The organism is Nonomuraea sp. NPDC003214, assembly GCF_053590035.1.
The window spans coordinates 1-53,875 of sequence record NZ_JBSFSX010000023.1; the positions used below are offsets into that span (position 1 = coordinate 1).

Consider the following 53,875-nt stretch of genomic DNA (forward strand, 5'->3'; position numbering starts at 1 on the left):
GATCAGGTGGGGGATGCCCTCGTACACGCTGAGCTCGACCCGCTTGGGGTCGACGAGCACCATGCGCACCTCGTCCGGGGTGGCCCGCATCAGGACCGACGTGATGAGGCCGTTGACGCAGACGGACTTGCCCGCGCCGGTGGCGCCGGCGATGAGCAGGTGGGGCATCTTGGCGAGGTTGGCGACGATCGTGCGGCCTTCGACGTCCTTGCCGAGGCCGACGATCATTGGGTGGTGGTCGGCACGCGCGACCTTGGCGCGGAGCACGTCGCCGAGCGCCACCAGGTCCTTGTCGGTGTTGGGGATCTCCACGCCGATCACGGACTTGCCGGGGACCGGGGACAGGATGCGCACGTCGGCGGACTTGACCGCGTAGGCGATGTTCTTGGCCAGGCCGGTGACCTTCTCCACCTTCACGGCGGGGCCCAGCGCGATCTCGTAGCGGGTGACGGTGGGGCCGCGGGTGAAGCCGATCACCTGGGCGTCGATGTTGAACTGCTGCAGGACGCCGGTGAGGGCGTCGACGACGACGGTGTTGGCCTTGGTGTGGGGCCGGGGGGTGGGGGCGGCGGCCAGGAGGGCGGGGTCGGGCAGGTGGCGGGCGGGCGGGAGCGGGATCGCCTCCTGCCTGGCCTCCCGCCGGACGGCCGGGGCCGGGGCCGGGGCGGGGGCGGCGTGCTCCTGGGCGGGCGTGGCGGCGGCGGTGGCGGCCTCCTGCGCGGCAGGCTGGGCGCCCGCCGGGACCGGGGTGGGGGGCTGGTCTGGCGTCTGCTCGGGGGCGGGCTCCGCCTGCTCCGCTTCCTCCTCGGCCTGGTCCTCCTCGGTGCCGGGCTCCTCCTGCTCCTCCTCGGCGGCGGCTCGGCGAGGCCATGACGGCAGCGCGCTGCGCACCGTCGCCACACCGGCGTGCAGCCGCGGCCCGGCCTGCCGGAGCGGGGTGCCGGTGGCCAGCAGCAGCCCGCCGGCGACGAGCACCAGCAGCACGGCGACGCCCCAGCCGGTGGGCAGGAGCCCGGCCAGAGGCGCGGCGAGCAGCCAGCCGGTCAACCCGCCGGCGGCGGCGTCGAACGGGGCGGGCACGCCGGCCAGGAGGTGGACGGTGCCGAGCACGCCGGCCAGGATCACGGCGCAGCCGGTTAGCGTCCATGCGAGTTTGCGGCCGGTGGAGCGGGCGAGCCGCCACACCAGGGCGGCGGTGGCCAGCGGCAGCGCCCACACGGCGCCGCCGACCAGGACGGCGGCGGCGTGGTGGATGGCGGTGGCGGTGGGGCCGTCGGCCCACCCCCACGTGATCGGCGCCAGCACGACGGTGGCGGCCGCGAGGGTGAGGGCGAGCGCGTCCCGCTTGTGGGCGGGGTCGAGGTCGCGCACCCGGGCGGCGAGCGCGGACAGGCCGCGCCGGGTGGTGGCGGCGAGGCGGCGCAGCGCGCGGCCGGCCTGCCCACTTCGGGCGGGGGTGGTGCGGGCCTTGCTCGTGGTGCGGGGACGGGCGGGCGTGCGTCGGCGGGTGGTGCTCTTTCTCGTGGCCATCGGGTCCTCACAAGCGGGGCAGGGGGTGTCCGGGCCCTCCATGCGGGGAGGGCCCGGACAGGCTTTAGGGGGCGGCTGGGATCTCGATCACGCGGCGGGCGCCGCCGAGGTGCAGGCGGGGCAGGTCGGCGCGGTGGGCGGCCGTCATGGCGTCGAAGGCGGCGTAGCGGCCCGGCTCGATCTCTTCGGGGAGGCCGGGCGCGCTGATGCCGAGCGTGATGCGCGCGATCAGCGAGCTGCCGTAGTGGTCGAGGAACGACATCCGGTAGGCGCGCACCAGGTTCTCCCGGTCGGCTTCGGTGTGGTGCTCCTCGCCGAGGGTGCGCAGGTAGGCGCGGTGTGTCCGGGCGGCCGCGAGCGCGGCCTGGTCGACCTCGGCCAGGAACTCCGGCAGCAGTTCGCGGATGCGCGCGGCGCGGTCGGCGCGGGCCGTCCACGTCAGGGCGACGTCGCCGTGCTTGAAGGTGGCCTGCTCGGCGAGGGTGGACACCCAGCCGTCGAGGCGGCGGATGAGCAGGCACGCCAGGCGCAGTCGGATCCTGCCGAATCCGGCGCGGGCGGGGATGGTGATCGTCCCGGCCACGGTGGGCAGGTCGCGCTCGATCTCGCGGATGCGGCTGCTGGTGCGGTGGGCGATGGCCAGCGCGTTGTCCCGCTCCCCCGCGTAGGTGGCGCGGTCGACGAGTTCGCGGGCGGCCTTCAGGCGCAGCCGCCGCTTGTCGAGGTCGGTGAGGATCTGGTCGAGCATCAGGGTTCTCCAGGTGGGGCCCGCCCCCGGCGGTGGGCTGGGGGCGGGTGGAGGCGGGGTGGGTCAGGCGATCGCGGCGAGGTGGCGGCGGCCGCGCACGTGCTCGTCGATCCAGGCCAGCGAGCCACGGTCGAGCCGCTTCATGGCGCGGGTGACGGTGACGTAGGAGAGCATCAGCTCGTCGCGGTTGACCGGGGTGTCGCCGGTGTCGCCCGCGTCGGGGTTGGGCTGGCGGAAGTCGTTGGCGACCCGCACGTTGGCCCATTCCAGGCCCTTGCTCTTGTGGCTGGTGGAGACGATCGTGTCGCCGGGCCCGGCGTGCTCGGCATCCTTGACTCGGAACGCGGCGTCCTTGATCTTCTCAACGCCGTGGGAGTCGACCAGCTCGACGAACACCTTCAGGTCCTGGCCGAGCGGGTCCTGGTCGACGTAGTCCTGAAGTTCGGCCCAGTTGGAGAACGCGCACAGGTCGGGGTGGTCGGTGAGCGCGCCGCGCTTGAGCTGCTCGGCGGCCATGGCCAGCGAGGCGATCTCGTTGCCGCCGCCGACCAGCGCGGGGGTGCCGTTCTTGTCGAGGATGTCGAACACCTGCCCCATCGCGGCGGCGTTGGTGCGGCACAGCACCGCGTCCGGCTGCACGACCGGGCCGATGGTGGAGCCGACCGGCTCGTGGCCGTGCAGGCGCAGCGGCGCGCCTAGCAGGGTCAGCCACTTGTTCGCCTCTTCGGCGATGGCCGAGCCGAACCTGAAGCTCTTGGACAGGAAGAGGAGCTGGTCAGCGGGGAAGGTGTTCAGGATGTCGATCGCGCCGTTCCAGCCGTTGATCGCCTGCGCCGAGTCGCCGACGATGATCCGCTGGAGGGCGGTCTGCATGTCCAGGTAGAGGCTGGCGGCGACCGGGTTGACGTCCTGGCACTCGTCCATCATCACCAGGTCGTACGGCAGCGTCTGGTGCTCGCTTCGGGCGAGCATGAGCTGGCCCATCTTCAGGTAGAAGTTGTGCTGCCACTTCAGGCGGCCCTTGGGCGACCTGATGTCGGCGCGGGCCTTGTCCGTAATGGGCAGGATGACCTCGCGCAGCGTCTTGATGTCCTGTGCGTTGGTGATGCCGAGCGGGGTGGGGATGTGCTCCGGCTTCAGCTCGGTGTCGGCGCTCTTGCACCAGGCGAGCACCGCGCCCATCGCGAGGCGGGCACGCGCGGCCGGGGTCAGCACCACGTTGGCGTTGATGCGTACGGGGCCGACCTGGTCGAGGATGTCGGCCTGCGCCTTGGCATTCTGCCGATCGCCTTCCATCCGGCCGAGGTGGCTGCTCCACCGGTTGAGGATCATGGATCGGGCGTAGGAGTGGTTGGTGTGCACCGTGACGTTACGCGGCATCTTCCGCATGAGCTCCTTGCGGACGCTCTTGTTGTAGACGACGCACAGAATGCGCTTGCCGGGCAGGGCGAGAGCGATCTCCTTCAGCGTGGACGACTTCCCGCAGCCTGCCCCGGCCTGAATGGTGAGGGTCTTACCGGCGCGGGCCGCGTCGATCGCTGCCTGCTGCTCCTCGGTGGGTCGCATGTGATGGTTCTCCTGGAATCAAGCGACAGGGCCGCATACCCATCTGCTAACTGAATACTACAGGAGATTTATCTCTATGGATAGTGGGCCGCCCCGGCACGGGGGACAGCGCGCGCGAGGCTCGCCCGGGACGCAACCAAAAAAATGTGCTTACGTCCCTTCGGCACGCACACCAGCGACCGAAGGAAGGCGGTGCCCCGTGGCGCCCAGCGAGACCTCCCCAGCGGCGACCACCGACCCGTCGGACGGCACGGCCACCACGCCGACCGTCGACGGCCAGGCGCCCGCCGCCCCGGACAGCACGCCCGACAAGCCGGCCAGGAAGACCAGCCGCAAGACGGTCAAGAAGGCCGACGACGGCGACGACGACAAGCCGGAGCCGAAGAAGACCGACGACATCGACCAGGCCGACGGCAAGGCCGATGGTGACGAGCAGCCCGACGGCGAGGACGGCACGCCGCCCGCCGCGGACCCGCCGCCGGCAGCCAAGACCGCGCAGGCCGCGCCGCTCGACCCGCCGGCCGCTCCCCTGGCTCCGCCCGCGCCGCCCACCCAGCCGGTGCAGATCAACATGCTCGCCACCCCGGGCGCCGAGTTCCACGACCTGGTCCTGATGAACGGCCGCCCGGCCGACCCGGACCAGATGTTCGACGACCCGGGCGTCCAGTACACCTACGTGGTGGTGCGGGAGCCGATCGTGCGGACGGCGTTCCTGCCGAACGCGCGCCGCCCCTCCAGCCAGCTCCTGCTGCAGGCCGGACGGCGGGTGCCGCGCGATGAGGCCGAGAAGATCAAGGCCGACCTGAGGGCCGTGCGCGCGGCCGCGGTGCCGGCCGACTAGAGCTCCGTGGCCTGCGGGCACGTGTGTCGCGGGCGGGCGCCTCGTGGGGGGAGGGCGCTAGCCGCAGCACGTGCTCGCGGGTCACGGGAGAACCGGTTCCGGGCAGGGAGGGTTACCTCGCGCCGTGCGCTGTGCGGCTTTGGTGGGGACCCGGCAGTACATCTCCGGTGTGGGGCGAGCAGCCCTCCTGCCCGGAACCTGACCACGTTCGTGAAGGGGTTGGCAGTGGCTGATGTGACCGCCGAGCAGGTCGCCATCCGGGCCGGGCTGAGCCTGCCCGTCGACGAAGGCATGCTGCCGGTCCTGGCCGAGGCGATCGCCTCCGGGTACCGCACCGCCGCTGGCTACCTGATGCGGCCGGCCAAGCCGACCGAGTTCACGCAGCGCGGCGTCGCCGCCGGCCCGTACGGGTGGTTGCTCGACCAGGACCCGGTGCTGGAGATCGTGTCGGCGGTCCCGGAGGTGGTGGACGGCTACCCGACCGGCCGGTGGACGGTCGTCTACCGCGCCGGTCTGGACCCGGACGGTGACCCGTCGTACGGGGCGGCGCTGACCGAGTACGTGATCGCGCACGCGGCCGAGAGCGGGCCGGTGCAGCGGCTCGCCCAGGCGGCGGGCGCCCGGCTGCACAAGTCGGTGTCGGTCGAGGGGCAGGCCGTCACGTATGAGAGCTCGCGGGCATCCGCGGGTTCGGGGGCGGGTTCGGGGTCGGGGGTCGCGGGGGCGCCTCCGACCCTGGACAGCCTCTCCCCCTGGCGGGTGGTGGCGGTGGCGCAGCGGCCGGGGATCGGCCCTCACCCGGCGCAGACGGGCGCGGCATGGCGGTTGTAGGGGCGGACACCCGGATCGGTGTGCGGCGGCCTCAGTTCGGTCGTGACGGGCACGGAACCCGCATCCAGACCGGGCCCGGCGAGGCGGGCCCGGCACTGCCGGCACGGGTGGTGTCCAAGCCTGCCGTCGACGACGACCCCGGGTCGGGGCCGGGCCAGTGGGTGCTCGCCGTCGACCCGGCGCTGCTGCCGCTCCCGGCCGGTGCGGAGCTGGTCGAGGATGGCGGCGCGGCGCGGTCGTGGACAGTGGTGGAGGCGCAGGATCTTCCGTCAGCGTTCGACCCGGGTATCTCCTACGTCCGGGTCGAGGCGGCGCTGAACGCGGCCTCAGGGTAGCTTCCAGGGCCGTGTAACACACCGTGTTACACGGCCCATGGGGGTCAGTGGGAGCGGATCGCTTCCCGCAGCTTCGCCGCGGCCGTCTCGAGCGCAGCGGCGATCTCTTCGACGTCGCTCGGCCTGCGAGCCTTCGCGGCGGCCTGCTCCAGCGCTTCGAGGTCGAGGAACGGCTGGATCGCCTTGCGCACCTTGGGGAACGTCAGCCCGGCGGCGGTGTTCCCGGTGCTGGGCTGTTCCGTCTCGATCCCGAGCAGCTCGTCACGGACCTTGGCCAGCGCCTCCGGGCTGGTGCTCCCCGACGCGGTGGCCTTCTCCCACACCGCGCGGATCTGCTCCGCATCCCCCGCCTTCGCCAGCGCTGCTCTCTGCCGGAACGACAGCTCCGTCACCTTGGGCAGCGCCAGGTAGACGGGCACGCCCTCCATGAGCCGGTAGGCGTGCATCCGGGAGATCTCCAGATGCTTCTCCAGGTAGTCGGTGAAGGTGGCGTGACCGAGCTGCTCGTACAGCTCCTTGTCTTCCCGTAGCGCCATCAGGGCCTGCCCGGCGGCGAGGATGAGGTAGCGGTCGCCGCGCATCTGGGCGGAGGCGTGGGCGGCCTGGGCCGCCTGGACGATGTGCTCGTAGTGGGCGCGCTTCTCCTCCGGCCCGGCGTCATCGGCTGCGGGCTGGAACTGCGGGCCGTCGGGCACGTCGAACGCGGCCTTCGGCTTGTCGACGACACGCCCGTCGATCGGCTCGTCCTTGGCCGCCGCCGGCCCGACACCGCGATCGAGCTTGATGTCATCTTCTACTTCGGGGAGAGGTCGACGGATCATGCGACCGCCTTCACGTACTGGTCGACACGGTCGCGGTAGATCTGCGTGACCTCAATGCCGGCGTTCTGGGGCGGCTCGGCCCGCTCGCCGGCGTCCTCGACGGAGGCGCGCAGGGGAAGGTTCGGCTGCCAGACCAGCGGCCCGAACCGCTGGATCAGCGACTCCGTGCGCTGGTCGTGGGTGGCTACGCCGGCGCGCTTCATGTTGATGACCACGCCGATCATCGTGCAGCGAAGCCCGAGACCGGCCCGCTGGTCGGGGTTGTCGATGAACTTCTTGAGGCGGTAGATGCCGCGGACCGCGTCGTAGGTGGGTGTGGTGGAGCCGATGACGTAGTCGCAGGCGACCAGCGCGAGGTGGAGCAGGTGGCCGATGCTGGGCGGGGTGTCGATGAGCACGTCGTCGAACTCGTCGGCGACTCCGTCCAGGCACTTACGTAGCCGCTGCCACGACAGGGGGACGCCCGCTTCGCTGACGCGCTCCTCCAGCTCGATACGGGATGGCACGAGCGTGATGCGCTCCGCCCAGTCCGGCTCCCACTGGCACGGCAGGAACGCGGCGCGCAGCGCCTTCGGGCTGGCCTCGCGCAGCGCCTCGGCGATGGTCGGCCGCTCCTCCAGCTCGTGCTCCTGGTAGCCCATGCGGCGCGACAGGTTGCCCTGGGGGTCCAGGTCGATGCAGAGGACGCGCCGGTCGCGCATGGCGAGCTCGGCGGCCATTCCTTCGACTTCGTTGGACTTGCCTACGCCCCCCTTGTGGTTGGCGAAGGTAACGACAGGCATGGCGGTAGCCTCTCTTCGGGATAGGTTCGTCTGCCCGCCTCTTCGGTTCGACGGCCAAGGGGCGGGCAGTCCGAAACGCTATCCCGTTTCCGGCAGGGTGTCGCTGCCAAGCACGCCACATGCCGAAGGTGTTGCCCTACGAGAGGGCGCCGGGATGCCTGTTCAGTCGCTGCCGTGCCCGGAGGCGCGCTCGGGTTCCGGTGTGGAACGCCAGGCCAGGTAGTTGCGGCCGTAGAGCAGGCCGTAGGCGAGCGCCGAGGCGATGAACCCCCACTGCCGGGTCGCCACGGCGTAGACGATCCACAGCGCCTGCGCGGCCAGGCCGATGGCCCACCCGAACGCGTACCGCCTGCCGGCGAAGTACAGGCCGGTCAGGCCGACGACGGTGAGGAGCCACGATCACCAGGCGTCCATCAGCCCTGCCCGGGGTGCGCGGTGGCGGTCACGGTGGCGACGTAGCGGGGCTGGCCGTCGGCGAGCGGCACGTACCCGCCGGCCACGCTCGAGGAGATCGCGGTCACGACGGTGTCCGGGCTGGTGCCCTCCGGCGCGGCCGGGAGCCCGGCCAGGACGCGCAGCGCGGTGTAGAGGATGCGGCGCAGCGCGGCTTTGCCGATGCTCGGCCCGTCGACCGGGCCGAGCGCCTCGATGGTGATCCGCTGCGCGACCACGTAGCTGTCGAGGTTCTCGCGGCCGCCCGGCGCGTCGGCGACGCGCAGGCGCGGGTAGGGCGGCTCGTGTTCGCCGTCGACGCGGCCGGGCCCGCCCAGCGCGGCCGTCAGGTCGGGGTGACCGGACAGGTAGGCGATGACCGGCGGGACCGCGTCGACGTCTTCCAGAGCCGCCACCAGGTCACTCCCCCTTGCCGGGCTTGGGCTTGCCCGCCGGAGCGGATTCGGCGGGCTGCTCGGCGCCGACAGGGGCGGGCTTGCCCGGCGCGGCCACCTGCTTGAGCGCGGCCCGCACCGTCTTGTGGTCGGTGGGGTCGGCGCCCTGGACCATGCCGGCGCCGACGAGCCGCATGGCGTAGGCGCGCGGCAGCTGCAGCTCGCTGCCGACCGGGTACACGGTCTCTTCGAGGCCGAGCTCGGCGGCGTGCTTGCTGCCCAGCGGGTGGGCGAGGGTGAACGAAACGAGGTCAGCCGACATGCGGTGCTCCCAGAGGTCTCGGGTCGGTACGGGGTGGCATGGTGCCCGAGTGCGGCGCTTACGTCCTGGCGGCGCGGATGGCGGCCGCCAGCCAGCCGCCGCCCTGCTCGGCGAGGTCGGACTCGGCGATGCGCGGGTAGGTGATGACGACCTTGGCCGAGACGCGGCCGCCGTCGACATGGACGCTGGTGCGGGTGACGGCGTCGGCGATCGCCCCCGGCAGAGGCAGGGACTGGCACTGGCAGCCGATGCTCTGGTGGGCCGGCAGAGTGGGGTCGCGCGGCCGATCGGCCAGATCCCAGCCGGGCCCCTTGCCCTTGAGCCGGTAGGGGACGTTCTCGGGGACGTGCTGGCCGTGGGCGTCGGTGTGGGCGGGCCGTTTCATCTGGGTGGACACCCACTGCTTGGCGTCGGGGACGTGGTCGCGTACCGCCTGCTCGGCCCGGTCGGTGAGCTGGTCGACGGCGCGGCGGACGGGGCCGTTGGCGAGGCGGGTCTTCAGGGCGCGGCTGAGGCGCAGGCGGGCCATGCCCGGGGACGGTAGCGGCTGGTCGGGGTTGTGTCCCGAGACGCTAGCTCGTGAATCGGTCATGGTGCGGCCCGTGATGCAGAAGAAGGTGGATGACGAGCTGGCTGTCCGTCTCTACGTGCAGGAGCAGTTGACCGTGCGGGAGATCGGCCGGCGGCTGGGGGTGGCGCACTCGAGCGTGCACCGCGCCCTGGAACGCCAGGGGGTGCAGGTGCGCCCGCGCGGGTCGACCGAGCATCTGATGCCGGTGGAACGGCGCGAGCAGATCCTGGCCGCATACCGGGCGGGCATGTCGCTGGACGAGATGCGCCGCACGTTGCGGGTGTCGGACAAGACGGTGCGGTTGCTGGCGAAAGAGGCGGGGGAGCCTCCCCGGGAGCGTGGCGGGCCGCGGCGTCTGGACCACGATCAGATCGTCGGCTTGTACGAGCAGGGGTGGCCGGTCGACGCGATCGCGGTGCTCGTGGGGGCCGGTGAGCGGTACGTGTGGACCATCCTGGCGGATGCTGGGTACGGGCAGCAGCTCGCGCCGCTGCCGGAGGACGAGGAGCTGCTGGCGTTGTATGACCGGCTGGGGTCGGTGCGGGCAGTGGCCGGCGAGTTGCACGCCTCGGCGGGGCGCGTACGGCGGGCGCTGGAGGCGGCCGGGTACGTGCCGCGCCGGGTTCGGTCCAGGGCAGGGAAACCGTGAAAGGGGGGCAGCCCGTCTGGGCTGCCCCCCCCTTTGTTTCCCTCTCCCTTCGCTTGTTCCGTCTCCCTGCGCTCGCTACGGGGTATTACCGCCCCCCACGGAGGCGAGCTGGTGGCCGTTGGCGCGGGGAGGGGGGATCACCCCCTGAGACTGCGGGGTGGGCCCGTTCTCCTCCCGGTACTTGATGACGTGCCGGTGGAGCGTCGCCCTGGGGATGCCGAGCTCGAGGGCGAGGGGCCGGATCGGCACCTCACCGGTCGGCGTCATCGCGGCGGCGATGGCGTCGTAGATCTCCTCTCTGGTCGGCTTGTCGCCGCCGTCCCGGGCGGGCGTCCCACTGGGCCGCTTGGGCGTCCCACTGCCGCTGTCCCGGGCGTCTCGGCGGACCGTCCCAACGGTGTCCCGGCGCCCCGTTCCAGGGGTGTTCCGGGCGTCCCGTACGGGCCGTCCCGCAGGCTTGGTGAAGGTGATGTGGATGGGACGCGCCGGGCGTTCCACGGGACGGTCCACGACCGTCTCGTGGAACACGATGCGGGTGTCCCGCACCGGCCGTCCCACGGGCTTGGCGAAGGTGATGTGGATCGGCCGCGTCGGGCGCTCGTCGGGCTGTCCCACTTCGGGAAGTCCCAGGTCGGCCCGGGTGACGCCTGCGTGGGTCGTGAGGAGGACGGCGTCGCTACGGGACGCGATGATCTGCTCCAGCAGGGCGCGCCGGTCAGCGTTCCGGGTGAGGTCGAGATCGCGTTCCGCGGCCCGGTAGATGCGTTCCATCCGCCACCGGACGTAGGTGTCCCACCGGGTGTCCCACCAGCCGTCCCGCAGGCTGTCCCGCTGGCTGTCCCGGTCGGCGTTCCGCTTCACGCTGCGGGCGTACCGGATCACCCAGTCGGCGACCTTGGTGAGACGCATGTGGACTTCGGCGTCGGCCGTCTCGGTGTGGCGGGCGGTGACCAGGCCGAGCCGGGTCAGGATGTACTCGGGCGTCCACTTCCAGCGGGAGTCGCGCTTGCGGCCGCCGTTGGCGTCCTGCTCGATGCGCAGCGCGTGGTGCCACAGGATGACGCCCACGATCGGGGCGGCGGCGCGCAGCAGGGGGATGCTCGGGGTGCCGGCGTCGAGGGCGGCGGAGGCGGAGATGAGCGCGGAGCTGGAGGCGAGCAGCCACGTGTAGCGGGTGGCCTGGCCGATCTGCCTGGTCAGGCGTTCTACCTGGTCAGGAAGGGCGTGCTTCTGCTGGGCGATCAGCTCCTTGGCGCGCAGCGCGAACGCCAGCAGCGGGCCTTCGAGCAGGCCGATGCCGAGCCACGGCAGCCACCACACGTCCGGCGCGGCCTCGGTGATGACCTCGAAGATGCCCTCGCCGGCGAACACGAGCGCTGCGGCGGCGCACGCCCAGGTCACGGCGTTGGCGAACGAGCGGGCCGGCCGCTCCAGCGTGGCCCGCTTGGGGAAGATCAGGCGTCTGACCAGGCGAAACAAGCCGAGCAGCAGCGCCAGCGCGAAGGCGCCGGCGGCCGCCCAGTACGGCGGCGCCAGGTCACGCAGCGGGTCGAAGCCAACTATGTCGATCACTTTCCGTCACCTTCGGATGTCTGCGGGATGTCCAACGGGATGTCCAACCGGATGTCCAAATCGGGCGGCTTGGACATCCACCCCCCTACGCGCGTGCGCACGCGCGCGTGTAGGAGGCGGGGGTGGGGCGGGGGCGGGCCCGCCGGGATACGTCACGATCCGTGTCCGGGGTCGGAGGGGGCCGCGGACCCCTCCCCCGGGCTCATACGGGTGGCCCCTCCCCCATCGGCCGTATCCGGGGTGTTTCCGGGGGTGGCCGGGGTGGGGTGTGGGGCGTCTGCGCAGTTCACGAGGGTGTCCCCTTCCTCGTTTCGGCTGCCCTCCCCCGCTTCGGGTTCTTCGCTCTCCCCCGCCCCGGCGCGCTTGGCGCGCAGCCGGTCCTCCGCCTCAAGCGCTCCGGCGACCATCGCCTCCTCCCCCACGATCCGGCGCCACTTCCCCCGCGTCGGCGACTCGACGAGGCCGAGCTCCTCCCAGGCGGCGCGGCGGTCGCTCGCCCACGAGCGGCGGCGCGGCGTGGCGGCCGCGTTGGACTCGGCGGTGGTGATGAGGCCGGGGGAGAGGTGGGCGAGCACCATGGCGCGCAGGTGCGGGTCGGCGATCTCGGAGACGAGCAGCTCGGCCGGGACGTCGACCCGCTCGGTCACGGTGACGCGGCGCGGCTGCTCGTCGTCGGCGGCCGCGGTCGCCAGGCGCGCCTTGCCGCCGGCGGCCTGCCGGAGCTCGGCGCTTTTGCGCTCGGCGCGGTGCTGGTGCACGAGCGCCTGCTGCTCGGGGGTGCACTTGTCCAGGAGGTGGTCGGGCAGGTCCGCCCACCGGGTGGGGTAGTGCGGCAGCAGCTCGGCGGTGGACTCCTCCAGCGCGGGGGCGAGGTGGGCGGTCTTGGCGGCGGCCTCGGCGAGCATGCTGTCGGTCACCAGCGGGGTGTAGAGCAGGCTGGTGCCGGCCTTGCCGGACTCCTGGCAGTAGAAGGTGCCGGTCGGCAGGAGCGGGGTCTCCAGCTTGCTCCAGCCGTTGAGGATCTGCTGGGCGTCGGCCTTGGCGGCGGTGCGGCCGGCGTAGCGCCGGTTGAACATCGGCACCAGCTCGGGGTGCATGCTGCCCTGGGACATGTACTGGCCGGTGGCTTCCATGCCGATGCCGGAGGAGCGGCCCTTGTTGCCGACTCCCTTGGCGGCCTGGATCGGAGCTGCGTTGGCGCGGGCCTTGCCGAGCAGGGTGGATACCTCGTCTCCGATGATCAGGATGGCGGGCCTGCGGTGGTGGATGGGCAGGACCTGGTTGTCCTCGGGGCGCAGGAGCCGGCCGCGCAGCGGGATCGCGGCGTCGGCGTCCTGGAGCAGGCGGGTGGCGGCCTCCCACGTGGTGGCGATGGGCCGGTCTAGGCGTGGCAGCAGCTCGGCGTAGGTCATGCCGTCGTTTTTGAGGTCGATGATCCACAGCAGGACGTCGTCGCAGTGGGCGCGCATCCAGGCGAGCAGGCGCATCAGGTTGGACTTGGTGCTGCCGGACTCGCCGACGTAGACGCCGCGGGTCATGCCGTAGTCGGGGATGTAGTTGGCGACGTACACGTCGCGGCCGTCCTCGTCGACGCCGAGCCAGGCCACGTCCATGACGGTGGTGGGGATGGCGGGGGGCGCGAAGGAGACGGTGCGGGCCTGGACCTTGCTCTCGTGCTGGACGAGCAGCACGCGGGATGCGTCGTTGTGGGCGGGGTCCTGGATGATCTCCCGCAGGGAGTGCGCGGGCCAGCGCATGCCCGATTCGATGTCCTCGCTGGCCTTGACCAGCTTGGCGCGGGTGACCTTCACCGGCAGGCGCAGCGCGTACTCGACGCGGCCGCTGCCGGAGACGCGGGGGCGGCCGACGACCTGGACGCCGGGGAAGCCGAGCTCGGCCAGGACGCGGGGCATGGTGCGGGCGTTGACGCGGACCCGGACGCGGATCTTGCGCCACCGGCGCGCCTCACGGTGGAGCCCCCACGCGGCGGTGGTGGCGAGGGTGAGGACGCCCCAGGCGGCGATCGTGGGCGCGGTGAGGGGGCCGGCCTGGATGGTGGCGGCGGCCCAGGCGGCGAGCGCGCCGGCGGCGCCCGTCACGCTGGCGGGGGAGATGGGCAGTAGGTCGCGCTTGGACAGGTAGCGGTGGATGCCGGTGACGGCGGCGGCCAGGACGGGCATGCTCGCCCACCACGGCACCTCGGTCGCGTGGGCGATAGTGCTGGTGATGTAGAGGCTGGCGGCGCTCCACCACGGGGTGTGGAAGTCGCGGTGCCGCCAGATGCGGCGAGCTTCGGTCTTGATCGCCCACCGGATGGGCCGCCATACGGCGTTGTAGGCGGTCCAGCGGACAGCTCGCGCGAGGAGGTCGCGCTGCGGCTTGGCCGGGGCCGCGGGGGCGGCGTCGGCGGGGGCCGGGGGGAGCGCGGCGGGGCGCGTGCTGCCGAACACGAGGGGTCTCCTTCCTGGAGCGGGAGGGGGCGGGAGGCCGGAGGGTTACTGGTCGGTGTCGGAGCTGGTCGCCCGCGCGGCGCGCAGGCTGGCCAGCATGCGGCGGTTCCGTCCGTGGGCGCGGCACACCAGGTAGATGGTGGTGACGACCGCGAGGAGCAGGAAGATGACGACCGGGACGGGGATGAGGAGGAAGGGGCCGAGGCTGATCACGGGCGGGTCCTTTCAGACGGCGAGCTGGGGGGCGTTGCTGGGGGTGGGGTCGGCCGTGAGCTGGTCGATGTGCCAGACCAGCCACCCGGCCGCGCACCAGAGGCCGGCGCACACGTACGTCAGGCCCTTGAAGAGGCGGGGGGTGAGCTTGAGCACGGCGTGGGCCAGGCCGACCGTGACGTGCAGGGTCAGCCGGAGCGTCCACCAGGTGGCGCGGGCCAGGCCGACCAGGAGCGGCCAGGCGATCAGGGCGGCGCCCATGGCGGCGTGCCCGGTGATCAGGAGGCCGTAGAGGGCGAGCAGGCGGCGGGCGAGCTCGGCGCGGACGGGGGAGTGCTGGCGCCACACGTCGGCCGGGGTCGGGTGGCGGCGGTCCTTGTCGGGGCGGGCGTAGACGACGACTGAGACGGCCGCGAAGAGGGCGGCAGCGATCAGCAGAATCGTGGCGATCATTTGCAGCCCTTCCCGGCGCAGGTGCAGGGGGTGATGCGGTCGGCGAGGACGGTCGGGGTGGCGCCGTCGTCGAGCTGGACGACGACCCAACCGTCAGCGCGGGCGACCTCGGTGGCGGGCTGCTGCCCGTCGAGGCACACGCGGCCGCGCTCGCGAGGGGGCTTCTGCTCCTCGCGGGGGCGGGGCCGGAACCGGATCATCTCGTCTCCCTCTTGGCGAACCTCTACGTAGAAGTTAACCTCTACGTAGAGGATTATGCAAGAAGGAGTGTTTGACGGTGGACGTTCCGGCCGGTACATCATTAGCGACCTGGGATGACTGGTGTGGCGGCGCGGGGCGCTTCAAATGGAGAGTGGGCGGCATGGCGGAGAAGAGCGCGTACGAAGCCATCGCGAGCGCTCTCGTCCGCGACATTGAGGAAGGCCGGCTACGTCCCGGCGACCGGCTGCCGTCCGAGGCCGCACTTCGCGAGCAGTACGGAGTCACGCCGACTACGGTCCGGCGCGCGCTGCGGGAGCTGGAGATCGCAGGTGTGACCCGCGGGGAGGTCGGTCGTGGTGTGTTCGTGCGCTCCTACGAGCGCACCCCCGTCGAGGCGATGCTGACCAGCGGCCGCCAGGAAGGGCCGGGCTTGGTCGAGGTGGCGATCATGCAGCCGCCCGCGCAGGTGGCCGCCCTGATGCCGGGCGCCACGTCGGTCGTACGGCGCAGCTCGGCCGCCACCCCGATGGTCGCCTCCTACTACGCGCGCCACCTGGTGGCGCTCGTGCCTGAGCTGGGGGAGCCCGCCGCGCTGCCCGAGCCGGACGACGTGCTGCTCGGCCGCGCCGGCGTCGAGCTGGTCGGCCGCCAGGTCGAGGTGGTCTCGCGCATGCCGACCCGCCAGGAGACGGCCGCGCTGGGGGTGCCGGCGGGGACGCCGCTGCTGGAGTACGTGGTGGAGCTGGTCGACCGGGACGGCGCGGTGCAGGTGGTGCGGGAAGGCCTGTACCCGGGGGACAGGTACAAGCTGCGGCTCACGCTCGGCTGAGCCTGGCGGCCGGGTTTCGCTGGCTACGCCGGCGCCGCCGCGGGTACCCTGACGGCATGACCCCCGATCAGCGCGACACCCCTGAGTACGAGATCGCCGTCGACGAGCCCGCCGACGTCGAGGGCCAGGAGTACCCGGAGGAGGCGCGCGCTTCGGCGCTGGACATCCTGCGGGAGATCATGGGCGGGGAGCCGCCGGCCGACATGCTGGAGCTCGCGCGCCAGCGTGACGCCGAGTTCGCCGCGCGCCGCGCCCACGCCGCGTGATCGGTCGCGTCCTGGACTCCAGCGCGCTGATCGCCTGGAGCCGCCGCACTTCGCCGTTCGTCGACGCGACCATCTGGGCCCGCGCCGAGCACCGCGACTACATCGTGCCGCTGGTGACGACCGCGCCGGCGGTCACGGCCGCGCTCGCCCAGCTCCCCAAGCAGGCCGTCACGGTGCTGGACGCGCTGCTGGCGATGGACGTCACCGTCGTGGACTCGCTCACTCCCGGGAACGCGCCGGCGGTGGCTGAGCTGCTGGCGCCGGTGGCGGCGTACGCGGAGCAGGGGATCACCGCGGCGAGCGTGGTGCATGCGGCGCGCCGGCGGGGCCTGCCGGTCGTGACCGCGAACCCGATCCCGCTGGCTGCGTTGTGGGACGGTGTGGAGATCGACCTGATCCCGTAGGGGATGCTGGCCGCTGCGCGGCGTAGGTGGGACATCCCCGCGTGCGCGGGGCCGATGTGCCGTAGAGCCTCGGGGGCAAACAGGACTACGGGCTATCCCCGCGTGCGCGGGGCCGACGTGCTGTAGAGCCTCGGGTTCAGCAGAGCCGAGGATCGCCCCCACTGGGTGTGGGGAGGCGGCCAGGATGCCACGATCCGGCCGGTGGCGCTATCGGTTCGGCTGGGCCGGTTCGGCGAGGATCTCGGTCAGGCCGGTGTGCATGGCCCGGCCGAACGCCGATTGCAGGAGCGGGCGGGTGGAGTAGATGACGCGGCGCAGCAGCTCGCGCAGGGATGGCGCGTAGGTGCTGCCGTCCGCCCGGCCGACCTTGGCCAGGTCGGGCAGGAACGGGATGCCGGCGTCGCCGTACTGCTGGAGGTGGCGGTTCAGCGAGAGCGCCGCCTTGAGTACCCCGGCCGATCCGGGCGGGCTGGCGGTGGACCGGTTCGGCCACATTCGCTGGACCAGCTCGTGGATGGCGGGGTGCAGGAGCGGGTCGTCGGCGGCGAGCGCGAGCTGCGCGCGGGCGACGACGTGGCCGGCCAGCAGCGGCAGGCCGCAGTAGACGGCGACCTGGGCGCGGTGCTCCGCCTCGGTGGTGCCGGGCGCGTGCTCCCGGGGGCCGATGGCCCTGCGGCCGATGGCCAGGGCCCGCTTGGCGACGGGGACGTTCAGGCTGTCGTCGACGCGGGCGATGTCGGGGTCGTAGCGGCCCACGAACAGCACGCCTTGGGCGTAGGCGTGGGCGTCGTGCTGGCCGACGTTGGACGGGATCGCCCACCGGGGGACGGTGCTGGGGATGGTGCCCGCGTGGAGTTGGTGGGCGAGCACGTCGGCGGCCCATCCCTCCTGGCCGGTGCTCGGTGGCGGGCTCGTGTCCGGTGTGGTCATGAGTGTCCTAGTGTCTCGTCGTGGTGGTCAGGTCAGGTAGTCGTCCGTGTGGTCGTCGGCGGGGGCGGGAGGGGGCGGCTCGGGGAGCATCTTGTTGAGGGTGGACTGGTTGACGCCGAGGTGGCGGGCGGCGGCGGACTGGTTGCCGTTGAAGGAGTCCACCACGATCTGCGCGGCCTGGGCGCGGATACCGCGCAGGCTGGGCAGGACGACCTGCTTCATCAGGTGCTCGGTGATCGCGGGGATGGCGTGGAAGGTGTCGGCGGCCTCGTCGCGCACGTCGCCGGGCCGGCGGTCCACGTTGTTGAAGTAGCCGGTGGAGGCGGTCGGCACCTCGGGGGCGGCGAAGGCGGAGGCGAGCAGGCGGGCGGCCTGGGCGGCCTTGACGAGCGGGTCCTGCTCGTCGACGTCGCCGAGGAGATCGTTGGGGGCGGTGTTGTAGGCCCACTCGGCGGCGTCCTCCCGCTGGAGCTCGGTCCACTGGTCGCCGTGGAGGCGGAGCCAGCGGCCGCCGGCGGTGCGCCACAGGCTGTGCCCGCTGTCCGTCTCGGTGATCTGGGTGGCGTCGTCGACGTTGAACCAGAACGCGTCCCGCCAGTCGTGGACGACGTCGCCGTACTTGTCGGTGGCGCCGGTGACGACCTGCACGTTCCAGGACGGGTGCGGGGTGGCGTCGTGGTCGCCGTGCTCGTTGGGGATGCTGTAGTCGTCCCGGCCGGGCTCGCCGGGGGAGGCGAGCGCTTCGGCGCAGTCGTCGTCGATCTCCTCGCCGTCGAGCCAGTCGTAGATGCCCTGGGCGGTGATCGGCCACAGGGTGGGGTCGTCGTCATAGGCCGGGCCGGTGCCGTTGACGAGCACCTTGGTGTCCCAGCCCTGGGGGGTGAGGATGATGACGGTGTCGGCCGGGCGGCCGGTCTGCTGGCCGTACTCGTACAGCTCGGTGATGAGTGCGGGGGTGATGTTCAGATTCATGATCGGCTCCAAGGGTTGGGAGAAGACCGGTTCCACTGACACACCCGATTATGGGGGTACCCCCATAGATTGGCAAGGGGTTCGCGTGGTGGTGTCGAAGTTGTGGGAGTGGACCTCGTAGGCCTGGACGATCGGCGCCTTGGGGTCTCGCCGGCGGAGGAGCTGAACTGCTGGTGCCCCCTGCCCATTCCTCCTACCGTGAGTTCCGTGGCCAAGCCCGACGACAAGCTTCCCGCCTTACGCGAGACGTCCCTCACCGCGCCTCCCCACGGGGGCCTGCGCCTGGCCCGCATCGGGCCTGTGCTCACCCTCGCCCTGCTCGGTACGGTCCTGCTCAGCGCCGGACTGTTCACCGGCGCCCTGTGGCTGCTGGGCTTCCCGGCCCTGACGCCGAACGCCAGCGGTATCTCCCTGGCCCGGCTGTTGGACCTGCTGAAACTGTCGTTCGCCGTGGTGGCTGGCGTCGGCGGCGTCATCGCCCTGGTCGTGGCGTACCGCAAGCAGAAAGTCACCGAGGCCGCTGAGCACCGCCAGCAGGCCGCCGAACAGCGTGCCGATGAGGCCCATCAGCGCGAAGCCACCAAGCTGTTCAACGAGCGCTTCGCCACGGCCGCCGGCATGCTCGGCCACGACGCTCCCGCCGTACGCCTCGCCGGGGTGCAGGCCCTCGCGGGCCTGGCCGACGACGCCCCCACCCGCGAACTGCGCCAGATGCTGATCGATGTGCTGTGCGCCTACCTGCGCCTACCGTACAAACCCGACCCGGGCGAGTCCGGCGACGCCGACGAGCGCCTGCTGTTCGCCGGACTTCGCGAGGTGCGCCACACCATCATCCGCATTATCACCTCCCACCTCCGCGACGGCGCCGCGTCGTCCTGGCAGGGCTACGACTTCGACTTCACCGGCGTCATCTTCGACGGCGGGAACTTTGACGGCGCGAGGTTCTCTGGCGGTGCGGTCAGCTTTCACAGCGCGAAGTTCTCCGGCGGTGAGGTCTACTTTGGCGACGCGACGTTCTCCGGCAGTGACGTCAGCTTCAGCAGCGCGACGTTCTCCGGCAGTGACGTCAGCTTCAGCAGCGCGACGTTCTCCGGCGGTGAGGTCTACTTCGCCGGCGCGACGTTCTCGGGCGGTGAGGTCAGCTTCAGCGGCGCGACGTTCTCCGGCGGCAGGGTCTACTTTGGCGGCGCGAAGTTCTCCGGCGGCAACGTCATCTTCCACCTCGCGAAGTTCTCCGGCGGCAAGGTCTACTTCGATTATGCGAAGATCTCCGGCGGTGCGGTCAACTTCCACAGCGCGACGTTCTCCGGCGGTGCGGTCAACTTCCACAGCGCGAAGTTTTCCGGCGGCAACGTCATCTTCCACAGCGCGACGTTCTCTGGCGGTGAGGTCAGCTTCGGCGGCGCGACGTTCCCCGGCGGCGATGTCTACTTCGACCAAGCGGAGTTCTCTGGCGGTGACATCAGCTTCCACAGCGCGACGTTCTCTGGCGGTGAGGTCAGCTTCGGCGGCGCGAGGTTCTCCGACGGCAACGTCTACTTCCACCACGCGAGGTTCTCCGGCGGCTTGGTTAACTTCCTCGGGGCCGTGGACTGGTCGTGTCCTCCGGTGCTGCCGGATCCGGTGCCGGCCGAGGTGCTGCTGCCCAAGAAGAACCCCGGCCGGTAGGGGTCGAGCTGGAGAGCACAGCGGGACCCGAAGAACCTGTGGGCGAGGCAGCGGAGTGACAGCACGTCTCTGGTCACGTTCTGCATGACGTGAAGAGCCTCCTCGCCACCCCGTCAAGTTTCGGCGCGATCCACGATGACAAGCTCGGCCAGCCGCAGGTCAACGTGCTTCAGATGCCGGCCCGAGCTCCAGAACTCCTGATCGCGCCGGGCATCCTCCAGCGTGGGACGCCGGTTGGGGCTCATCCAGCGGGTGACCTTCGGCTGGCCGTCGTCGCCGGCGGCCGCGATGACGTCGCCGACGACCACGTACCCGGCCACCTCACCCGCCGGTGCCGCTTCGCCGGTGGCGGGGGTGGCGATCGGCCAGGAGCGGCCGCAGCCCTGGCACCACAGCGTGGTGGGGTCGCCGGTCCCCATCTGCACGACGGTCTCGAAGTCGTGGGTGTGCGACTCGATGGCGGTGCCGTCGGCCGGCGTGGTGGTGTCGTCGATCGTGGTCATCGCCCCTCCTGGGGTGGCTGGTAGTGGACGTCCAGGTAGTGGCGGCGCCATCCGGCGGCCGCGGCCTGGTCGGTGAGGGCGGTCTGGCGGCGGCCGGCGAGGGGGCAGCGGGGGATGCGGCACCACCAGCCGGGGTAGCGGCGGGTGAAGTCGGCGGCCTGGGCGACGGGCGGGACGGGCGGGCCGAGCTCGACGGTCTGGCAGCGGTCCTTGCGCGGGCCGGAGTGGCTGCACAGCCAGGCGGTGCCGGTCAGCTCCTCGAGCGGCTTGAAAAAGAAGCTCACGGGGAAGCCGGTCATCCGGGCGAGCGTGACGAGCTGGCGCGGGCTCGGTACGCGGATGCCCAGTTCCCATTCGTCGACCATGGGTTCTTCGCCGCCGAGGGCGCGGTCGACGTCGGGCCCGTAGAGGCCAGCGGCGTCGAGCGCCATGGTGATCCGGCCGGGGACGGGCGGAGCGGACGCCACAGGGCGCTGTGCGCGCCCTGTGGCCGTCTCGGGGCCTTTCCCGGCACCGGTGATCATCCGGCGTCCCGTCGCGTCTGTGCGGCGTTCATGCGGTCCTCGCGGGCCTGTCGGCAGGCGACGATCCGCTTGGAGTGGGTGCGCTGCCAGGGCAGGGCGTTGCCGTCGTGGTCGCGGCACGGCCGTTCGGCCTCGGCGGAGCACCAGGCGACGGGGCACGGGGCGCCCCACCGCTCGGCGCGCTGGCGGGTGGCCAGCTCGCCGCCGCCGAGCGCCTGCGCGCGCAGCGACCGGTACTCCTCGGTCGGGCCCTCCCGGTCGAGGGAGGGGCCGAGGGCCCGGTGGATGTCGCGCTGGTCGGCGATGTCGGCGATGGCGCGGACCAGGTGCAGCTTGTAGGCGCCGGGCCGGTCGGCGATCTCGGCCGGGGGAGCGGCGGGCACACCCCGGGAGGCGCGGTCCTCGCGAGCCTTGCGCACCGCGCGGCGGACGTGGGCGGGCATGAGGAACTCGGTCGACTCGCGGTAGTGCTTGCGGACGGCGTCCATGACGTCGGCGAAGGGCAGGTCGCCCACGCCGTCCTGCCACACGAGCAGGTCGGCCTTGCCGATGGTGCGCCGGTCGGCGGCCGCGACGTAGGCGAGGACCTGGCCGGTCTGGTCGGGGGTCACCAGGCACCTCCGGAGATCACGGCGTGCTCGGCGGCCGAGTCGCTCGGGTTGGTCAGGCATCCGGGGGTGGCGAACCACTCGTCCAGGCGGCCCTCTTCAACGGCCCGGCGGTAGTCGTCCATCATGGATTCGACCTGGGTGACGCGCAGGTCGGAGGTGGCCATGCGCTGCTGCCCGGCGCCGCCCGGCTGGGGCGGCGGGGTGACGCCGCGCACGGCCATCAGCGCGTTCTCGAACATCGACAGCGAGGGGAAGCGCTTGCGGTTGTGCCGCAGCGCGTCGGCGACCTCCCGCTGCGTGTAGTTGTCAGCGAGGGCGGACTCGAGCATCTTCACCAGGCCGGGGAAGCCGTTCGACCCGGCGGTCTTGCCGATCTTCGGCACGCCCGCGTCGTCGCAGACCTTCCACCACCACTCGGCCACAGCGGTCGCCTGCTCGAACCGGGCCTGCTCCTCGGCGGTGCGCTGCTTGCGCTGCCGGGACTTCTTCGCCGTCGCGGCCGGGGGCTTGTCGTCGCCGAAGACGCTGCCCTGCTTGCCGTCGCCCGCAGGAGATGACGACGTAGTCGGCATCTCCTGAACGGACGGTTCAATGGACGGCTTAAGGGACGGTTCGGGTGCGACGGTCGCACCCCCTTCCGGCGACGGTCGCACCTCTGGGGGTGCGACGGTCGCACCCCTGTCATCCGTGGGGTGCGACCGTCGCACCTCTTCGACGTCGTCGCTGGTGGGAGCCTTCTTCGCCTGCTGACGCTTGGCGGCCAGGCGGTCCCGGCGGGCCTTCCGCTCTGCCTTCACGGCGTCGACGGCAGCCTGGAACCGGGCGAGATGTTCGGGGTTCTCGCGGTTGAGCGTCATGTCGATGTCCCACCCCTGGGGGCGGCTGCCGGCGTTCTTGATGTAGGCCGCGACAATCGCGGGGTCGCACGGCCGGATGATGCCCGCCGCCTCGAGGATGTCGAGCTGCTCACGGATGGTGCGCTCGCCCAGGCGGGTGTAGATCATGAGCCGGGAGACGGCAGGGAACGCTCCCCGCCCGTCCGGGCCGGCGTGGTTGGCCAGGCCGACGAGGACGAACGCGGCTGACGACTCGTCGACGGGTGCGTGGTTCAGCGCCCAGGAGATCGCTTCGACGCTCATCGGCCCACCTCACAGGTGTGGCGGAGAACAGCCGTCGAAGCAGCGGGGTTCAGTTCATGCTTGCGCGCAGCGTCGGATACGCTCATGCACGCCTCCTCATATTTCCTTGAAGTGGATGAGTGAGGCCACCAGGGGGAGGGCGCGCCAACGCCCTGTGATCCCTGGTCGCGACGGCGGTCCCCTATGGGGCCGCCGTTGTCGTAATTTTGTTCGCGTCCGCAATCTACCGTGCTTTGACCAGGGACGCCACCAAGATCATTCCGAGAATCTATGACCCTAGGTTGGCCGTGCAGGCCCGGCCGGACAACGCCGGCGAAGGGGCGGGCCATGATCAGACTCACGGGCAACTCCGTACTGTCGGTGGGGCTCAAACGCCCCGGCCGGCCACCGTCGCGGGCGAGCAGAAACAGCGGCAGGCCGAGGCGCCGGGAGACAAGCACAGCCCGGCGTTAAGGTCCAATCACCAAGATCACAAAGCCGGGGGCGGGACCACCCGGCCCCGCCCCCGGCAACAACCTCCCTGGTCAGGCCGCGAACAACGTCCGGGACCGGATACGACGACGACGCTCCGCCTTCTTCTCGGCCTCGTTCAGCCCGCCGTGCATGCCGTGCTTGTCGTTGCGGCGCAACGCGTCGTCCAGACACTCCACCGCGACCGGGCACCCGGCGCAGATCCTCTTCGCCTTCGCCTCGTCGTAGCGGGGCCGCCGCCGGCCGTCCGGCAGCCGCTCCTTGTCGTCGTAGAACACGTACGTGGGCACGTCCGCGCAGGCGGCCTCCTGCCGCCAGTTGCGGTTGATGAACTCGCTGCGGGGGACAGGCGAGGTACTCATGACGGGGGGTTCTCCTCAAGCGCGGTGGGGGGCGGGGTGAGCAGGCCGGGGAACAGCCGCTCCAAGGTCAGCTCGCCGGACTCGATCGCGGCGGCGATCACCTCGGCGAAGTCGTCGACCAGCTCCTGCACGGGGGTCGGCTTCCCGTAGTCGATCCACATGCCGGGGATCGGGTCGCCGTTCTCGTCGACCGGCCCGCCGACCTTCTTCGCGTGAGCCTTCAGCTTCGTGACCAGCGCGGGCTCGACGATCTCCCGCAGCTCGCTGCTGTACTTCGGGTGGGCCTTGACCCACTCGACGGCGCGCGGGTCGCTGCCATCCCACTGGACGGTGACCTTGCCCGGGTCCATCCGGGTCGCGCCCAGACGGCGCCCGGCCAGCCACGCGGCCTCACGATCGGCGACGTCCATGAGCGGGCTGTTGTCCGGGCGCCTGCTCGTGCGCAGCGTGTCGGCGTGGGCGGCGGCCGCGGACTCCAGGAGCTTGATCCCGGCCTTGGCCAGCAGGTAGCCGAGCGACTCCATACGCCGGTCGACCGGCGGGCCCGCCGGGGCCGCCGCCCCCGGGGCGGGGGCGGCGCACGTCGTCTCGTCCGGGTTACTCACGCCTCTGCTCCGATGTCGTCCGGCTGCTCTGCGGTCGTGTGCGTCTCGGCCGCCAGCTCCGAGGCGGCCTCAAGGTCAGCAGCGGCCTGAAGGGCGGACATCCGCGCCTCGTACAGGCCGCGCACGCTGGTCTTCTCCGGGTCGCGTAGCGCGCCCAAGTCGATCGCGGCGACGATGTTCTCGCCCACGACCGTCAGCGTCGCCACGTCGCCCGCCTGGGCGATCGCTTCCTGCATCTCCTTGACGGCGCGCGGGCTGGACTTGCCGCGCTGCCGGGCGGCCACCTCCGGCCACTGCGCGCGGATCAGGTCGACGAGCTGCACCGTGTTGCCGAAGGAGTCGACGACCGGCAGCGTGTGCATGTCCCGCTGCTCCGACTCCTCCTTGACGGCCATCAGGTCAGCGATGGTCGCGCCGTCCGCCAGGACCCGGGTCCGGTAGTCGAGGATCGTCGGCAGCTTGGTTCCCTCGGCGAGCCACGAGCCGATCAGCTCGCCGATCTCCTCGCCCGGCTTGGTGATCGACGTGCCGACGGCCAGCTCGGGCACGTCGTACATGATCGACTTGGTGATCGTCAGCGTGTGCGACAGGTCGATCGACCCTGCCAGGTCGAACTCGTACTCGAACCCCTCGCGCTGCTCCGGCTTCATGCCGATCTTGACCGGCTTCGGGCGGCCGTTCTGGTCCTCGCCGATCGCGTAGTCCGACTTCACCCGCAGCGTCACGATCAGGTGCCCGGGGAAGCTGAGCAGCGCCTCCAGCATCGCCTGCTCGATCGGCCGCACCTCGTCCCAGCCGCCGAACGGCCCGGTCTTCTTCGACTTGCCGACCAGCTCCAGCATGCCGCCGCGCCCCGACCAGAAGTGCGTGCCGGAGTCGACGACCAGGCAGCCGATGCCCGCCGACGCCGCCGCAGCGGTGATCTGGGTCAGGCTCGCCGGGTCGTAGTTCGTCAGGTTCAGCCGCTTGAACGGGTACTGGCGGGCGTACTTCGACGCCTGCCCCCGCTGCGTGTCGACCACGCCGACGATCCCGTCCGGGCCGACCAGCCCGCGCGCCATGCGCAGCGCCGTCATGGTCTTGCCCGCGCCGGACAGCCCGTCCAGCACGATCCGGGCGTACTCGGACGTAGGGGTGGCGTCCTCGAAAACGAAATGCACGTGACTGCCTTCCTGGAACCTCGCCGATCGGAGGGCCGCAATCCCTCGCCTCGGCTTTTGTCGGGGCCCGCACGATCCGAGCCGGGGGTACGGCCCGCGCAGCATAGGCCACGTCAGCCGTAAGTGCTCGAATAATACAGGTGATTTACTCAGACTCTAGTGGCAGCCGCCTACCATGGTCAACCGCACCACCGAGCCACCCCGGCCCGCCCCCGCCGGCCCGCCCCATCAACTGCCCGGCAAACCCGCAGGTCGCCAACCTGTCAGGAAACCGGAACCATAAACGCCCTTACGGACGCCAGAGAAGATCCCTAACCTGGTCTTCAACGGGTTCGCCCCCCGCCACCACCACCACATGGCTAGCACCTTCCCCACCAGCGCAAGCCAAGGAGACACCCTCCGATGTCTGACCAGCACAAACGCGACGATGAGCATCCCCACCCCGACAGCCTCACCGGCGCACAAGTCGGTCACATCGCGTGCTCCAACGTCCTGAAGATCCTCACAGAACACACCAGCATGCTCATCCCCACCGCGGCCCACCGCCGCCGGGGAACAGCCGGCCTCACCCGCAGCGTGGTCGAGCTCCGGCGCATCCTCAACGAGCTCCAGGCCCGCGCCATCACCACGGATTTACTCGACGGCGCCACCTGGGCCGACATAGCCGCCGCCTTACGCATGGACGAGGACGTCGCCGTCTTCAACTACGCCCACCTCGACTGGGACCACCTCGCCGACGACCCCCGCGCCATGTGGGAGAAGTTCCGGCCAACCTGCGTCGCGCCGATCCACGACGGCTGCGCCGAGGACCCAGCCACAGCGGCCCGGCAACTCGACGAGTGGTACGCGCTGCACGGAGACCCACGCGAGGCCGCGCCGGTCCCCACCCGGGCGATCACCGCCGGCCTATAACCCGCGGACATGGTGAAGGCCCGCACCCTCGCGCAGGGTGCGGGCCTTCACACGTTTCTCAAGCTTGGGGCGTGTGCGGGCGCCTACAGATCACCGGGGATTGCGGCCCCTCACTGCCGGCGCCCCGCACACCACGTCCGGCCCGAAGGCCGAGATTCCAGGAAGAACCCGCGTCGTCCAGGGGACTGCGCGAACGTGGCCCTATGATGACACGGCTCAACGGCCGCCGTAACCATCGCCCCCCGAACCCGGCTCGCTCCAGCCGCCGTAACCGGCACCCGGCCCAGCCGCCGGGCCAGCCTCCGCGCCGCCCGTCGAGGCCTCGCCCGCGCCCTCGACCTCCTGCTCGGCCGACTCCGCCTTACGCGGCGAGATCCAGTTGTGCGCCAGCGCGATCACGCCGGCGAGCGCGGCCTGCCCGCCCGCCATGGCGAGCGTCTTCAGGTCGTCGCCGCCCGCCGTGGCGAACGCGTAGGCGCCCGGCACGATCGCGGCCGCGACCAGGTTCTGCAGCAGCGTCCGGCCCGCCCGGAACCGCACCTCGCTGAGCTGTGCCCCGTTGGCCGGCCGCACCCGGTTGTGCCCGTAGGCGAGTGCCGCGGCGAGTGCGGCCTGCCCGCCCGCCAGGCCGAGCGCGGTCAGGTCGGTGGTGCCGCCCTGCGCGGCCGTCACCAGCGCCGGGCCGACCGCCACCGCGGCGACCGACAGGACGTTCTGCAGCAGGGTCCGGCCGGCGCGGATCCACGCCTCCGGCACCAGCTTGTCGAGACGGTGAACCATGGGTTCCCCCCGTAGTCGGATCGGATATATCCGACGTGCAGGGTGCCGGGTTTCTCCGCTTACGTCCTGGCGCTGGTCAGCCGCCCATCAGCTTGATCACCACGCCTGTGGCCACGCCGGCAACCGCGATCACCGTGGAGATCCACATGTTCGTGCGCTTCGACTTCTCCGCGTTCTCCTTGCGGCCGGCCAGGTCGGTCTCCACCAGCCGCAGCCGGTCCTCCTGGTCCTTCTGCGAGGACTCCAACTGGGTCACGCGCTGCGCGATCAACGCAGCAGCGGCGATCTGCGCCCGCCACTCGGCGGCCACCTCACGGAACTCCGCCCGCAGCTCGCCGATGGTCCCCTCGACGCGCTTGATCAGCCGGGACAGTTCACCTGTCGTCGGCTCCTGCTCGCTCATCCTGCCGCCCCCGCACTCAGGTCTACTGCCGGGGCACGATAGGTGTTCGCGCTGGTAGCGTCTCGCGGGCAAGATCAGCGGTGGGTGGCGCCGACGATCGTGGCCGTCACCGTGCCGCTCCCGGACGGGCGCCGCGCCTGCACCTCCACCCGCTTGCGGTCGCCGAACGCCCACGTCTGCGGAAGGAATCCCATCAGCGTGATCGTCCCCGCCGCCGTGACCGACCCGGTGGCGAACGGCACCCCGTCGACGGTCGCCTGCGCCTCCAGCGCCCCGCCGACGGCCACGTCCACCGCCAGCGAGCTGCCCGAGCGCGGGAACACGGTGAACGCGATCGTCGTGTAGCTCGTCCCGGACACGCTGGGCGCCTCGGTCGAGAACGTGACCGTCCGCATCCCCAGCTCCATCTCCAGCCGCTTGACCCGCGCCCGCAGATCCATGACCCAACGCTCCAGGTCCTGCCGGCCCAGATCGCTGGTGTTGATCCGCGACATCAGCCCTCCCCCTCCTCGTCGACGTTCGCGGTCAGTTCCGCCGTCGTCACCGTCACCTGCTCGCCGCCGGTCGCGGCCGGCTCCACCCGCCGACTGATGATCTTCATGGGGCGGTCCAGGCCCGGCCTCCCGTCCGGCTTGGCCGGATAGCGCCGATCGGTGATCACCACCCGCGCCATCGACCCCAGCTCCCACTCCCACCAGCGCACATCCGGCGAGATGTTCAACGTGAACTCGAACACCTGCTTGCTTCCGCGAGAGGTGGCCGCGGCCCGGTCCGTCTCCGCCTGCAACGCCGCCTGCGACGTCAGCCCGTCGAAGGTGTAGGCGTCCTCGGTACGCGGCCACCCCTTCACGTGCAGGTCCTCCGACACCGCCCGCGCCAGCAGCACGCCGCCCGTCGGCAGCGACAACTTCCCGTTCACCACGGTGGCCAGGCCCCGCCGGGTGGAGCGGCGGTAGCGGCGCACGTTCCCCGGATACTCCAGCACCAGGTCCGACACCGGCGGGGTATCACGGTTGACCCGCCGCACATCCACCTGCGGCCGGTCGTTGACGTTGTCCCAGTCCGGCCGGCCCCACCAGTCGAACCCGCCCGGCGCCGACGCGATACTCGAGGCCGTGTCCAGCACCCGGGAGAAGTCCTCCTCCCGATACTCCCGATCCACCAGGCTGCTGCCGGTCACCCCCGACATGCGCATCCACCGCCGGTCGGCCGGCTCCGACGCCTGATCGAGCAGCCACTCGAACTCGGTGTCGGCCCGCGTGTCCTCACGAGGCCCGGTGAAGCGCACGAACCGGCGGGCGAAGATCCCGATGACCTCCTCGGCGGTCAGCTGCTCCACCCCGGTCTCGCTGTCGTAGTCCTGCGGGTCGACGACCCGGCCCATCCACACCGGCCGCTCGCCCCGGAAGGCGACCACGATGGTCCGCTCGGTGCGGGTGGCCGCCTCCACCCGCCCGACCGCGTAGTCCGGGTCGTACATGGGGATCTCGGCGGTGAGCTGGCCGGTCCCGCCGAGCGTCACCTCCATCGACGGCGACTGCAGCGGCAGCGAGTCGATCGGCAGGTGCGTCTCCCAGTCGTAGAACACGTACTCGTACGGCGGCGCCGCCCCGCTCGTGTCCTCCAGCGTGGTCGCGTGCACCACCTGCACCGGGGTGCGGTTGCCGAGCTCGTCGACGGCGTCCACCCCGAACGGGTAGGTGATCTTCGGGGTGAGCTGGGTGAAGGTGAACACGTGGGAGGTCACGGTGGCCAGCAGCCGCGACCCGAGATACACGCCGTACCCGGCCAGGCCGACGTTGTCGTCGCTGGAGGGGTCCCACGCGATGGTGGCCGACGTCTGCGACACGCTCACCACCCGCACCGCCCCCGGGACGGTCGGCGGAGCGGTGTCGGGCTCGGCCCGCACCGTCTTCGTCCCGATCTGGCTGCGGTTGCCGAGCAGGTCCTTGGCGTCCACGCCGATCGTGTACAGGCCGCCCGGCGTCAGGCCCGTCCACGACCGCGTCCGACCCGCCTGGTCGGCGCCCTGCTTCTGGCCGTTGAGGTAGATGCCGTAGCCGACCACCGTCGTCTCGTCGTACGGCTGGTCCCACGCGACGCTGATGGAGCCCTCGCCCAGCGCCGTCACCTTCACCACGGGGGTGAGGGGCGGCGTGGTGTCGTCGATCGGCGTGATCGTGAGCGGAGCGCTGCGGGCCGACCGGTTGCCCTCGCCGTCGACCGCGTCGACCTCGAACACGTACGGGATGCCCGACGTCAGCCCCGTGAACGTCTTCGTCCGGCCCGTCTGGTCGCCGCCTTGCTTCTCCCCGTTCTTGTAGACGCCGTACCCGGCGATCCCCGACACGTCGTCGCTGGCGGCGTCCCACGCCACCGTCACCGACGTCGGCGTCATCCCGGTCAGCCGCAGGTTGCCCGGCACGGTCGGCGGCTCGGTGTCGAGCGTCGGCCCCCACACGCCGCCCGCCCACGCGTAGTCCAGGCTGTTGCCGGTCGCCATGTCGTGCGACACCGACAGCGACCCCGACACGAACGGGTTGACGGACGTGCTGGACCACACCTGCTTGGTGTTGTTCTCCCAGTTCCGCCACGTCACGCCCTGGTCCTCGAACCCCGACGGCCAGGACCGGTCGGCGGTGTTGACGCCCGGCGGCACGTACTGCGCGATACCCAAGATCGCGACACAGCCGTCCGACAACCCCGACTCCGACCAGAACGCCGACCCGGACGTCACCCCCGTGTCCGCCCCGTAGAACACGTCCGCGTTCGACAGCTCGAACATCCACATGAAGATCCGGTCGGAGGAGTCGGTCAGCGACACCGTGACCGACGAGTCGCCGAACGACTTCTTGGAGTACAGCCGGATGCCGATCGTGTTGAGCGAGTTCCTGACCAGCTCGAAGTTGCCGCTGACGTTGCTGACACCCGCATACGAGTTGACGATCAGCACGATCCGGTTGCCGAACGCGACGTTGCCGAAATTGAACGTGTGAGACGAGCTCGGCGTCTGCGTCGTGTAGACGGCCTTACGGACAAACCCCATGACCCCGCCCCCGGTCAGCCACTGCCTGTGCAGCCGGGAGCATGACGAATCGCCCCGCTAACGTCCCCCAGCCCGGGTCAGGCCCAGGCGTCGTACGCCTCCAACGCCAGCCGCGGCGTCCCCGCCTCACCCGCCACCGGGTCCCCGGACACCGTGATCGTGTTCGTGCCGGGGATGAGCGTCCACCACGCCGGCAGATGAGCCAGCGCGGAGCGGCCCGGCCGCGGCACCGGCCAGATCTCGGCCGGGACGTGCGCCCACACCTGCCGCGCCCCCAGGTCGATCGTGTAGGAGTAGTCGGGGTTGGCCGGCACCACGGTGCCCGGCATCGACCGCATCACCGTCCCGGACTCCTCGTGCGTGATCACGAAGTCCTTGATCGGGCCGAACAGCCGCAGCCTGGCCGGGATCGTCTTGTAGGTGCCGTCCATCGTGACCGTCATCTGCGCCTGGCCGGGCAGCGCGCCGATGACCGCCTCGGCCCGCACCGGGACGGTCGCGTACCGGCGCGGGTCCTTCGCCGACACCACCAGCCGCCACGTGAACACCAGCGCGGTCTGGTCGCGCGCCTCGATCGGCTCGGCTAGCCGCACCTTCGCCTGCCGGGTCATGACCGCGTCGGCCACCCGCAGCAGCAGCTCCTGCTCGGGCAGGATCACCCCGGCCAGCCGCTGCTTGGCCGCGAGCATCTGCGCCCGCGACCGGGCGATCGCCACCCCCGACAGCTCGATCCGGCGCGACCCGTACCGGCCGGCGCTGTCCCACTCGCCGTCGACGCCGCCGCGCGGCGCCGACCTGGGGGAGACCGGCGCCGACGACGACCAGCCCTTCGCCTCCTGCACCACCCAGTCGACGCCGTGCTCGTCGCGCACGTTGGCCGCCCACGACCCGATCCGGTACACCGGCGAGGCGATCGGCAGGAACGGCAGCTCGGTCGTCGTGACCAGCATCGTGTTATCGGCGCTGCGCTGCCCGATCGTGTCCACCGCCGCCACCCGCACCGGGTACGTGGCCCCGGCCACCAGCCCGGCCACGGTGTGGCGGCGCAGCACCGGCCCGTCCACCGTGTAGTCCAGGCCGGGCGTCGAATGCACCAGCACTCCGCCGACCGTCACCTCATACCCGACCACCCCGAAGTCGTCCGTCGACGCGTCCCACGCCACGGTGATCGAATCCTCCCCAGCCGTGGCGGTGAACGCCGGCACCGACGGGTCCTCGTCGTTCAGCGTGGTGATGACCAGCTCCGCCGGCACCGCCGACCGCTGCCCGATGTGGTCGACCGCCCACACCCGCACCGTGTACGCGGTGTCGTCCGGCAGCCCGGACACCGCGTGCTCCAGCACGTTCCCGGCCGTCACGACGAGCTGCCCGTCGATGGCGACGTCGTACCCGGCCACCTGCACGTCGTCGGCCGCCGCATCCCACGCCGCGGTGAACGACGTGTACGACACCGCCGCCGCCCGCAGATTCGGCGGCGTCGCCGGCGGCAGGTCGGCGGGCAGCACCTGCGTGAGCTGCGCCTGCCCCGACCGGTTCCCCGTCGCGTCGACCGCGTCCACCCCGACCTGGTAGGTGCCGGTCGGCGACAGGCCGGTGAACGCGCGGACGAGCTCGACCTGGTCCGCGCCCTGCTTGTCCCCGTCGAGGTAGATGCCGTATCCGGCCACGCCGCCCGCGTCCGTCGACGGGTCCCACTCCACGCTCAGCGTGTACGGCGACATGGCGGTCACCCGCAGATTGCCCGGCACGGTGGGCGGCTCGGTGTCGATGGCCGCCTGCACCTGGAGCGAGGCGCGGGCCGAGCGGTGGCCGGCGCCGTCGACCGCGTCCACCTCGATCAGGTACGTCTGGCCCGACGTCAGATTGTCGAACGTCCAGCCGAGCCCGGCATGCTGGGCTTCGGCCTGGACGCCGTCCAGCCACACCCCGTACCCGGCCACGCCGGTGATGTCGTCGCTGGAGGCGTCCCACGCCACCGAGATCTGCGTGCCCGACACAGCGACCACCCGAAGGTTCGGCGGCACGGTGGGCGGCTGGCTGTCCGTCGACACCTGCAACGAGGCGCGGGCCGACCGGTTGCCGTGCAGGTCGACGGCATCCACCTCGACCAGATACGTCTGGCCTGCGCTCAGCCCGTAGAACGCGCGCTGCAGCTCCTCGCCGCCGGCGGGCGCCCCGGAGACCTCGCCGAGCGTCGCGTGGACGAGCGTCGCGCGGGGGCTGCGCAGCCCGCTGCCGTCGACCGCGTCGACCTCCACCGTGTAGCTGGTCGCCGGCGTCAGCCCTTGCAGCCGGTAGGTGAGGCCGGGCTGGTCGCTGCCCTGCTTGGCCCCGTTCAGGTAGATGCCGTACCCGGCCACGCCGGTGTTGTCGGTGGCCGCCTCCCACGCGATGCCCAGGTCGGTGGGCGACGCCGTCGTCGCCCGCAGGTTCGCGGGCGTGGTCGGCGGGTCGCTGTCCAGCGGCGGGCCCGGCTCGTGCGTCGCGGTCGTCCCGCCGGTCAGGGTGCGGCCGTTGCCGGAATCATCCGCCGTCGACGGGCCGGCCAGCACGTAGTTGGCGTACAGGCCGGCCGTGCGCACCGGCGTCATCGTCGCGTACTCGGCCTCGATCTCGGCCTGGCTCAGCTTGGCCGTCCAGATCTTGACCCCGGCGATGCACCCATTCATGCCGGTCGTCTCGCCCGGCCACACCCCCAGGCGCAGGTTCGCCGCGTTCAACTGGTGCGTCCCCGCCCAGGTGGCCGCCGTGAAGGTGGCCTCGTCGATCGACCTGGTGACGAGGATGCCGCTGGTCGCGTCGACGGCGATGGCGGTGAAGTACCACGTGCCCACGGTCAGGGCGCGGGTCGCGTGCGAAGCGGCGTCCGTCAGCGCCCGCACCGTGGTGCCGTTCGTGGCCGTCTTCAGCGTCAGGTAGTCGGCGGCGCCGTTGTCGATCGACCAGATGGTGGTGAACACGTTGAGGTCGACGCTGATCTTCATCCAGCACGTCACCGTGAACGACGGCTGGCTGCCCAGGCCCAGGGCGCGCGTGTAGAAGTCGCTGGCCGAAGCTTTAAACCGTACGGCCATCACGGCCCCCCTCGTCCAAGATGCCGCTGTCGCGGGTCAGATCCATGCGTCCGTCGCCTCCAGCACCAGGCGCGGCCCGTGGTCCTCCTGGCCCGCCACAACCCCACCGGACAGGCTGATCGTGTTCGGGCCCGGCCCGAGAGCCCACCGGGCGGGAAACACCGCGAGCTGGCCCCGGCCCGGCCGCGGCTCCGGCCACACGTCGGCCGGGACGATCGCCCACACCACCCGGGTCGCCAGGTCGATCGTCAGCTCGTAGCGGTCGTCGGGCAGCACCGTGCCCGCCACCGCGCGGATCTCCAGGCCGAGCTGCTCGTGCCGGATCACCGGGTCGGCGACCGGGCCGATCAGCCGCAGCCGGGCCGGGATGCGCGGGTAGTCGCCGGCGAGCGTGATCGTGGTCGACCCGGTCGTCTGCGCGGGCTCGAACTCCACCTCGGCGTACACGCCGCGCACCGCGTACCTGCGCGGATCGGGCGCCTTCACCGTCAGCGCCCACGTGAACGCCTGCCCGCCCCGGTCGACGATCTCGACGTCGCTCTCCAGCCGCACCTTGGCCTGCCGGGTCATGACCGCGTCGGCCACCCGCAGCACGCCGGCGGCGGCCGGGTGCAGCGCCTGCGTCAGCCGCTCCTGCGCGGCGATCATCTGCGCCCGCCCCGGCGCGATCGCCACCCCGGACAGGGTGACGATCCGCCCCCCGTACAGGCCGGGCCCCGAGAAGCCGCCGTCGTCGCTGTCGGAGTCCGCCGAGAGCGCCACCACCTGCGCGTTCCCGGACCAGCCTTCCTCCTCCTGCACGACCCAGTCGACGCCATGCTCGTCGCGGGCGTTGCCCACCCAGTCGCCGATCCGATACAGCGGCGAGGCCAGCGGCATCCACGACGGCGGCGGCACCGTCACCGTGGTCGACGATGCTGGGCCGCGCGCCGACCCGGCATCCACCGCCCGCACCGCCACCAGGTAGCTGCCGCCCGCCTCCAGGTCCTCCAGCACCACGCCGAGCCTGCTGGTCGTGGTCACCACCTGCCCGTCCAGCAGCACCTCGTAGCGGACCACCGGTAGGCCGCCCTGCTCGGCCGGCTCCCACGCCACCGTGATCTGCTCCACGCCGGCGGTGGCGGTCAGCCCGCCCGGCGCCGACGGGTCGGCGCCCACGAGCGTCGACACCGTCAAGGAGGCGACCGGTGACCGGTTCCCTTCGGCGTCGGCCGCGTCCACCCCGATCGTGTAGGAGGTGCCGCGCTCCAGCCGGGTGATCGTGTAGTCGAGCGTCGCCTGGTCGGGGCCCTGCCGGACCCCGTCCAGGAACACGCCGTACCCGGCCACGCCGACGTTGTCGGAGGCCGCGTCCCACGCCACGTGCAGGCTGGTGAAGGTGGCCTCCACCAGGCGCAGGTTCGGCGGCGAGCCGGGAGGGGTGACGTCGACCTCGGCCACGACGACGATCTGCGCCCGCGCGGACCGGTTGCCGTTGGAGTCGACGGCGTCGACCTCGAGCGTGTACGACTGGCCCGCCGTCAGCCCGGAGTAGGTGTAGGCCAGCTCCACCTGATCCGGGCCGAGCTTGGCCCCGTCCTGGTAGATGCCGTACCCGGCGACCTCCTGGTTGTCGGTGGACGGGTCCCACTCCACCGAGATGTGCGTGCCGGTGATGCTCGTGGCGCGCAGCCCGCCCGGCACGGTCGGCGGCTCGCTGTCGGTGGAGCCGTAGGCGATGAACCCGGCCACCGCCGAGTCTTCGCCTTCGGTGAAGCCGCTGACGGTGTAGGTGCGCGACCCGGCCGCCGGCAGCGTCCCCATCGCGAACGCCGAGTAGCTGCTGGCGGCGTTCACGTTGTAGTGCCGGGTCAGGCCCTGGTTCCACGTGGAAGCCGAGGCGCCGCCTGCGGGGCTGTTGAGCACGCCGAACACGTGACCGTTGGCCTGCGGGACGGCCACGCTGGTGGACAGGCTGGTGTTGAAAGCATTGGTCGCCGACTTGGCGAACAGCTTCTCCGGGCAGCCGTCCCGCTCGTACACCACGGCGTGTACTTTGATGCTCCCGGCCAGGGTGACCGACTGCTCGTTGCCGGCGGCGAACTTTGAGAACACCTCGATGTGGTTGTAGCCCGTCGCGTACAGGTCCGAGACCCAGCCCGACGGGCGCGTGACCCGGTTCCAGGAGCTGACCACCACGATCACGCGGGCGCCCGCCGCCGGCGTCGCCGTAAAATTGATCTTGTGTGTGGTTGCGGTGTCGCCGCCGTTGTACGTGGCCAGCACCCTGTTCGCCACTCCAGCCCCCCCTTGATCGTCGTGGCGTCCGATCGCGGCCCTCAGGGGCCGGCGACCTTGACCCCGTCCAGGTACACGCCGTAGCCCTGCACGCCCGAGGCGTCCGTCGACGGGTCCCACGCGACCGTGAAGGAGTCCCCGCCCACCTGGACCGGCCGCAGATTCGCGGGCACCGTGGGAGGGGTGGTGTCGCCCGGCGGCAGGATTTCCAGCGCCGTCCACCGCCACAGGGGTCCCGACGTCCCCGGCGCGTCCAGGTTGAACGTCACTGGCAGGCCGCCGTCGGCGGCGGCCGCCGCCTTGCGCAGCATCAGCCCGCTGCCAGCGATCCCATACACCTCGGTCATGGAGAAGGACCCGTCGACCACGTCGCTGCTGACCGGCTTGGTGGTGCTGGAGATGTCGGTCTCGTAGCCGACGCAGAACCCGAGACTGCCCGCCCGCGTCGAGGAGTAGCCGGTGATGGTCGCGTTGTTGTCGACGTTGCTCCCAAAGCCGGCGGCGCCGATGGCGGCCGCCAAGTTCGGCTCGGTGCCGCCGACGACCCAGACCTTCAGCCCGCCCAGAATCCAGTCCTCGACGGTGGTGGCCGACACCGTGATGCCCGTCTTGCCGACGGGGACCGGCGCGGTCCACAGCTGCGCCGACCACGCACTGTGGTGGGAGCGTTCGGTCCACGACAGCCCAGAGTTGTCGCTGAGGCTGATCGCACTGCTGACCAGGCCGGCGAACCCAGCCACCAGCAGCGTCTGACCCGGCGCATCGAACGCCGCGCAGGTGAGGAACGCCGCATCATCGGCGACCAACGGCGGGCCGCCGACAACTTCAACCGCCACCTGTACCCTCCCCGACCATGACAGATGTGCACGAACCGCCGGTGAGGCTACGCAGCAACGCCGCTACTGTCCCGGCGGCCGAGCGGCTGGTCCCCGCGCCGGTGTTCGTCCTGTCGGCGCCGCGCTCCGGCTCCACGCTGCTGCGGCTGATCCTCGGCACCCACCCGGCCGTGCACGCCCCGCACGAACTCCACCTGGCCCATCTCCGCGTCGAGCTGCCGGCCGGGGTGCCCCGGCTCGCGATGCGGATGCTCGGCCACGACCAGGCCGCCCTCGAACACCTGCTGTGGGACCGGCTCCTGCACCTCGAGCTCGCCCGCTCCGGCAAGGCGCTGCTCGTGGTGAAGGACCCGGGCAACGCCCTCATCTGGGAGCGGCTCGCCGAGGCGTGGCCTGCCGCCCGCTGGGTGTACCTGCTGCGCCACCCCGCCGCCGTGCTCGCCTCCTGGCGGGAGGCCACCGGCCACCCGGACGAGCCGTCCGCGCCCCATCTGGCCCGCTACATGCGCGCCGTCGACGACGCCCGCCAGGCCGTGCCCGGCCTCACCATCCGCTACGAGGACCTGGCCACGGACCCGGCCGCCGCCGTGGCGGCCGTGTGCGGGCACATCGGCGTCGACTTCCAGCCGGGCATGCTCGACTACGACCGCCCCGCCCACCTGGTGCGCGGGGTGGGGGACTGGAGCGACACGATCCGCACCGGCCGCGTCCAGCCGCCCCGCCGCCCGGACGGCGCGGCGATGCCTGCCGTGCTGGCCGACATCGCCGCCGCCTGGGGATACCGCTAGGAGATCCGCGACCCGGACGACCGGCTCGCGGCCCGCCCGATCGCCACCTCCGACTGGCCCGGCTGCGGGAACACGTTCACCGTGTTCCCGCCGACCGGCTGCGGCTCCGTCCGGACGGGCCGCGCCGACCGGCGCGAGGCCCGGTACAGGGCCGCCGCACCGCCCTCGTTGAGCCGCTGCACCGCGCGCGGCCCGCCCAGCGCGGCCACCGCCGACGGGGTCAGCACCCACTCGTTGCGGCCCGTCCCGTTGTAGACGCTGGAGCGGCCGGGAGGCAGCGGCCCGCCCCGGTCCCGGTTGAGGTCCGCGTCCGCCTGGTCGAACCGGCCGATCACCTTGTCGATCGCCCACGCCGGGATCCGGGCCATGAGCTGCTGCATCTTCGTCCTGTCACCGATCGCCGCCGTGATGGCGTTGCGGATCGGCACCAGCACGGTGCGGGCGCCCGCGCCGAGGCCCTTGGCGAAGAGCTTGCGCAGGTGCGCGGACACGCCCTGCAGCAGCTTCTCCAGCGGCGACAGCTCCTCCTGCTTCTTCTTCTGGTTCTGGGGCTTCTTCGGCGCGGGCGCCGACCCCGACCCGGAGCCGGACACCATGCCGCCCTTGGCGAAGGCGAGCCCGCCGGCGATGAACCGGGCCGCCCCCGACACGCCGCCGACCCGGGCGGCCCGGTTACCGCCGTTCACCCACGACGAGCCGAGCGCCCGCGCCAGCTCCGGCCGCAGCCACGCCTCCCCAGGGCTGACGGCGGCCAGCATCCGGTCGCGGCCGGGCGCGTACCCGGGCTGGACGCCGTAGCTCTTGGCGACGATGCCGCCGTCGGCGAAGGCGACCTTCGGAAGAGGAGGGAACCCGACGGCCTCGGCGATGCCGTTCCACATCTCCTGGATCTTCCGGTAGGCGGTGTTGACGATCCACGCGACCGGCTTGCGCAGCACGTCGGGGATCGCGTCCCACACCTTCTGGATGCCGGACTTGGCCGTGCCGAAGCTCTTTTCCATGTCCTTGGTCACCGCGGCGACCTTGTCCTTGGCGGGCTTCAGCCCGGGATCGACCCCGGCGGCGATGTCCGACCAGGTCTTCTTCGTGCTGGCCGGCGCGTCCTTGCTGAGTTTGAGGAAGCTGCCGCCGCCCGCCCGGACGAACGCGTCGATCTTGTCCTGGCTGGGCTTCTTCCCGGCGTCGATGTCGCGCTGGATGTCGGCCCACATCGCCTTCAGCGGCGCGGGCGCGGTCGAGCGCATCTTCAGGAACTTGCCGTTCCCGTCGGTGACGAAGCCGCCCAGCTTGAGGCTGGCCTGGGCGAGCCCGGTCTGCAGGTCGGTGTTGATGTCGGCGAGCGCGTCCTTCACGGCCTGCGGCGCGTTCTGGCGCAGCTTGAGGAAGCTGCCGCCGCCAGCGGCGATGAAATCGTCGATCGCCTTCTGCGGGATCGGCGTCCCGGAAGCGATCTTCGACTGGATGTCGGTCCACATATCGGACACGTGCTTGGGCGCGTCCGACTTCAGGGTGAGGAACTTGCCCGAGGCGGTGTTGGCGAAAACCCCCAGCTTGTTGGCCGCCGTGGAGGTGAAGGTGTCGACGCCGAGGAGCGCCTGCCGCCACCCTTCCTGCAGTTCCTTCGGCGCGTCCTTGCCGAGCTTGAGGAAGCCCGCCCCGCCGGCCTTCACGAACGCGTCGATCTTGGCCTGGCTGGGCGAGATCCCCGCATCAAGATCACGCTTGATGTCGGCCCACATCCGCTGGATGTTCTGCGGCGCCCCCTTCGCCAGCGTCGCGAACTTGCCGTTCGTCACGTCGAGCAGGCCGCCCAGCCGCGACGACAGCCCAGACGCGCCGGCCTCGGTGCCCTTGTCGAGGCCGCGCCACATGTTCGCCCACTTCTCCTGGACGGTGGCGCCGGCCCCGCCGAACAGGGTCCCGACCTCCTTCAGGGCGTGGGCGAGCCCGTCCAAGCTGAAGGCGTTCTTCAGGCCCGCGCCGAAGGTCCGCGACCCGAAATAGCCCTCGATTCCGCCCTTCGCGGCGCCGAGCACCCCGCCGACCACGCCGCCGAGCGCAGTGCCGATGACCGGCACGACCGACCCGACCATCGCGCCGATGCTCGCGCCGGCGGTGCCGCTCTTGAGCGCCTCGCCGACCGCGGACTCCAGGCCCTTGTTGCTTTTGCCCTTGATCGCGTCGCCGATCGGGTCGGCGACGAACCCGGCGATCGTGCCGATGATGCCGCCCTTGCCGGCCTTGCCGACGACGGACCCGATCTTGCTGGCGACGCCCTTCTTCTTGAACTCCGCATCCCAGTCGACGTCGTCCAGCAGGTCGACGCCGACGTCGCCGAACAGCCCGGCCAGCGCGCCGCTGAGCTTGCTCCGGCCGCCGCTCTTGCCCCGCTTCTTCGCGGAGGAGACGTCCACGTCACCGCCGGAGGAGTCACCGCCGCCGTTGGTGCGGCGGTGCCGGCCCCGCTTCGACGAGCTGCTACTGCTGCTGGTGGTGTCGCCGTCGATGATGACCCGGTCGGCGTCGACGTTCACCGTGTCGACCTCGGCCGAGTCGTCCCCGCCGTCCTTGCCCTTGCCGCCGCCGAACAGCTTCGACAGGCCGGTCAGCTTCGACAGGCCCTTGGCGACCTTGCCGAGCGTCTTCAGCCCGGAGATCAGCCCGGACACCTTCTGCGTGATCAGCCCGATCGCGGTGGCGGCCAGCGCGAAGATGACCAGCCACTTGGCGATCTCCCCGACGACGGGGTTCTGCACCAGCTCGTCCAGCCAGCGCACCACACCCGACAGCCAGTTCAGGAAGTCGGTGAGGGTCCCGTCGACGACGATCTTCTCCACCAGCCCGCCGACGAACACCACCACGTCGCGCAGCAGCCGGCCCGCCGCCTGCAGCAGCGGCACCAGCTCGTCGAAGAACTTCTTGAACCGGGCCTGAACCTCGGGCTTGTCCAGCCACGCGTTGAGGTCCTCCGCGCCCTGGGCCAGGTCCTCCAGCAGCGTGTTCCCGGACGGGAGTGCCAGCCCGGCCACCTTCATGATCGCGCTGCCGACGTTGGAGACGATCCGCCACACCCGGTCGGCGGCCTCCCACGCATTGCGGAAGAACGTGTCCAGCGACCCGTCGCCGCGGACCTTCTTCGTCCACTTGTCGAACCGGTCGGCCATGCCGGCGACCCGGTCGGCGAACTTGACCACGTACGGCATCGACACGTCGACGATCCGGGTGATCCCCTTGAAGGCGGAGATGCCGGCCTTGCCGAACAACTGGGTCGCCTGGTTGTTGCGGCCCATGATCCGTGACACGTAGCCGGAGAACGCCTTCGACCCGAGCAGCTCGCCGAAGTCCTCGGACAGGTCACCGATCACGGTGCCGGTCGACGACAGCCCGGACTTGATGGTGTCCAGCAGCGGCATGGCCGCCTTCACCCCGGCCTGCAGGCCGGGCGCCAGCGCGTCCTGTGTCGCGTCGCGGACCTTGCGCAGTTCCGGCCGGACCTCGTTGTGCAGGAACAGCACGAACTCGCGCATCTTCGGCGACAGCGCGGCCAGCGCGGCGGCGGCCGGGTCGACGCCGCCGGCGCCGCCGGTCTGGCCGGCGGTCTTGGCGTCCTTGCGGGCCTTGGCCAGTTCTTTCTGGGCGTCGGTGAGCCGTTCGACGGCCAGCATCTGGTCCCACAGGGCCTCACGCACGTCACGCTGCGCCTGAATTTCGGCCTTTTGTGCCCGTTTGACGTCTTCCTGAGCTTCTGTGACGTTTCGGAGTGCTTCCGAGACGCCCTTCTGCGCCTCAGCGACCGCCTTCGCCCCCTCGACGGCGGCCTTCGCGGCGTCCTTGCGGGCCTGCGCCAGCTCGTCCTCGGCGTCCTTCTCCGCCTGGATGGCATCCGACAGCCGCTCCTTGGCGGCCTCGACCTCCTTGCTGCCTTCGATGCCGCGCGCGTCGCTGTCGGCCTTCTCCTCGGCCAGGTCCTGGTTGCGCTCCTTGACCTCGTCCAGGCGCAGCAGCGCCTGCTTGTAGTTGAGCGCCGCCTCCCGCTTGTCGAGGTCAGAGGCGAACGGGTCGGCGTTGACCTTCTTGAGCCGCTCGAGGGCGCGCTCGATCCCGATCTGGGCGCCCTCCTCGTCCAGCGCCCCGCCGCGCAGCGCGAGCTGCAGATCCTCCAGCCGCTCCTTGGCCTGCTTACGCGCCTCGTTGAGGTCTTCCTGGGCCCGCTGGGTGGCGCGCTGCGACTGCTGCACGCGCCGCTCGGCCATCTCGACCTGGCGGGCCGCCTGCGCCTGCCGCTCGGCCGCCGCCTCGGCCGCCTCGCCGACCCGGGCGCGGGCCTCGGCCACGCGGGCGACCGCCTCGGCGACCCGCTCCTCGGCCTTGACGATCGCCTTGGACGCCTCCACCGCGGCGTCCCGGGCGTCCTGGACGCGCTCGTCGGCCAGCATGCGGGCGTGCGCCGCATCCCGGATGCTGCGCTCGGCCTGCTTGATCCGCTCGGCGGCGGCTTCGCGGGCGGCGGCCGACGACGCCGCCGACGCCCCCGACGCGGCGTCACGCTGGGCTAGCGCCGACAGGGCGGTGCCGACCCCGGACAGGCCGACCATGAGCCCGGCCAGCCCCTGCGCCGCCACCCCGGCCACGCCGGGCAGCAGCCCCAGCATGCCGACGGCCTGAGAGGCGGCCGCCGCCATGGCCAGCAGCCCCGACCCGGCAACGCCGGCCGCGACCGCCAGAGCCCCGTACTTGAGCACCGCGCCGCCCGCCGCGAGCGCGAGCTGCTTGAGCTTCTGCTCGGCCGGCCGCAGGAGATGGTCGTCAATCTTGACCGCGAGGTTGATCAGCCAGCCGCGGTCCTGCTTGACGAACTGGCCCAGCTCGTTACGCGCCTGCCGTGTGTCTGTCTTCACCGGCACGGTAGGAGCGGCGGCTCGCGCGGCCCGGTCCATCTCCTGTCGCATCCGGCGCCCGTCGACCTCCGGCCGCACCTCCACCGTCGTGGATGCGCCCGCCATCGAGGTGAGCGCGTTCTTCAGGCTCTGCGCGAGACTGCGCCGGTCCACCCCGGCATGGATGGTGGCTGACCGCTCGGCGGCCCGCGCCGCCAGGCGTGCCTCCGCCTCCAGGCGGCGCGCGTCGATCCGCGCCTGAATGCGCGCGTGAACATCGCGGACCCGCCGATCCACCTCGCGCTTGAGCCGCTGCTCGAACCCGTCCAGGTCGGCGACGACCTCAAGTTCGAGCTGCCCTCCGTCTACCGACTCGTCTTCGGCCATGTGCCTGCACCCCCGGCGGGGGAGGGTCGCGCAATTGGCCGCTTACGTCCTGTCGGGAGACATGAATCACCCCCTGCCCGCTTTGCCGGGCAGGGGGTGACGTGGGGTCAGGTGACCGTCCGCGAGGACGCCATGATGACCGAGAACGCCCGGTCGATCCCCGTCCCGCCGCCGCCGGTGACCCAGCGCGGCCGCTTCACCTTCAACGGCTTGGCGTACCGGTAGCGCTCGGTCCCCACGACCGACACCGTCTCGATCAGTTGCGCGGTCAGTTCCTCATGCTTGCCCCACGGCTCGGCGCGCTGCTCCGGGCTGGTGTTTACGAGGGCGTCGGGAGGGAGCCGGTCACATAGCCAGAGGAATCGGTGGAGTCCGATGAACCCTGGATCTCCAGGCCGGTCCCAGACTCCGTAGATGTCGAGTCCGTTGAAGTGGTGGAGGAAGTCGGCGTCGAGGTCTTCCCATCGGGAGAGCCACTGTCGGGCTCGTTCGATTCCCCCAGGACATCACCCGCGTTCGACCAGCCGTACTTGGCGAACAGGCCCTTCAACAGCGCGGCCACGTCCTCGCGCGACGGCCGCGCCGCCACGAACGCCGCGTACGCGTCCTCGCCGTCGAACAGCCGCTTGGCCATCTCCGTCACGGCCGCCAGGAGCTGGGCCGGGAGCTTCGGCTGCGCGAGCAGCGTGTCCACCGCGTAATCGGCGAGCTGCGACAGCGTCATGCCGTCGCCGTCAGCCCGAGCGGAGTCGAGCAGCAGCCCGATCAGCCGCGCGATGTCCACGTCCACGCCGGTGATCAGCGGCTCGAGCACGTCCAGCGGGAACTCCGCCGGCAGCTCGCAGATGGTGCGCCCGCCGAGGATCAGCGGTTCGGGGCCGCCGTTCTTCTCGGCCCTGGCCCTGCGCGCGACGTCGAGATCCATCCCCGTACCCCCTGTGATCGTGATGTGCGCGGGGAAGGTAGCCCAACGCCGCGCTTACGTCCCCAGGCCGCCCGGGGGAGCAGGTGGCGGACACGGGGAAGGGGCCCGGAGGCTCAGCCTCCGGACCCCTTGTTCAGCGCTTCCCCTGGCAGGTCAGGGAGCGGGCGGCTCGAACGCCGCCCACGTGCCCGAGATCATGTCGTAGAACGGGTCGCCGATGTCGCCACCGAGCACGCTCAGGCGCAGCGGCAGCGTGCTGTTGGCGGTCCGCTCGAACGACTGCTCCACACCCTCGGCCTGCTCGGCGCGCGGGATCATCCGCCGCACCCGCTTGGTGCCGTCGCCGAGCTCCATGCACACCGCGATCTCGGTCCGGCTGCCGATCGCCGGCGGCGTGAACTTGTAGTAGACCGGCGGCGCAGGGTCGCCCGTGGGCGTGATCTTCTCGATCGTGCCGCCACCGTACACGGCCTGGAACGACTGCAGCGACCACTCCATCAGGTCGCACTCCAGCGTGGCCGCGTCCTCGGTCTGCCACCGCCGCACCGGGTAGTTCGACTGGTGCGCCCGCGCCTCCTCGAACTGAGGGTCGGTCGCCCAGTTCAGCGAGTCCGGCGTGAACAGGCCGATGTCGTACCAGCCCGTCGGCATCGTCACGGTAGGCCCGTCCGGCGCGACCGTGCCGACCGGCGCCATCCAGATCCGCGCGATCTGCGGGACGAATACGTTCTCAGCGCCCACGTGGGCCCCCTCCACGTCAACCCGCCCCCGCCAGGGGGTGGGTGTTGGGTTGGGGACCCTTCGGCGCGCACAGTAAGGGCTCGCGCCGCTAACGTCCTGCCGGGACGTAAGCGACGGATTCCGCTACACCACCCCGCATGACCCGAAAGACCCGCGCCGCCGCCCCGGCCGCCCCGCGACGGCCGCGCTGGCGGTGCCTGCTCAGCCCGTGCCCGACCCGGGGCGTGTGGACGGACGCCCCCACCGGCCAGGCCGCCGGCGCCGCGTTCCGCCGCCACTACACGACCTGCCACTGGGCTCGGCCGGAGGGCCGACCATGAGCGGCGCCGGGCCCGCCCTCGCCGTCATCGCCGGCAGCGGACTCGTGATCGTGGCGCTGGCGATGATGTGCGACGCCCGCCGCCAGGCCCGCGCCCTGCGCCGGGAGAACACGCGGCTGCAGAACCGGCTCCGCACCTACACCCGGATCCTGGCGCCGCTCCCGGCCGCGCTGCGCGACAAGCGCAAGCTCGACGCCATCCCGCACCACGACCTCGTCGTGCTGTCCCTGCTGGTCGAAAAGGAAGGCCCCGACGGCGACGAGCTCGCCGCACTCGAGGCCCTGCTCCACGAGACACCCGACCCGTAGACACAGACGATAAATCTCCTGTATTATCGAACTATCAGCGCGGGGATTGCGGCCCCACGCTGTGAGACCAGGAGGAAACTGTGAACGAGTACCGGCACCACTTCGCCGACGAGCTGGCCCGCCTCGGCTTCTCCGCCCCGAGCTACAGCGAGGACGACTACCAGGTCCGCGTCAGCGACCGGGACGGCATCCACTTCGCCATCAACATCGACACCGGCTGCATCACCATCGCCGAGGTCGTCACCAGCGAGCGCTACAGCAGCGAGCCCGCCGTCCGCTGGGCCACCCAGTGGGGCACCGGCCACCCCGCCCTCATCGGCGCCGCCTACAGCACCTGGGAGACGCGGGTCACCCACGCCACCCCGGACCACATCGTGCTCGGCATCCTGAACGCCGCCCTGACCCACCTCGCGCTGCACCGCGACACCGACCGGCTGCTCGCCGCCACCTCCTGACCCGCCAAGCCCCGCCCCGCCTCCGTGTACCGCCCGGGGGCGGGGCGGCACCAACCCGCCCCCTTCCAACCCCCAGCCAGAAGGACTGCCCGTGACCGCCCCCAAGCCCGTACGCCACCGCGCCCCCGTCCAGCGCCTGCACGCCGACGGCACCACCTGCACCCACAAGATCAAGGCCGGGGACGACTGCCCCGGCATCGCCACCTACAAGGCCGTCTGCACCTGCGGCCAGTGGGAGCGCGAGGAGACCATCCGCGCCATCGTCGACGAGATGCGCAGCCTCCACATCCGCAACGGGGCCGCCGCGTGATCGCCAACCCGGACCTGACCCGGGGCGCCTGCCGCGACGCCGACCCCGAGCTGTTCTTCCCCATCTCCTACAACGGCGCCGACCACCTACGTGTGATGGCCGCGAAGGCCATCTGCGGCTCCTGCCCGATCCGGCAGCGCTGCCTCGACTACGCCCTCACCCACCCGGCACAGACCGCCGACGGCATCTGGGCCGGGACCACCCCCGACCAGCGGCGCGCCCACCGCCGCCGCACGCTGCGCGCCCGGCTGGTCAACGCCTGACCCAGCACCCCCGCCCCGACCAGCCCGGCCCGGCCCGCCCCTTGTGCGGGCCGGGCCGCCGCTTCAGAAGGGACCACCCGTGGCCACCCCCACCCCGCTCGTGATCGTCCCGTGCGGCGGCCGCAAGGCCGACACCGCCACCCCCATCCCCGCAGGCCGCCTCTACACCGGCTCCTACCACCGCGCCGCCCGCGCGGCCGCCGACGCCCTCACCCTCGACGGCGGCCAGGTCCTGATCCTGTCCGCCCGGCACGGCCTGATCCCCCTGGACCGCGAGCTCGCCCCGTACGAGCAGCGCGCCGGACAGCCCGGCAGCATCGGCGGCGCCGAGCTGCGCGCCCAGGCCGCCACGCTCGGCATCACCGACGCCCGCCCGGTCGTGCTCGCCGGCCGCGCCTACGTCGACCTGGCCCGCCAGGTGTGGCCCGACCTCGACGCGCCGCTGGCAGGCACGCGCGGCATCGGCGAGCAGATGGCCCGCCTGGCGGCCATCGCCCGCCGCCCCGCCACGCCCGCCCCCGCGACGGCCTGACCAGCCAGGACATTAACCCCGACATCCGATACACAACGTCCCACGCCAGCGGCCCCGGGGAGGCCGCCGACCCAGTCCGCGACCCGGAGCCGCCTTATGACCACAACGACCACGACCCGCCGAGCCCGCCACGCGCCCTACCCGGAAGGCGACGTACCGGCCTGCGCGAGCGTCGACCCGAAGTGGTTCTTCCCCAAAAGCACCTACCAGGCCGAACGCGCCCGCAAGGTGTGCCGGCCGTGCCCACTGCGGGAGGCGTGCCTCGCCCACGCGCTCGCCTACGACCTGTACGGAATCTGGGGCGCCACCACCCGGGAGGAACGCGACGACATCCGGGCCGTCGACGGGATCACCCCGCTGCCCGCCGTCTCCTCCTCCCGGGTCGTCGACCACAGCCGCCGCAACCAGGCCAAGGCCCGGCGTCGGCCGGCCACCGCTGCTCCGCCCCCGGCTCACACGCCGGCGCCGGTCGAGGTGCGCTACGTCGAGCCGACCATGCAGCCCGAGCCCGAGCTGGAGCAGCGCTTCGAGCACGACCCGCGCCGTCCGGTCCTCGGCAAGCCGCGCCGCGAGCGGGCGTCGCCCCGGCCCGCGCCGCGCCCGGCCCCGGCCGCGGAGCCGGAGCCGGTGCCCGAGCCGGAGCCCGTCCCCGAGCCGGAGCCGGTCGCGGAGCCGGCGCCCGCCCCCGCACCGGATCCGGAGCCGGTCGACGACCGGCCCCGCAAGACCTGCCCCCGCTGCCGGGAACCCCGCCTCACCACCGACTTCCACCCCAACACCGCCAACGCCGACGGCCTGGCCGTCTGGTGCAAGCCGTGCTTCGCCGACCTCCGCCGCAAGAACGCCTGACCCAAGGGAGCCCCTCATGTCCGACCCGCTGAACCTGGTTGACGCCCTCACCGACCGGCTCGGCGCCGACCAGGCCCGCGCCGCCGTCGAAACCATCGCCGAATGGGCCTGGGCCCAGGTCGCCATCGCCGAGCACGCCAGCAGCCCCGCCCCGTTCGCCGAGAAGCCCAACGCCCGCGCCTACCGGCAGCTCGCCCGCGCCATGGGCCACTTCGGCGCCGCCCCCGCCAACCCCCACGAAACCCTCAGCGAGCTCGCGGCCGCCGTCTGGTGCACCCTCGCCGACGCCGGCCACACCGCCGCTCTCGACTCACCGACCGGCGACGGCTACCAGATCAGCTACATGCCGGGCGCCGTCCTCGTCACCCTCGTGCGCGGCACCGGCCTGGCCGGGCTGCCCTGGGCCGCCATCCAGCGGCAGATCCTCCACGGATGGGCCAACGCCCTGACCGCCGCCGGCTACACCCCGCGCTTCATCGGGGACGTCGACGCCCCCCGCGCGCTGCGCGTCCCCACCCCCGCCGGCGGCATCCCCGAACTCCCCGCCGACGCCAAGCCCACCCCCCAGCTCGTGTAAGCCCCGCACCGAACGGAGAATCCCCATGCCCCGATCCTTCGCCCGCAGGCTGCGCGCCGGCGCCGAGCTCCTCACCCGCCCCCGCGCTCGCCCTGCCCGCCCCACCGCCCCGGCCGCCAGCGGCGACGAGCTGCTCACCGCCGCTGTCAAGGACGGGCCGCTCCACATCATGACCCCGCCCGACGGCCGGATCTTGATCGACCTGTCCGACTTCTCGGACATGGCCGACATATCCCGGGCCGACGCGATGGCCGCCGCCGGCCAGCTCGTCGCCGCGGTGCGCCGCTCCCTGTCCAACACGTAAAACAGGGCCCCGGCACCCCGCTGCCCCTCACCCCTCCAGGGGTGAGGGGCAGCAGCCTGTTCGGCACCGGCCGGTCCGGCGTGCGACCATAGGCCCGTGGATCTCGCACATGCACCCATCCGCCCACCCGAAGGCGTCACCGACGTCTCCGCCTGGTCCCTGGCCTGTGCGACCGCCCACCATGAGCTGTGCAAAGGCGTGCGGCTCAACCCCGACCGGCATCCGCCGGCCGACGCCACCCTCCTGCCGTGCGCGTGCACCGTCTGCGCCGGCAACCCGACCCACACGCCGAAACGCCGCGGCCGGCCACCCAAGAACAAGACGTAACCCACCCGGTTACGGACAGTCCGGAAAGAAGTTAACGGGCGGGTCTGATACTCGACAGGGTGTGAATACGCCTATCTACGATCGACTCGTCGCCGAGTACGCCGCCCGTCCCGCCCCGTACTGGTACGGGCCGAACGCGACCCTCTACCAGGGGGAGACGCTGTCCATCCTCCCGACGCTGCCCGCCCAGCCCGAGGACCTGGTCGACGCGGTCATCGCCGACCCGCCCTACAGCAGCGGCGGCGCCACCGCCCGGGAGCGGCAGCGCTCCACCCGCGACAAGTACGTCTCCGGCCGCGCCGGCGACATCGCCCACGAGGTGCCCGACTTCCCCGGCGACCAGCGCGACCAACGCTCGTGGACGTACTGGTCCACCGTGTGGATGTCGCAGGCGCTGCGCCTCACCCGGCCCGGCGGCAGCCTGCTCGCCTTCACCGACTGGCGGCAGCTCCCCGCCACCACCGACGCCCTCCAGGCCGCCGGCTGGACCTGGCGCGGCATCGTCCCCTGGGTCAAGACCACCGGCCGGCCCGTGCGCGGCGGCTTCCGCAACAACGTCGAATACGCCGTGTGGGGCGTCAACGGCCCCATCCAGAAGGAGTACGAGGTGTACCTGCCCGGCGCGGTCGACGGTGCCCCGCCGACAGGCGCCAAGCGCGTCCACCAGACGCAAAAGCCCGTGGAGCCGCTGCTCACCACCCTGGTCAAGGTCGCACCGCCCGGCGGGACCGTGCTCGACCCGTTCGCCGGGTCCGGCTCCACCGGCGTGGCCGCCCTCCAGGAGGGCCGCCGCTTCATCGGCATCGAGATGACCCCGCACTTCGCCCAGGTCGCCGCCGAGCGACTCGCCGCCGCCACACCACCGGCCGACCCCGTACCCGTCTCCTGACCAGGCGCCGAACGGCCGCCGAGACGTAAGCATCCGATCGTGCTACATCCCCCCACATGATGAGCACACCGATCTACGACGAGCTCGCGGCCGAGTACCACCTGCCCCAGCTCGCCCCCGCCCCTGCCGGCCTGGCGCCCGCGCGCGTCCTCGACACGCCGCCCATCCTCACGCCGCCGGCCCCCGCCCCGCAGCCTGCCGTGGGCCACTGGTTCACCCCGCGGATCCCGCCCGAGCCCGTCGCCGGCACACCCGCCGCCGCCTGACTCCCGCCCGCACACCAGCTACAGGATCCGCGACCCCAGTGTTCACCACCTCCGTCTCCCACGCCTTCGACGCCGCCCACCGCCTTCCGCACCTCGGCGGCAAATGCGTCAACCTGCACGGTCACACCTGGCACACCACGGTCACGATCGGGACCGGCCACCTCGACCGCGAAGGCGTCGTCGTCGACTTCAGCCGCATCAAGAAGCGCATGCGCGCCTGGATCGACGACCGGCTCGACCACGCCACCATGCTCGGCGCCGACGACCGGCTCCTGCCCGCCCTCCAGGACGAGGCACAGAAGGTCTTCATCTTCGGCCGCAGCCCCGGCACCGACTACCCCGACCAGCCGTGGCCCACCGTCGAAGCGGTCGCCCAGCTCCTGGCCGACCAGGCGCACGACTGGCTACGCCAGGCCGCCGACCGCGTCGACGTGACGCTGCTGCGCGTCGACGTCGCCGAGACCGCCACCAACACCGCGTCCTGGCACGCCGCCCCCTACCGGCCCACCATCCACGTCTGAGCAGAGAAGAGACTCCACCGTGGCCAACACCCCGGCACCGCCGCCGTCGCGCACCGCCGAGCGCGCGGCCATGCGCGCCCTCGCCGACCCGGCCCGCCAGCTCCTGGAGGGCATCGGCATCCCCTGCCAGGCCGACACCTCCGACACGCCGCGGCGACTCCTCAACGCCCTCATGGAACTCACCTCGGGCGCCCGCAAGGACCCCGTCCGCCACCTCGCCCGCACCTACCGGGTAGAGACCGGCTCCAATCTGGAGCCCGGCCTGATCGCCGCCACCGGCGTGCCGATCGCCGGCATCTGCGAGCACCACGCCCTGCCGTACACCGGGACCGCGCTCGTCGCCTACCTGCCCACCCCGGTCGCCGCCCTGGTGCCCGCCGGCAAGCTGGCCCGCCTCGTGCGCGAGTACGCCGCCCGCCCCACCAGCCCCGAACGCGTCGGCCGCCAGGTCGTCGACGCCATCACCGGCCACCTGTCCACCTACGGCGCGGCCGCGCTCCTGCGCACCACGCACACCTGCCTGACCCTGCGCGGCGCCTGCGCCACCGGCGCCGCCACATCCACCACCAACGTCACGGGCAAGCTCCGCGCCGACGCGGCCTTGCACGCCGAACTCCTCACCCTCTGGAGCGCCACGTGAGCACCACCGGCTCCGGCCCCGAGCACGAGCACACCCCGCAGCCGCTCGGCCACATCCTCGACCAGCTCGGCGTCAAGGGGTGCATCCACGAGGGCGACTTCATCACCGACGCCGTGGTCGTCGTCAAGGTCTCCGCGGCCGACGGCACCACCGGCGTCGGCCTGTACTCCAGCGAGGACCTCCAGCCGTACGACCGGTACGCCATGCTCGGCATCGCCACCCGCATCATCGGAGGCACCCTGCAATGACCGACACGACCGACCACGAGCAGCCGAAGATCGGCCGGCCCACCAAGCTCACCGCCGAGCTGCAGGACGAGCTGTGCGACTACCTGCGCAAGGGCAACTACCTCGTCACCGCCTGCGACCTCGTCGGCATCCACGAGTCCACCGTCTACCGGTGGATGGAACGCGGCGAGGAGGCCGCCGCCAAGGCCGACGACGCCCTGGACGACGACGATCTGCGGTTCCTCGGCTTCTACTGGGCGATCACCCGGGCCCGCGCCGAGGCCGAGGCCATGTACGTGTCCATCCTGCGCCAGGACGCCGTCGGCGGCGCCACCGTCAAGGAGGTCGTCCGCCACGCCGACGGCGGCGTGGAGGAGCGCCAGTACACCCCGCCGAACAGCAAGCCGGCGATCGAGTGGCTGCAGCGCACCCGGCCCGAGCGGTGGGGATCGCGCAAGGCGCTGGAAGTGTCCGGGCCCGGTGGCGCGCCGGTCCAGCTCAACCACCAGTCCCAGATCGTCGAGGGCCTGGCCGACCGGATCGCAGCGGTGAAGAAGCGCCTCGCCGAGCAGGCGCCGGAGCAGCCTGCCGTCGAGGCCGGCGGGCCGGACGAGCTCGAGGAGGCTGCCCGCGATGACGGGTAAGCGGGCGCCTCTCGGCTTCGTCGTGTACGCGGCCCTGGCCGCGCAGCGTGCCGGCGAACCCGCCGTCATGTGCCGCATCCTCGACTGCGACCCCGCCATCCGGGACCTGCATGGCTGGCTGTTCGACCGGGAGGCCGGCCACGCGGACGCGGCCGCGGCTGCCGCCTGCCGAACGCCTACTCCGGGCTGAAACACGAGCGGGCCGCCCCGCCCGGCCGTACCCCAGGAGGAGGGAGGTACGGCCGGGCGAGGCGGCCCATGCTGGATTGCGGCCAGCAGCCTTTCAGGAGAGGGCAGGGTCCTCGTACGCGCCCGCTAGCACGGTCACCGAGCCCGGAGGAAGGCCCGGCTGCCACGCGTAGATCTCGCCGCTGCACCGCAGCAGCCACCCCTTCCCGGGCAGCTCCTGGACCGGGGCGAGGACCTCGTACACCCAGGCGACGCCGAGCGTGCCGGCGCCGCGCCAGTCGATCCATCGGTCGACCACCAGGCGGCCGGGCCGGACGTCGAGCGCGTTCACGCTCTCGACGTCAACCGTCCGCCCGGTGCAGATGACCGTCACGACCCACCACCGGCGGCGTGGGCCAGCTGCTCCCACTCGGCGCGGTCGGCCAGGATGAGCGTCTCCATCTCCCCGTCCTCCAGCCACGGCATGCCGGGGACGCCGAGCGAGCGGCGGGCCAGGTTCCGCATGAGCACGCTGGCCGCCCACTCCTCGCCGCGCTGGCGCAGGACCTTCCGGCAGGCGGCAGCGACGTCGGGGTTGACGAACGGGTTCGCGGCGCGGCTCGCGGCCACCTCGGCGCGGCCTCGGGCGGCGAGTTCGGCGAGCTTCTCCGGCGTCAGGCTGGTGCGCATCAGGACCCCTTACGGACGAGCGTGACGTTGCGGGACGCCCACGCGCGGCGCAGGATCCGCGCGCTGCGGTTGTGGCCGCGCTCCACGGTGCCGGAGGTGATCCGCAGGTGGACGGACGTCTTCGTCAGTTCGGTGACGATCCCGGTGCGGGGCTGGCCACCGGTGGTGAAGCGCACCTCGTCGTCGACGGCGACCTGGTCGACGTCGATCGGGTCGCCCGCCTGCGGGATGGTGCTGGTGGTCATGGACATGCTCCTTCGCTGGGGGAGGGGAGGGGGCGGCCCCGGGGTGGGGCCGCCCCGGAGGTGTCAGATGTTCCAGTGGGGCACCGGCGTGTCGAGCACCTCGCAGTAGGAGACGAGCAGGTTGCTCGTGTGCAGCGATTCGGCGGTGATGATCGCCTGGCGGGCGCGGTCGGTCAGCTCCTGCTTGGACAGCGGGGTCAGGTCGGGGTGGCTGCCGCGCACGATCAGCTCGACCAGGGCGACGGCGGCATCGTCGGCGATCAGCGCCCGCCCGGCGGCGAGCAGCGCGTCGCGGATCACCGCCGCGTGGTAGGCGGCCATCGGGTCGCCGACGGCGGTGGCCTGGTAGCCCTGCCGATCGGCGAGCTCGGCGCAGGCCGGGCACGCGGGCAGGCCGGTGTCGGCGTCCAGGTAGGCGTTCTTGCCGCAGGCGTAGCCGCACAGGGTGATGGTGCGGGAGTCGGCGTCCTCGACGTGCGCCTGCCCGCCCCGCTCCAGGCGGCGGATGACGCGCGGCGCGTGCGGCCGGAAGACCTCCGGCCCCTCGGCCAGGCCGCGCGCTGTGGCGGCGCGCTCGCAGCGGCCGCAGGTGTCCAGGTCGTACACCATCCACCGGTGCTCGCGGCTGGTGTGGAAGCCGTACATCTGGACGTTGTGGCCGCACAGGGTGCGGCGGGGCGCGTCCGGGTTGGCGATGTGCTTGGTGGTGGCGCTGAAGGTCCGGCAGTAGACGCGGACCAGCGGGGGCACGGGGTCGAACTGCTCGTCGAGCTCCTGGTCGAGCTGGGCCCGGGTGACGGTCGCACTGGTCAAGGGATCTCTCCTGAACGTAAGGGCCGCAATCACGCTTACAACGCCATAATACAGGTTATTTATCTCTGTGGGAAGGGGCGCCCCGGGCAATCCCCGGGGCGCGGCCCCCAGGCCGGTCAGATCAGGAGGCCGGCCTCCCGCGCGGCCTCGTCCGTCAGCCGCCACACCGCGACGAACCCCAGGACCTCGGCGCCGCCCAGGTCGCGCGGCCTCCACGCCTCCGCCCGCTCCTCGACGTGCAGGCCCTCGCTGTACCAACCGGTCCCGGGCTCGGCGTGCACCGCGTTCAGGTGCTCCAGCAGCGCGTCCAGCGCCTCCTGCGGGA

At 72.0% G+C, this 53,875-nt stretch carries 66 protein-coding genes (1 of these 66 cut by a window edge); 27 read left to right on the forward strand and 39 right to left on the reverse strand.

Annotation, left to right across the window (positions count from 1 at the left end; all coding sequences use genetic code 11):
- The 3 genes from ACWDXC_RS41225 to ACWDXC_RS41235 all read right to left on the reverse strand — a co-directional run.
- Window positions 1-1,530: DNA translocase FtsK (locus ACWDXC_RS41225; protein ID WP_449991792.1), on the reverse strand; the 1,530-nt coding region annotated here is incomplete at its 3' end.
- 64 nt (window positions 1,531-1,594) lie between these two features.
- Window positions 1,595-2,278 (reverse strand): hypothetical protein, encoded by a 684-nt coding sequence (locus ACWDXC_RS41230; protein WP_449991795.1) that lies wholly within the window; start codon window positions 2,276-2,278, stop codon window positions 1,595-1,597.
- Window positions 2,279-2,341: 63 nt separating this feature from the next.
- The gene (locus tag ACWDXC_RS41235) at window positions 2,342-3,844 is read right to left on the reverse strand and encodes an AAA family ATPase (RefSeq protein WP_449991798.1); all 1,503 of its coding nucleotides are present in this window, start codon (window positions 3,842-3,844) and stop codon (window positions 2,342-2,344) included.
- A 199-nt stretch (window positions 3,845-4,043) separates the two neighbouring features.
- On the opposite strand from ACWDXC_RS41235, the gene ACWDXC_RS41240 reads away from it, so the two are divergent.
- From ACWDXC_RS41240 to ACWDXC_RS41250, 3 genes are all read left to right on the forward strand, one after another.
- Entirely contained in the window at window positions 4,044-4,685 is a 642-nt protein-coding gene (locus ACWDXC_RS41240; protein WP_449991801.1) for a hypothetical protein, read from the forward strand.
- A gap of 225 nt (window positions 4,686-4,910) precedes the next feature.
- On the forward strand, window positions 4,911-5,516 hold the full coding sequence (locus tag ACWDXC_RS41245) for a hypothetical protein (RefSeq protein ID WP_449991804.1): 606 nt from the start codon (window positions 4,911-4,913) through the stop codon (window positions 5,514-5,516).
- Window positions 5,517-5,536: 20 nt separating this feature from the next.
- Complete coding sequence (locus ACWDXC_RS41250; protein ID WP_449991806.1) at window positions 5,537-5,851, forward strand: hypothetical protein; 315 nt, start codon at window positions 5,537-5,539, stop codon at window positions 5,849-5,851.
- A 44-nt stretch (window positions 5,852-5,895) separates the two neighbouring features.
- Here ACWDXC_RS41250 and ACWDXC_RS41255 read toward each other — a convergent pair whose 3' ends face one another.
- The 6 genes from ACWDXC_RS41255 to ACWDXC_RS41280 all read right to left on the reverse strand — a co-directional run bounded on the left by ACWDXC_RS41255 (window position 5,896) and on the right by ACWDXC_RS41280 (window position 9,132).
- Window positions 5,896-6,672, reverse strand: a complete 777-nt coding sequence (locus ACWDXC_RS41255) for a hypothetical protein (protein WP_449991809.1) — start codon at window positions 6,670-6,672, stop codon at window positions 5,896-5,898.
- Window positions 6,669-7,454 carry a ParA family protein gene (locus tag ACWDXC_RS41260; RefSeq protein WP_449991812.1) on the reverse strand — a complete coding sequence of 262 codons (786 nt, stop codon included), beginning with the start codon at window positions 7,452-7,454 and terminating at the stop codon, window positions 6,669-6,671. Before ACWDXC_RS41260 ends, ACWDXC_RS41255 begins: the two co-directional genes overlap by 4 nt.
- A gap of 162 nt (window positions 7,455-7,616) precedes the next feature.
- Entirely contained in the window at window positions 7,617-7,742 is a 126-nt protein-coding gene (locus ACWDXC_RS41265) for a hypothetical protein (RefSeq protein WP_449991815.1), read from the reverse strand.
- 125 nt (window positions 7,743-7,867) lie between these two features.
- Window positions 7,868-8,302, reverse strand: a complete 435-nt coding sequence (locus ACWDXC_RS41270) for a hypothetical protein (RefSeq protein ID WP_449991818.1) — start codon at window positions 8,300-8,302, stop codon at window positions 7,868-7,870.
- Between the two features lie 4 nt (window positions 8,303-8,306).
- On the reverse strand, window positions 8,307-8,603 hold the full coding sequence (locus ACWDXC_RS41275) for a hypothetical protein (RefSeq protein ID WP_449991821.1): 297 nt from the start codon (window positions 8,601-8,603) through the stop codon (window positions 8,307-8,309).
- A 58-nt stretch (window positions 8,604-8,661) separates the two neighbouring features.
- The gene (locus ACWDXC_RS41280; protein ID WP_449991824.1) at window positions 8,662-9,132 is read right to left on the reverse strand and encodes a hypothetical protein; all 471 of its coding nucleotides are present in this window, start codon (window positions 9,130-9,132) and stop codon (window positions 8,662-8,664) included.
- 73 nt (window positions 9,133-9,205) lie between these two features.
- Here ACWDXC_RS41280 and ACWDXC_RS41285 point away from each other — a divergent pair, with 73 nt between their 5' ends.
- Window positions 9,206-9,823: a hypothetical protein gene (locus ACWDXC_RS41285; protein ID WP_449991827.1), complete on the forward strand. Its 618-nt coding sequence runs from the start codon at window positions 9,206-9,208 to the stop codon at window positions 9,821-9,823.
- Window positions 9,824-9,898: 75 nt separating this feature from the next.
- On the opposite strand, the gene ACWDXC_RS41290 is transcribed toward ACWDXC_RS41285, so the two are convergent.
- The 5 genes from ACWDXC_RS41290 to ACWDXC_RS41310 form a co-directional block, all read right to left on the reverse strand.
- On the reverse strand, window positions 9,899-11,395 hold the full coding sequence (locus tag ACWDXC_RS41290; protein ID WP_449991830.1) for a hypothetical protein: 1,497 nt from the start codon (window positions 11,393-11,395) through the stop codon (window positions 9,899-9,901).
- A 152-nt stretch (window positions 11,396-11,547) separates the two neighbouring features.
- The gene (locus tag ACWDXC_RS41295) at window positions 11,548-13,845 is read right to left on the reverse strand and encodes a hypothetical protein (RefSeq protein WP_449991833.1); all 2,298 of its coding nucleotides are present in this window, start codon (window positions 13,843-13,845) and stop codon (window positions 11,548-11,550) included.
- Between the two features lie 45 nt (window positions 13,846-13,890).
- Window positions 13,891-14,058 carry a hypothetical protein gene (locus tag ACWDXC_RS41300; RefSeq protein WP_449991836.1) on the reverse strand — a complete coding sequence of 56 codons (168 nt, stop codon included), beginning with the start codon at window positions 14,056-14,058 and terminating at the stop codon, window positions 13,891-13,893.
- 12 nt (window positions 14,059-14,070) lie between these two features.
- Window positions 14,071-14,511: a hypothetical protein gene (locus ACWDXC_RS41305; RefSeq protein ID WP_449991839.1), complete on the reverse strand. Its 441-nt coding sequence runs from the start codon at window positions 14,509-14,511 to the stop codon at window positions 14,071-14,073.
- Window positions 14,508-14,711 carry a hypothetical protein gene (locus tag ACWDXC_RS41310; protein WP_449991841.1) on the reverse strand — a complete coding sequence of 68 codons (204 nt, stop codon included), beginning with the start codon at window positions 14,709-14,711 and terminating at the stop codon, window positions 14,508-14,510. The genes ACWDXC_RS41305 and ACWDXC_RS41310 overlap by 4 nt, the downstream gene beginning before the upstream one ends.
- A 161-nt stretch (window positions 14,712-14,872) precedes the next feature.
- Here ACWDXC_RS41310 and ACWDXC_RS41315 point away from each other — a divergent pair, with 161 nt between their 5' ends.
- From ACWDXC_RS41315 to ACWDXC_RS41325, 3 genes are read left to right on the forward strand one after another with little or no spacing between them, the layout of a single operon-like run.
- Window positions 14,873-15,541: a GntR family transcriptional regulator gene (locus tag ACWDXC_RS41315; protein WP_449991843.1), complete on the forward strand. Its 669-nt coding sequence runs from the start codon at window positions 14,873-14,875 to the stop codon at window positions 15,539-15,541.
- 56 nt (window positions 15,542-15,597) lie between these two features.
- Window positions 15,598-15,807 (forward strand): hypothetical protein, encoded by a 210-nt coding sequence (locus tag ACWDXC_RS41320; protein WP_449991846.1) that lies wholly within the window; start codon window positions 15,598-15,600, stop codon window positions 15,805-15,807.
- Window positions 15,804-16,211: a hypothetical protein gene (locus tag ACWDXC_RS41325; RefSeq protein ID WP_449991848.1), complete on the forward strand. Its 408-nt coding sequence runs from the start codon at window positions 15,804-15,806 to the stop codon at window positions 16,209-16,211. The genes ACWDXC_RS41320 and ACWDXC_RS41325 overlap by 4 nt, the downstream gene beginning before the upstream one ends.
- Window positions 16,212-16,418: 207 nt before the next feature.
- Here the strand turns inward: ACWDXC_RS41325 and ACWDXC_RS41330 are convergent, their stop codons facing one another.
- On the reverse strand, window positions 16,419-17,141 hold the full coding sequence (locus tag ACWDXC_RS41330) for a hypothetical protein (protein WP_449991850.1): 723 nt from the start codon (window positions 17,139-17,141) through the stop codon (window positions 16,419-16,421).
- Between the two features lie 27 nt (window positions 17,142-17,168).
- Window positions 17,169-18,113 (reverse strand): hypothetical protein, encoded by a 945-nt coding sequence (locus tag ACWDXC_RS41335; RefSeq protein ID WP_449991852.1) that lies wholly within the window; start codon window positions 18,111-18,113, stop codon window positions 17,169-17,171.
- Window positions 18,114-18,320: 207 nt separating this feature from the next.
- Between ACWDXC_RS41335 and ACWDXC_RS41340 the strand changes: the two genes are divergently transcribed.
- The gene (locus ACWDXC_RS41340) at window positions 18,321-19,781 is read left to right on the forward strand and encodes a pentapeptide repeat-containing protein (protein WP_449991855.1); all 1,461 of its coding nucleotides are present in this window, start codon (window positions 18,321-18,323) and stop codon (window positions 19,779-19,781) included.
- Between the two features lie 113 nt (window positions 19,782-19,894).
- Here the strand turns inward: ACWDXC_RS41340 and ACWDXC_RS41345 are convergent, their stop codons facing one another.
- From ACWDXC_RS41345 to ACWDXC_RS41375, 7 genes are all read right to left on the reverse strand, one after another.
- On the reverse strand, window positions 19,895-20,284 hold the full coding sequence (locus ACWDXC_RS41345) for a hypothetical protein (RefSeq protein WP_449991857.1): 390 nt from the start codon (window positions 20,282-20,284) through the stop codon (window positions 19,895-19,897).
- A complete protein-coding gene (locus ACWDXC_RS41350) occupies window positions 20,281-20,751 on the reverse strand; it encodes a hypothetical protein (protein WP_449991860.1) in 471 nt (156 codons plus the stop codon). The genes ACWDXC_RS41345 and ACWDXC_RS41350 overlap by 4 nt, the downstream gene beginning before the upstream one ends.
- 53 nt (window positions 20,752-20,804) lie before the next feature.
- On the reverse strand, window positions 20,805-21,419 hold the full coding sequence (locus ACWDXC_RS41355) for a hypothetical protein (RefSeq protein ID WP_449991863.1): 615 nt from the start codon (window positions 21,417-21,419) through the stop codon (window positions 20,805-20,807).
- Window positions 21,416-22,558, reverse strand: a complete 1,143-nt coding sequence (locus ACWDXC_RS41360; RefSeq protein ID WP_449991866.1) for a helix-turn-helix domain-containing protein — start codon at window positions 22,556-22,558, stop codon at window positions 21,416-21,418. Before ACWDXC_RS41360 ends, ACWDXC_RS41355 begins: the two co-directional genes overlap by 4 nt.
- A 524-nt stretch (window positions 22,559-23,082) precedes the next feature.
- Entirely contained in the window at window positions 23,083-23,391 is a 309-nt protein-coding gene (locus tag ACWDXC_RS41365) for a WhiB family transcriptional regulator (protein WP_449991869.1), read from the reverse strand.
- The gene (locus ACWDXC_RS41370) at window positions 23,388-23,996 is read right to left on the reverse strand and encodes a hypothetical protein (RefSeq protein WP_449991872.1); all 609 of its coding nucleotides are present in this window, start codon (window positions 23,994-23,996) and stop codon (window positions 23,388-23,390) included. The genes ACWDXC_RS41365 and ACWDXC_RS41370 overlap by 4 nt, the downstream gene beginning before the upstream one ends.
- Window positions 23,993-25,156: an AAA family ATPase gene (locus ACWDXC_RS41375; protein ID WP_449991874.1), complete on the reverse strand. Its 1,164-nt coding sequence runs from the start codon at window positions 25,154-25,156 to the stop codon at window positions 23,993-23,995. The genes ACWDXC_RS41370 and ACWDXC_RS41375 overlap by 4 nt, the downstream gene beginning before the upstream one ends.
- Window positions 25,157-25,558: 402 nt before the next feature.
- Here ACWDXC_RS41375 and ACWDXC_RS41380 point away from each other — a divergent pair, with 402 nt between their 5' ends.
- Window positions 25,559-26,068: a hypothetical protein gene (locus ACWDXC_RS41380; protein WP_449991876.1), complete on the forward strand. Its 510-nt coding sequence runs from the start codon at window positions 25,559-25,561 to the stop codon at window positions 26,066-26,068.
- A gap of 216 nt (window positions 26,069-26,284) precedes the next feature.
- Here the strand turns inward: ACWDXC_RS41380 and ACWDXC_RS41385 are convergent, their stop codons facing one another.
- The 7 genes from ACWDXC_RS41385 to ACWDXC_RS41415 all read right to left on the reverse strand — a co-directional run bounded on the left by ACWDXC_RS41385 (window position 26,285) and on the right by ACWDXC_RS41415 (window position 36,484).
- Window positions 26,285-26,848 carry a hypothetical protein gene (locus ACWDXC_RS41385; protein ID WP_449991878.1) on the reverse strand — a complete coding sequence of 188 codons (564 nt, stop codon included), beginning with the start codon at window positions 26,846-26,848 and terminating at the stop codon, window positions 26,285-26,287.
- A gap of 76 nt (window positions 26,849-26,924) precedes the next feature.
- Window positions 26,925-27,251: a hypothetical protein gene (locus ACWDXC_RS41390; RefSeq protein ID WP_449991881.1), complete on the reverse strand. Its 327-nt coding sequence runs from the start codon at window positions 27,249-27,251 to the stop codon at window positions 26,925-26,927.
- A gap of 74 nt (window positions 27,252-27,325) precedes the next feature.
- The gene (locus ACWDXC_RS41395) at window positions 27,326-27,745 is read right to left on the reverse strand and encodes a hypothetical protein (RefSeq protein WP_449991883.1); all 420 of its coding nucleotides are present in this window, start codon (window positions 27,743-27,745) and stop codon (window positions 27,326-27,328) included.
- Window positions 27,745-30,297, reverse strand: a complete 2,553-nt coding sequence (locus tag ACWDXC_RS41400; protein ID WP_449991886.1) for a fibronectin type III domain-containing protein — start codon at window positions 30,295-30,297, stop codon at window positions 27,745-27,747. The genes ACWDXC_RS41395 and ACWDXC_RS41400 overlap by 1 nt, the downstream gene beginning before the upstream one ends.
- 77 nt (window positions 30,298-30,374) lie before the next feature.
- Window positions 30,375-33,371, reverse strand: a complete 2,997-nt coding sequence (locus tag ACWDXC_RS41405) for a fibronectin type III domain-containing protein (RefSeq protein ID WP_449991889.1) — start codon at window positions 33,369-33,371, stop codon at window positions 30,375-30,377.
- Window positions 33,372-33,407: 36 nt separating this feature from the next.
- On the reverse strand, window positions 33,408-35,648 hold the full coding sequence (locus ACWDXC_RS41410) for a fibronectin type III domain-containing protein (RefSeq protein WP_449991891.1): 2,241 nt from the start codon (window positions 35,646-35,648) through the stop codon (window positions 33,408-33,410).
- A gap of 41 nt (window positions 35,649-35,689) precedes the next feature.
- On the reverse strand, window positions 35,690-36,484 hold the full coding sequence (locus ACWDXC_RS41415) for a hypothetical protein (RefSeq protein ID WP_449991893.1): 795 nt from the start codon (window positions 36,482-36,484) through the stop codon (window positions 35,690-35,692).
- A gap of 17 nt (window positions 36,485-36,501) precedes the next feature.
- Between ACWDXC_RS41415 and ACWDXC_RS41420 the strand changes: the two genes are divergently transcribed.
- Window positions 36,502-37,272, forward strand: a complete 771-nt coding sequence (locus tag ACWDXC_RS41420; protein ID WP_449991896.1) for a sulfotransferase family protein — start codon at window positions 36,502-36,504, stop codon at window positions 37,270-37,272.
- Here the strand turns inward: ACWDXC_RS41420 and ACWDXC_RS41425 are convergent.
- The 4 genes from ACWDXC_RS41425 to ACWDXC_RS41440 all read right to left on the reverse strand — a co-directional run bounded on the left by ACWDXC_RS41425 (window position 37,269) and on the right by ACWDXC_RS41440 (window position 44,202).
- Entirely contained in the window at window positions 37,269-42,536 is a 5,268-nt protein-coding gene (locus tag ACWDXC_RS41425) for a hypothetical protein (protein ID WP_449991899.1), read from the reverse strand. The two genes, ACWDXC_RS41420 and ACWDXC_RS41425, sit on opposite strands and share 4 nt — an antisense overlap.
- Before the next feature lie 107 nt (window positions 42,537-42,643).
- The gene (locus ACWDXC_RS41430) at window positions 42,644-42,775 is read right to left on the reverse strand and encodes a hypothetical protein (RefSeq protein ID WP_449991902.1); all 132 of its coding nucleotides are present in this window, start codon (window positions 42,773-42,775) and stop codon (window positions 42,644-42,646) included.
- Window positions 42,776-42,855: 80 nt separating this feature from the next.
- A complete protein-coding gene (locus ACWDXC_RS41435) occupies window positions 42,856-43,461 on the reverse strand; it encodes a hypothetical protein (protein WP_449991905.1) in 606 nt (201 codons plus the stop codon).
- A gap of 153 nt (window positions 43,462-43,614) precedes the next feature.
- Window positions 43,615-44,202, reverse strand: coding sequence for a phage tail tube protein (locus ACWDXC_RS41440; protein WP_449991908.1), 588 nt, complete (start codon window positions 44,200-44,202; stop codon window positions 43,615-43,617).
- 137 nt (window positions 44,203-44,339) lie between these two features.
- Between ACWDXC_RS41440 and ACWDXC_RS41445 the strand changes: the two genes are divergently transcribed.
- The 17 genes from ACWDXC_RS41445 (at window position 44,340) to ACWDXC_RS41525 (ending at window position 51,824) form a co-directional block, all read left to right on the forward strand.
- On the forward strand, window positions 44,340-44,522 hold the full coding sequence (locus tag ACWDXC_RS41445; protein WP_449991911.1) for a hypothetical protein: 183 nt from the start codon (window positions 44,340-44,342) through the stop codon (window positions 44,520-44,522).
- Window positions 44,519-44,830: a hypothetical protein gene (locus ACWDXC_RS41450; RefSeq protein WP_449991914.1), complete on the forward strand. Its 312-nt coding sequence runs from the start codon at window positions 44,519-44,521 to the stop codon at window positions 44,828-44,830. Before ACWDXC_RS41445 ends, ACWDXC_RS41450 begins: the two co-directional genes overlap by 4 nt.
- An 80-nt stretch (window positions 44,831-44,910) precedes the next feature.
- A complete protein-coding gene (locus ACWDXC_RS41455; protein WP_449991917.1) occupies window positions 44,911-45,285 on the forward strand; it encodes a hypothetical protein in 375 nt (124 codons plus the stop codon).
- A gap of 91 nt (window positions 45,286-45,376) precedes the next feature.
- A complete protein-coding gene (locus tag ACWDXC_RS41460; protein WP_449991920.1) occupies window positions 45,377-45,595 on the forward strand; it encodes a hypothetical protein in 219 nt (72 codons plus the stop codon).
- On the forward strand, window positions 45,592-45,858 hold the full coding sequence (locus ACWDXC_RS41465) for a WhiB family transcriptional regulator (RefSeq protein ID WP_449991923.1): 267 nt from the start codon (window positions 45,592-45,594) through the stop codon (window positions 45,856-45,858). The genes ACWDXC_RS41460 and ACWDXC_RS41465 overlap by 4 nt, the downstream gene beginning before the upstream one ends.
- A 79-nt stretch (window positions 45,859-45,937) precedes the next feature.
- Window positions 45,938-46,390 (forward strand): DUF6884 domain-containing protein, encoded by a 453-nt coding sequence (locus tag ACWDXC_RS41470; RefSeq protein WP_449991926.1) that lies wholly within the window; start codon window positions 45,938-45,940, stop codon window positions 46,388-46,390.
- Between the two features lie 96 nt (window positions 46,391-46,486).
- Window positions 46,487-47,239: a WhiB family transcriptional regulator gene (locus ACWDXC_RS41475; RefSeq protein ID WP_449991929.1), complete on the forward strand. Its 753-nt coding sequence runs from the start codon at window positions 46,487-46,489 to the stop codon at window positions 47,237-47,239.
- Between the two features lie 16 nt (window positions 47,240-47,255).
- Window positions 47,256-47,816 carry a hypothetical protein gene (locus ACWDXC_RS41480; protein WP_449991932.1) on the forward strand — a complete coding sequence of 187 codons (561 nt, stop codon included), beginning with the start codon at window positions 47,256-47,258 and terminating at the stop codon, window positions 47,814-47,816.
- A gap of 25 nt (window positions 47,817-47,841) precedes the next feature.
- Entirely contained in the window at window positions 47,842-48,120 is a 279-nt protein-coding gene (locus ACWDXC_RS41485) for a hypothetical protein (RefSeq protein ID WP_449991934.1), read from the forward strand.
- A 96-nt stretch (window positions 48,121-48,216) separates the two neighbouring features.
- On the forward strand, window positions 48,217-48,447 hold the full coding sequence (locus tag ACWDXC_RS41490) for a hypothetical protein (RefSeq protein ID WP_449991937.1): 231 nt from the start codon (window positions 48,217-48,219) through the stop codon (window positions 48,445-48,447).
- A gap of 61 nt (window positions 48,448-48,508) precedes the next feature.
- Window positions 48,509-49,336: a DNA-methyltransferase gene (locus ACWDXC_RS41495; protein ID WP_449991940.1), complete on the forward strand. Its 828-nt coding sequence runs from the start codon at window positions 48,509-48,511 to the stop codon at window positions 49,334-49,336.
- 56 nt (window positions 49,337-49,392) lie between these two features.
- On the forward strand, window positions 49,393-49,602 hold the full coding sequence (locus ACWDXC_RS41500) for a hypothetical protein (protein WP_449991943.1): 210 nt from the start codon (window positions 49,393-49,395) through the stop codon (window positions 49,600-49,602).
- 38 nt (window positions 49,603-49,640) lie between these two features.
- On the forward strand, window positions 49,641-50,123 hold the full coding sequence (locus ACWDXC_RS41505; RefSeq protein ID WP_449991944.1) for a 6-pyruvoyl trahydropterin synthase family protein: 483 nt from the start codon (window positions 49,641-49,643) through the stop codon (window positions 50,121-50,123).
- Between the two features lie 19 nt (window positions 50,124-50,142).
- Window positions 50,143-50,763 carry a GTP cyclohydrolase I gene (locus ACWDXC_RS41510; protein WP_449991947.1) on the forward strand — a complete coding sequence of 207 codons (621 nt, stop codon included), beginning with the start codon at window positions 50,143-50,145 and terminating at the stop codon, window positions 50,761-50,763.
- The gene (locus ACWDXC_RS41515) at window positions 50,760-51,011 is read left to right on the forward strand and encodes a hypothetical protein (RefSeq protein WP_449991950.1); all 252 of its coding nucleotides are present in this window, start codon (window positions 50,760-50,762) and stop codon (window positions 51,009-51,011) included. The genes ACWDXC_RS41510 and ACWDXC_RS41515 overlap by 4 nt, the downstream gene beginning before the upstream one ends.
- Entirely contained in the window at window positions 51,008-51,634 is a 627-nt protein-coding gene (locus ACWDXC_RS41520) for a hypothetical protein (RefSeq protein WP_449991953.1), read from the forward strand. The genes ACWDXC_RS41515 and ACWDXC_RS41520 overlap by 4 nt, the downstream gene beginning before the upstream one ends.
- Window positions 51,624-51,824 (forward strand): hypothetical protein, encoded by a 201-nt coding sequence (locus tag ACWDXC_RS41525; RefSeq protein ID WP_449991955.1) that lies wholly within the window; start codon window positions 51,624-51,626, stop codon window positions 51,822-51,824. Before ACWDXC_RS41520 ends, ACWDXC_RS41525 begins: the two co-directional genes overlap by 11 nt.
- A gap of 93 nt (window positions 51,825-51,917) precedes the next feature.
- Here the strand turns inward: ACWDXC_RS41525 and ACWDXC_RS41530 are convergent, their stop codons facing one another.
- The 5 genes from ACWDXC_RS41530 to ACWDXC_RS41550 form a co-directional block, all read right to left on the reverse strand.
- Window positions 51,918-52,196, reverse strand: coding sequence for a hypothetical protein (locus tag ACWDXC_RS41530; RefSeq protein ID WP_449991958.1), 279 nt, complete (start codon window positions 52,194-52,196; stop codon window positions 51,918-51,920).
- Window positions 52,193-52,492 carry a hypothetical protein gene (locus tag ACWDXC_RS41535; protein WP_449991961.1) on the reverse strand — a complete coding sequence of 100 codons (300 nt, stop codon included), beginning with the start codon at window positions 52,490-52,492 and terminating at the stop codon, window positions 52,193-52,195. The genes ACWDXC_RS41530 and ACWDXC_RS41535 overlap by 4 nt, the downstream gene beginning before the upstream one ends.
- On the reverse strand, window positions 52,492-52,737 hold the full coding sequence (locus tag ACWDXC_RS41540) for a hypothetical protein (RefSeq protein ID WP_449991964.1): 246 nt from the start codon (window positions 52,735-52,737) through the stop codon (window positions 52,492-52,494). Before ACWDXC_RS41540 ends, ACWDXC_RS41535 begins: the two co-directional genes overlap by 1 nt.
- A gap of 63 nt (window positions 52,738-52,800) precedes the next feature.
- Window positions 52,801-53,550, reverse strand: coding sequence for a hypothetical protein (locus ACWDXC_RS41545; RefSeq protein WP_449991967.1), 750 nt, complete (start codon window positions 53,548-53,550; stop codon window positions 52,801-52,803).
- Window positions 53,551-53,666: 116 nt separating this feature from the next.
- On the reverse strand, window positions 53,667-53,875 hold the 3' portion of the coding sequence (locus ACWDXC_RS41550; RefSeq protein ID WP_449991969.1) for a hypothetical protein. It continues 208 nt past the right edge of the window; the window shows 209 of its 417 coding nt (coding positions 209-417); its start codon lies off the right edge, out of view; it ends in the stop codon at window positions 53,667-53,669.

Excerpts from the sequence above, each read along its gene's own strand:
- ACWDXC_RS41230 (WP_449991795.1), bottom strand. The coding sequence starts at position 2,278 with ATGCTCGACCAGATCCTCACCGACCTCGACAAGCGGCGGCTGCGCCTG.
- ACWDXC_RS41235 (WP_449991798.1), bottom strand. The coding sequence starts at position 3,844 with ATGCGACCCACCGAGGAGCAGCAGGCAGCGATCGACGCGGCCCGCGCC.
- ACWDXC_RS41255 (WP_449991809.1), bottom strand. The coding sequence starts at position 6,672 with ATGATCCGTCGACCTCTCCCCGAAGTAGAAGATGACATCAAGCTCGAT.
- ACWDXC_RS41260 (WP_449991812.1), bottom strand. The coding sequence starts at position 7,454 with ATGCCTGTCGTTACCTTCGCCAACCACAAGGGGGGCGTAGGCAAGTCC.
- ACWDXC_RS41275 (WP_449991821.1), bottom strand. The coding sequence starts at position 8,603 with ATGTCGGCTGACCTCGTTTCGTTCACCCTCGCCCACCCGCTGGGCAGC.
- ACWDXC_RS41280 (WP_449991824.1), bottom strand. The coding sequence starts at position 9,132 with ATGGCCCGCCTGCGCCTCAGCCGCGCCCTGAAGACCCGCCTCGCCAAC.
- ACWDXC_RS41305 (WP_449991839.1), bottom strand. The coding sequence starts at position 14,511 with ATGATCGCCACGATTCTGCTGATCGCTGCCGCCCTCTTCGCGGCCGTC.
- ACWDXC_RS41310 (WP_449991841.1), bottom strand. The coding sequence starts at position 14,711 with ATGATCCGGTTCCGGCCCCGCCCCCGCGAGGAGCAGAAGCCCCCTCGC.
- ACWDXC_RS41315 (WP_449991843.1), top strand. The coding sequence starts at position 14,873 with ATGGCGGAGAAGAGCGCGTACGAAGCCATCGCGAGCGCTCTCGTCCGC.
- ACWDXC_RS41320 (WP_449991846.1), top strand. The coding sequence starts at position 15,598 with ATGACCCCCGATCAGCGCGACACCCCTGAGTACGAGATCGCCGTCGAC.
- ACWDXC_RS41330 (WP_449991850.1), bottom strand. The coding sequence starts at position 17,141 with ATGACCACACCGGACACGAGCCCGCCACCGAGCACCGGCCAGGAGGGA.
- ACWDXC_RS41335 (WP_449991852.1), bottom strand. The coding sequence starts at position 18,113 with ATGAATCTGAACATCACCCCCGCACTCATCACCGAGCTGTACGAGTAC.
- ACWDXC_RS41345 (WP_449991857.1), bottom strand. The coding sequence starts at position 20,284 with ATGACCACGATCGACGACACCACCACGCCGGCCGACGGCACCGCCATC.
- ACWDXC_RS41360 (WP_449991866.1), bottom strand. The coding sequence starts at position 22,558 with ATGAGCGTCGAAGCGATCTCCTGGGCGCTGAACCACGCACCCGTCGAC.
- ACWDXC_RS41365 (WP_449991869.1), bottom strand. The coding sequence starts at position 23,391 with ATGAGTACCTCGCCTGTCCCCCGCAGCGAGTTCATCAACCGCAACTGG.
- ACWDXC_RS41380 (WP_449991876.1), top strand. The coding sequence starts at position 25,559 with ATGTCTGACCAGCACAAACGCGACGATGAGCATCCCCACCCCGACAGC.
- ACWDXC_RS41385 (WP_449991878.1), bottom strand. The coding sequence starts at position 26,848 with ATGGTTCACCGTCTCGACAAGCTGGTGCCGGAGGCGTGGATCCGCGCC.
- ACWDXC_RS41390 (WP_449991881.1), bottom strand. The coding sequence starts at position 27,251 with ATGAGCGAGCAGGAGCCGACGACAGGTGAACTGTCCCGGCTGATCAAG.
- ACWDXC_RS41395 (WP_449991883.1), bottom strand. The coding sequence starts at position 27,745 with ATGTCGCGGATCAACACCAGCGATCTGGGCCGGCAGGACCTGGAGCGT.
- ACWDXC_RS41400 (WP_449991886.1), bottom strand. The coding sequence starts at position 30,297 with ATGGGGTTTGTCCGTAAGGCCGTCTACACGACGCAGACGCCGAGCTCG.
- ACWDXC_RS41405 (WP_449991889.1), bottom strand. The coding sequence starts at position 33,371 with ATGGCCGTACGGTTTAAAGCTTCGGCCAGCGACTTCTACACGCGCGCC.
- ACWDXC_RS41420 (WP_449991896.1), top strand. The coding sequence starts at position 36,502 with ATGACAGATGTGCACGAACCGCCGGTGAGGCTACGCAGCAACGCCGCT.
- ACWDXC_RS41425 (WP_449991899.1), bottom strand. The coding sequence starts at position 42,536 with ATGGCCGAAGACGAGTCGGTAGACGGAGGGCAGCTCGAACTTGAGGTC.
- ACWDXC_RS41435 (WP_449991905.1), bottom strand. The coding sequence starts at position 43,461 with ATGGATCTCGACGTCGCGCGCAGGGCCAGGGCCGAGAAGAACGGCGGC.
- ACWDXC_RS41445 (WP_449991911.1), top strand. The coding sequence starts at position 44,340 with ATGACCCGAAAGACCCGCGCCGCCGCCCCGGCCGCCCCGCGACGGCCG.
- ACWDXC_RS41450 (WP_449991914.1), top strand. The coding sequence starts at position 44,519 with ATGAGCGGCGCCGGGCCCGCCCTCGCCGTCATCGCCGGCAGCGGACTC.
- ACWDXC_RS41475 (WP_449991929.1), top strand. The coding sequence starts at position 46,487 with ATGACCACAACGACCACGACCCGCCGAGCCCGCCACGCGCCCTACCCG.
- ACWDXC_RS41480 (WP_449991932.1), top strand. The coding sequence starts at position 47,256 with ATGTCCGACCCGCTGAACCTGGTTGACGCCCTCACCGACCGGCTCGGC.
- ACWDXC_RS41485 (WP_449991934.1), top strand. The coding sequence starts at position 47,842 with ATGCCCCGATCCTTCGCCCGCAGGCTGCGCGCCGGCGCCGAGCTCCTC.
- ACWDXC_RS41500 (WP_449991943.1), top strand. The coding sequence starts at position 49,393 with ATGATGAGCACACCGATCTACGACGAGCTCGCGGCCGAGTACCACCTG.
- ACWDXC_RS41520 (WP_449991953.1), top strand. The coding sequence starts at position 51,008 with ATGACCGACACGACCGACCACGAGCAGCCGAAGATCGGCCGGCCCACC.
- ACWDXC_RS41525 (WP_449991955.1), top strand. The coding sequence starts at position 51,624 with ATGACGGGTAAGCGGGCGCCTCTCGGCTTCGTCGTGTACGCGGCCCTG.
- ACWDXC_RS41535 (WP_449991961.1), bottom strand. The coding sequence starts at position 52,492 with ATGCGCACCAGCCTGACGCCGGAGAAGCTCGCCGAACTCGCCGCCCGA.
- ACWDXC_RS41540 (WP_449991964.1), bottom strand. The coding sequence starts at position 52,737 with ATGACCACCAGCACCATCCCGCAGGCGGGCGACCCGATCGACGTCGAC.